This window comes from Pseudoclavibacter sp. VKM Ac-2888, assembly GCF_015351285.1.
Lineage (GTDB): Bacteria > Actinomycetota > Actinomycetes > Actinomycetales > Microbacteriaceae > Pseudoclavibacter.
Map to the genome: position 1 here is coordinate 1 of NZ_JADKSM010000005.1, position 54,933 is coordinate 54,933.

Consider the following 54,933-nt stretch of genomic DNA (forward strand, 5'->3'; position numbering starts at 1 on the left):
CGCCGATGGTACTGCAGGGGGGACCCTGTGGGAGAGTAGGTCACCGCCGGACTTCTTCATAAGCCGGGGTTGGTTGTCGAGTGAGCAGAGATGCTCCTCGATGACCGACCCCGGCTTTTTTGTTGCGCAAAATCGTCCAGACGCCTGGACGGGCGGGGCGCGCGCAGCGGTTGGTCAGCGCGCAGCCTGTTCATGGTGGGAGCCGCCGGCCTCGACGTCGGGCGCCTTCGTCGTGAGCTTCGCCGCGATGGTCTGCGCGTCTTCGCGAATCGCCGACATGATGGTCGCGCTCACGAACCCGACGATGAGCACGCCGGACACCATGAGCGAGACGGCCAGGGCGCGGCCGGCGAGCGTCACGGGCGTGAAGTCGCCGTAGCCGACCGTCGTGATCGTCGTGAACCCCCACCACAGCGCATCTCCCATGCTCACGATCGACGCCCCGGGCGTCTTGTGCTCGACGAGGTACACGCCGAGCGACGCGGTGTACACGTACAGGAGCGACGCGATCGACACCGCGAGGACATTGCGGGTTCGCTTCGCCCGAGGGCCACCGCGGCGAAAGAACGGCAGGCGCCAGAGGTACGTGACGATGAGGAACGGCCGCAACACGACGACGAACAGCGACAGCAGGTCGAACCAGCGCGAACGCACGAAGGTGAGCTTCACCGGGCTGATCACGAGGCGGATCAGGAACTCGACGATGAAGAGGGTCCAGCTGACCGAGACGACGCTCGTGAGCTGGCTCTGCGCGTCCGCGCTCAGCTGCACGTCGATGAGCAGGAGCGATGACGCCGCGAAGAACACGACCGCGACCACGAACATCGGCAGCGACGTGGAGTGCTCCCAACGTGCCAGCGCCCGCCAGCGGGCCTCGGCACGTGCCGAACCTCGCCGCTCAGCAGGCGCTTGATCGTCGTGACTCGGACGCTGGTCGTTGCTGCTGCTCGTGCTGGACGTCATACCTCGAGCGAACCACAGGAGGGTCCGCGCCGCGAGCAGGAAGCTCTGGCGGCGGGAAGCGGAAGCCCGGTCATTGCTTAGCGCTGCGGGTCCTGGTCCCGGTCATCGTTGTCTCCGAGGATCAGCACTGCTGCGAGTCGCACGAGCGTCGCCTCGTCCTGCGGGTGGGCGTCCGAGCCGGCGAGCAACGAATCGCAATACGCGGTGAGAAATGCGGCCGCCGAGTGCTGGAGTGGTGTCCTGCTGCCAGCTCGGGACGTCGACAGTCTGCCTGCGTCCGTGCTCGCGGGCATGAGCTGCTCACGGGGAATCGTGAAGCAGTGCAGGATCGAGTCGGCCTGCAGTCGGTGGGTGTGCGGTGCAGAGTTCAACACGAAGGTCGCATCGAGCGGGTCGAGGGTCGTCGAGCGCGTCCCCTGGCTGCTCGCGACGGAGCCCGTGCGTGAGATGAGCAGGACGACCTCATCCGTGAGCTCGCCCGCTGGGCCCTCGAGGCGCACCGCGTGAGCGCCGGGGTGGATCACGCGGACGCGAACACGTCCGGCTTGATGCGATCGTTGCGAACGATCGCCCGCGGGGTAGTTCACGGGCACCTCCTGAGCTCCCAGATGGTCACGGGGTCTTTGTCCGGATCCCCCCTCTGGCGCGGGGATGGGAGGGGTGTTGGCTCCTCGTACCGTCTCGGAGACGACAGCGGACCCCGGCAAAGATGCCGGGGCCCGAAGCCTTGGTCGTGCGAGCGCGTATTACGCCTTGTTCCTGCTGCTGCGGCTCGTGATGAATCCCCAGATGAGGAGAACGATGAGCGAGCCACCGATGGCCAGGAGCCAGCTGCTGAGCGAGAAGAACGCGTCAACGCCCTCACCGAAGAGCATGCCGCCGATCCAGCCGCCGAGCAGTGCGCCGACGACGCCGAGGATGAGGGTAGCGATCCAGCCGCCAGCCTGCTTGCCGGGCAGGATGAGCTTCGCGATGGCCCCGGCGATGAGTCCGAGAAGAAGGAATGCGAGGAATCCCATGAGAGCTCCAGAGTTCGATGTTGACTGTAGTCGCCGGTGTCGGACGATGGCTTCCCCTGTGGCGCTTGTGGCACTCAGTTGGCACTGCCGCGTCTTTAACCGGACAACCCATTGTGGCCCCCGGATATCCATATAACGAAATCCTGTGCGGGAATCCACGGAAATCCGTGCCCTCGCTGTGATATTCGCGCAACACTGAAAGTGCTGGGCCGAAAAGCAATCAGATAAAGGCCCCGGATGCAAGATCCGGGGCCATATCTGTTTGTCGTGCTAGATGCGTTTGTCTTACATCATCGACGGCGGCATGAGCACCGAGTCGATCAGGTAGACGGTTGCGTTGGCGGTCTGGACTCCACCGCAGATGACCTTGGCGTCGCCGACCATGAGGTTGTCGCCCTCACCGGTGACGGTGACGTTCTCGCCCTGGACGGTCTTGTGGTCGCCAGCGATCTCGTCAGGCAGGATCTGTCCCTCAACCACGTGGTAGGTGAGGATCCCCGAGAGGAGGTCGGCGTCGGTCTTGAGCGTGTCGATCGTTCCTGCATCGATCTTGCCGAAGGCCTCATCGACCGGTGCGAAGACCGTGAACTCTCCGCCGTTCAGCGTCGAGACGAGGTCAACATCGGGGTTGAGCTGGCCGGAGACAGCCGCCGTGAGCTGCGTGAGCAGCGGGTTGTTGGAAGCCGCAACTGCGACCGGGTCCTGGGACATGCCCTGGACAGAGCCTGCTCCGTCCGGAACCTGAGCTGCGTAGTCGGCGCAGCCGGATCCGACGAGGTTGGCTGCTGGGTCCATCGTCTCCATGGTGGTTTCCATAGGCGTCTCCATTGCAGTCTCCATGGGGGAGGCTTCCGTGGAGGCGTCGGTCTCAGCCATGGGGGCCGAGTTCGAGCAGGCTGCCAGGCCGAAGGTCGAGATGGCCGCCAGCGAGAGGAGGGCGAGTGAGCCCTTCCTGGTGATAGTGCGCATAACTTCACTCCTCATTTCTCGGCCGGGGGGCCGGAGCCGCATCCGTTGCGGTTCACAAAGGCATTCGGAGGCCCTCCTGAAGCGGATTGGAAAAGTTCGGAATAAAACTTCGGCGACCCCCACATGCCCGTCATTCCGGGGATCTCGGGCCCAAACGTGATGCGCGGTTTCAGCTGGCAGCGCTCATGGCGGCCGTGGAGCTGCCCGGCTGTGGGGCGTGCGGGGCGCAGAGTGCGGCACTGATCCGGAGAGCTGAGCGCGGCGTGGACACCTTATATAGGCGTGTGTCTCCCACTGCTCGCCGAACGTCTGGCCGGGAAGGAGCGTCAGCCGGTTGCTTCCTCGGACTGCTCTCGCGCCGTCGTCCGGTGGACAGCGCGGATCGAGCGCATCGAATACGCGGAAACGACAAACCGATAGGCACACGGCTCCGAATGCAGTGCACAGGCATGAACGTCCGCCTGACAACCATGCTTCAGGGAGCGCAACATGATCTCGCTAGGACTCATAGGCTTCCTCGGAGGCCTCATCACGGGAATCTCCCCGTGCATCCTTCCCGTGTTACCCGTCATCTTCTTCTCGGGCGGCGTGCAGGGTGCACGCAGCGACGAGGAGATGCAGGCCGAGGCTCAGGATCCCGGGGCCGAAGGGCCTGACGAGGGCGCGCTCAAGACGAGAGTCAAGAGCGAGCGCACGACGAAGCGGCGCGCATCCGCCCGGCCGTACCTCGTCATCCTGGGCCTCGTTACGAGCTTCAGCGTCTTCACGCTGCTCGGCTCGCTGCTCCTCAGCCTCCTCGGGCTCCCCCAGGACGTGCTGCGCTGGGCAGGCATCATCGTGCTTGTCCTCATCGGCGTCGGCCTCATCGTGCCGAAGTTCGAGCACCTCCTCGAGAAGCCGTTCTCCTGGATCCCGCAGAAGCAGGTCAACACCGACCGCGGCGGCTTCCTCCTCGGCATCGCGCTCGGCGCCGTCTACGTGCCGTGCGCCGGCCCAGTGCTCGCAGCCATCACGGTTGCCGGCTCGACCGGTCAGATCGGAATCGAGACCGTCATCCTCACGGTGACGTTCGGCATCGGCGCCGCGATCCCGCTCCTCATCTTCGCCCTCGCCGGACGTCGCGTCGGCGAGCGAGTCAAGTCGTTCCGCAAGCACCAGCGCGGCATCCGCATCACTGCAGGTGTCGTCATGATCGCCCTCGCGATCGGACTCGTCTTCAACCTCCCGCAGATCCTCCAGCGCCTCGTGCCGGACTACACGGCCGGCCTCCAGGAGCAGTTCAACTCCAACGAGCAGGTCGAGGAGGCGCTCGCCTTCGGTGGCCTGGTCAACGACCAGAACGAGCAGCTCACCAACTGCACGCCCGGCGACCCGGAGCTCGGCGACTGCGGTCCTGCCCCAGAGATCCTCGACATCCAGGAGTGGATGAACACCCCTGACGGCGAAGCGGTGCAGCTCGCTGCGGAGGCCTCTGAGGGCAAGGTCGTCCTCATCGACTTCTGGGCCTACTCCTGCATCAACTGCATCCGCTCCATCCCGCACGTCACCGCATGGGACCAGGCGTACAAGGACGCCGGCCTCCAGGTGATCGGCATCCACTCTCCTGAGTACGCCTTCGAGAAGGAAGCCTCGAACGTCGCCAACGCGATCGACGAGTTCGGCATCGAATACCCCGTCGCCCTCGACAACAACCTGGGCACCTGGACCAACTACCGCAACAGGTACTGGCCAGCCCACTACCTGATCGACGCAACGGGAACCGTCCGTGCCATCCACTTCGGTGAAGGCGGATACGCCGAGACCGAGGCCCAGATCCGCGACCTCCTCAAGGAAGCGAACCCGGACGTGCAGCTCCCCGGCGAGACCGACACCTCGGACACCACGCCGGAACTCGGAAGCACGACACCAGAGACCTACCTGATGCCGACGAAGGTCGTCAACTACGCAGGTGAAGGCGAGTACGGCCAGGGCGACCGCAGCTTCACGTTCCCCGCGCAGCAGCAGCAGGACACCTTCTCGCTCGACGGTGACTTCAACCTCGACTCGCAGGGCATCCGAAGCGACGACGGAGGAAAGATCAAGCTCTCCTACACCGCCTCGACCATCCGCATGGTGCTCGGCGGCTCCGGAACAGTGACCGTCGACGACGGCACCGGCCCCCGAGAGATCCAAGTCGAAGGCAACCCGGGCTCCTACCTCCTCTTCGAAGGGGACCAGAGCAAGCAGGGAGAACTGACCGTGACGCTGGGGGGTGGCGTGGATGCTTACTCATTCACCTTCGGTTGAGACCAGGCCGAACGTCCCAGCAACGCACTTCCCAGGAACCCAACACGAAGTCAACGAACTTCGCGAAACGTTCGCGAGATGGCAAGCTGAACTTGTGAGCGAAGCCATCGGAGAGATAGAGGACCTTCTCGTGCGCACCGCTACAGGAAGCAAGGAAGCCTTCTCGACCCTCTACGACCTCATGGCACCACGTGTCCTCGGACTCATCAGGCGAGTGCTTGTCGACCAGGCGCAGTCCGAAGAGGTCGCCCAAGAGGTGCTGCTCGAGATCTGGCAGACCGCCGCATCGTATTCGCCGAGCAAGGGCAAGGCGACCACATGGATGCTGACTGTCGCGCACCGCAGAGCCATCGACCGGGTGCGTGCATCCCAGGCATCGAAGGACCGTGACCTGAAGATCGGGGCACGGGACTTCGAAGGGGAACGCGACGACGTCGCCGAGTCCGCTGAGATCAGCATCGAGCACAAGAGGGCCCAGAAGGCACTCAGCGCGCTCAGCGATCAGCAGCGGGAGGCGGTCACCCTGGCCTACTACGGGGGTCTCACCCAGAGTGAGATCGCGGAACGGCTCGGGGTGCCTCTCGGCACGGTGAAGACAAGGATCAGAGACGGAATGAATCGGTTGCGTCGCGAGTTGGGGGTGGTGTCATGAGTTACGAACAGGAACGTGAGGAGCTCGAGCAGCTGCTTGCTGCAGAGGCGCTCTCCGCCAACGACTTCGACGATGCCGCAGACCGCGCACTGTTGAGCAAGCTGCTGGAAGACGGCGAGCTCTCGGAGGAGTTCGAGAGCTACCAGGAGGCCGCAGTGCAGCTCGCGCTCGCAGTCTCCCCGGTGCGTCCTCCTGCATCCATGAAGGGGTCGCTGTTCGCGAAGCTCGACAGCTTCCCGCAGCAGAACCCGGTCGGCGGAGAGAAGGAGTCCGCGGCCCCCGCGGGAGCCTCCGACGCCGGCACGCCGTCGGCACCTGCCGACGCTGCTCCGCGGGACGCCGAAGGGGAGGGACGGCCCAGGCTGTCTCTCGCGCCGGAGCCCAAGAACGACGCCGACGAGCGCGACGCTGACGACGAACGACGTACTGTCGCCGTCGGCGGTGGAGCCTCGAGCACCTCGACCGGAGACGACGACTTCGGGCCCGTGGAGACACGAGCCCGCGGCCGCTGGTTCCGCAGCAGCGCCCAAGCCATGTTCGCCGCGACTGCCGCGGTTGTCCTCGCCGTCGGCCTGTTCCTCGGCGGAGGCCTCGCCTTCGGCGGGTTCGGGCAGGACTCGCAGGAGCCGTCCGTTGCCGACGGCGACGTGGCGCTCATCCTCGCCGCCCCCGACGTCGACAGTGCTCGCACCGAGGCGGCCGGCGGCGGAACCGTCACGGTCTACTGGTCGCAGGAGCTCGGCAAGTCCGCGGTCGTCGCGGACGGCATGGCCCAGTTGCCCGAAGAGAACGACTACGAGCTCTGGTACATCGACGGGGAAGGTCCCGCACCCGCCGGGGTCCTGACCATGGCCGACGGCGCACCCGCAGTGAAGGTGCTCGACGGAACATTCACGCCAGGCATGGCCGTCGGCCTCACGGTCGAGTCGAAGGGCGGATCCGCGACGGGCCTGCCGACGACCGACCCGGTCGCGGTCGTGCAGAGCTAGAGCGCACCGCCGAGAAGAACGACGAAGATCGACCTCAGAGCCCCCGAGCGGCATGTCCCTCGGGGGCTCTGTCGTGCCGCTTTGTCAACCCATCATCTTGCGATCAGACAGGGGCAATAGCCTCGCGAGCATGGCATCACCAGGCACGCCCCCAAACGCCCAAGCCAGCGAGTCCGCGAAGCACAGCACGACGTCTTCGTCCGGCAGCGACTTCACCACCGGACACGCTCCGGCCAACAGCAGCACGCCCGCTACGCCAGCCCCGACGGGCAACGAGCCGGCGCTCAAGGCCGTTCCTCGAGCGGACGGCTCGGCGCCGAGAGTGCTCGTCTTCGGATCGACCGGCTACCTGGGAGGCCGCCTCGTGCCGAGGCTCGTCACCGCCGGCTACCGGGTGCGGGTGCTGGCCCGCAACGCCGGCCGCGTCGCCGCGTACGACTGGGGAGACCACGTCGACGTGGTCGTGGGCGACGCGGACGACCCGAAGGCCGTCGGCGAGGCCATGCAGGACATCGACGTCGTCTACTACCTCGTCCACGCCATGGGGTCCGGGTCCGACTTCGAACGCACCGACCTGCAGCTCGCCGAGAACGTGGCGGAGCAAGCCGCGAAGGCCGGCGTCTCCCGCATCGTCTATCTGGGAGGCCTGCACCCTGACGACGCGAAGCTCTCGAAGCACCTCCGCTCCCGCAAGGAGGTCGGCGAGGTCTTCCTGAAGTCGCCCGTCCCGACCATCGTCCTGCAGGCCGGCATCGTCATCGGCTCCGGCTCCGCGTCCTTCGAGATGGTTCGGCACCTCACCGAGGTGCTGCCCTACATGCCTGCCCCGCAGTGGGTGCGCAACCACATCCAGCCCATCGCCGTCCGCGATGTCCTCCACTACCTGCTTGGTGCCGCCCGCATCGAAGGAGACGAGAACCGGCCGCTCGACATCGGAGGCCCCGACGTGCTCAGGTACGGGCAGATGATGAACGGGTACGCCGTGAAGGCCGGCCTGCGTCAACGGGCCATCGCTTCGCTGCCCGTCTTCACGCCAGGCCTCGCGTCTCGCTGGGTGAACCTCGTGACCCCGATTCCGAAGTCCATCGCCCGGCCCCTCGTCGAGTCGCTGCAGAACGAGTGCGTCGTCAAGAACCGCGACGTGGATGCGCTCATCCCGCCGCCCGAGGGCGGCCTCACGACCTACCTGCGGGCCGTCGAGCTGGCCCTCGGCCGGGAGAAGCAGCGAGCCACGGAGACGAGCTGGCGGGACGCGAACGTCCACAGCGCGCCAAGCGACCCGCTGCCCGCCGACCCGGACTGGGCGGGGCAGACGGTCTTCACCGATGAGCAGTCGAAGGAGAGCACGGTCTCACCCGAGGAGCTGTTCCGCGTCATCGAGGGCATCGGCGGTGACAACGGCTGGTACTCGTCGAAGCTGCTCTGGGGGGCTCGCGGCGTCATGGACAAGCTCGTCGGCGGGGTCGGGCTGCGTCGTGGTCGCACCAACCCGGACCGTCTCGCAGTCGGTGACGCACTCGACTTCTGGCGCGTCGAGACCATCGAACGCGGCGGCGAGCACGGCTCGCTCCTGAGGCTTCGGGCCGAGATGCGCGTCCCCGGGCTCGCGTGGCTCGAGATGCGGGCCATGCCGGTCGGCGACGGAGACAGCGAGTCGGATGCGCGCGGCGACGAGCTGAAGGACGGGGAGCGCATCCGCTCCCGCTACGAGCAGCGCGCCGTCTACTTCCCGCAGGGTCTCCTCGGCCGCCTGTACTGGGCAGCCGTGTTCCCCTTCCACGGGTTCATCTTCGCGACCATGGCGTCCCGCATCGTGGCGACGGCAAGCGCGAACGCGAACGCGGAGGACTGAGCAAGCCCGCCCGCTCTCAGTCTCCCTACCCGCCCAGCCCTCCTGCGCCGTCCCCGCGCGCAGACCTGGGGGTTGTGCATCCGCCGAGCGCGTCAGGATGCGTTAGCCCCGGGTCTGTGACTGGCGCGCGCAGACCTGTGGGTTGTGCATCCGCCGAGCGCGTTGCGGATGCGTTAGCCCCAGGTTTGCCGCTGGCGCGGGTGCAGACGTGGGGAGGAGGCACCTCCGTTGGGCTGGGCGCGTGCGTCAGCCCCGGGTCTGTGACTGGCGCGCGCAGACCTGGGGGTTCTGCATCCGCCGCGCGCGTCACGGATGCGTCAGCCCCAGGTTTGCCGCTGGCGCGGGTGCAGACGTGGGGAGGAGGCACCTCCGTTGGGCTGGGCGCGTGCGTCAGCCCCGGGTCTGTGACTGGCGCGCGCAGACCTGGGGAGGAGACACCTCCGCGGGGCTGGGAGCGTGCGCGAGCCCCAGGTCTGTGCCGCGGCCCTCGGCTTTCGGCCCTCGAGTCAGCAGGGGCTGCTCGGCGTCACAGCTTGCCGAGCATGCGCAGCCGGCGCTCTCGCAGGGCGTGCGCGTGCGCAAGGAATGCACTGGGGTCCGGCCAGAGGTCTGAGATGGTGAGCCGCTCGGAATGCCAGCCCAGATTGGTGACCTGGCGAACGCGCTGGATGTCGCGTCTCCACTGCGTCGGACTCACCAGATGACCGAGCCCCTCGAAGTCGTAGGCGATCTTCGCCTCGAGATCAGCGCAATCAGGGCGCGCGACTTGCTTCCCTCGGACACGCAGAGAGTGCTGAACGGTGAGTTCCGGATATCCGGAGTCGTGGAGCACGAAGCGCAGGAGACTCTCGTACGGCGACTCGACTTTCTCGCGAATCTGCGGCGTCATCTCGCGGAGCAGGGCAGCGCCGAACCCGGGCGACCACTCGGCCACGAAGCGTTGCAGGACATCGGGCGTCTCGAGGGTTCCGTGCCAGCGGCGGTTCGGGTAGTTCTCGGCCCCGCTGACAAGCGCGTCCCCGAAGCCGAGGAGGTCCGGCCGCGCTGAGGCGGCGTTCGAGCGCAGGAGGTCGCGACTCATCAGGCCGTAGAGGAGCGCGGGATGGGGCAGCGCGACGCCAGCGAACGTGAACGTGCGCCAGAGCCGTGCTGGGACGATTCTGGTGGTGACTCCTGGGCGCCGCGGCACGTTCGTGCCGTCAGGGACGACGAGATGGACGCGCGGATCCCGGAGGAGCTGCAGCGGCAGCGGCAGGCCAAGGATCCGCGCTGCGGAGACTGCGCCGTAGGCGTGCGCTTCCTTGAGGAGCGGCGCGTACTGCAGATCACGGGCTCGGAGCTGCCGGCGAATCGCTGCCGAGGTCGACTCTTGTTCGTCAGCCGGATCTGTTGCGCCACTATCGCCGCGAACGCCACGAAAGGGTCTCGCCAGCCCCGGGTTCCTCAGCCGGCCCCTGCCCACACCCAGGTCTTGCGCATCCGCCACCGTGAAGCTCTTGCCCCGGAGTTCGGGTGGAAGCTGGTCGCGAAAACGCGGAAGTCTGTCTGGAGGAGCCACACGGCGACGCTACGTGCGCGGTGTCGCCCGCGCGCGACCCCGCGAACAGGCTGTGGAGAACTCCAGGATCGGCGCACCTGTGACAACACAGTGGAGCTCGGCCCCTGGGCGCGGACAGACCCGGGGGTTGCGCATCCGTTTGGCCCGTGCGCGGTGCGCTAGTCCCAGGTCTGCGAGCGGGAGCGCGGTGCGTTAGCCCCGGGCCTGCGGGCGGGGGCACGAGCGTGGGCGCGACGGGCACGCGACCGGGGTGCGGAGGAGGAGAGCGGGGCAGCGGCGAGGGCGCGCCACCTCGGGCGGTGCGGGCGGCGTGGGCGGCGCGGGCACCTCGGGCGGTGCAGGCCGTAAGGGGCGTTCAGCCGGCGGTGGAACCCAGGAACTCGACCTCGGTGCTCCCCGTCAGCGGCTCCGAGGTAACTCCGGTGACAGTCACGGTCACCGTGTAGGTGCCGGGCGTCCCGAGTTCGAACGAGATATCACCGCACACCGTGTCGTAGTTGCTGCTGAGCGCCTTCGCCGTGCGAGTGATGGTGTCGACGCCCTCGGCGCTCGCGGTGTACTCGCACGTGCCCGTCCGGGTCACGCCGGTCACGCGGGCCTCAGCGGTGATCCACGAATGGCGGTCGTCCGCCGTGGCGGCGAAGACGAGCTCCCCGCCGTCCTCTGCCGTTGAGGCCTCCGAGGCTTCCGGGCTTTCCGTAGCCTGTGGCGCTGCGACCGGCGAGAACGTTCCAGTGCTGGATTCTGAGCTCGGCGCACTGCCGGTCGGCGAGCATCCGCTCACCACGACCAAGACAGCGACGGCGCACGCGACTCCGAGGCCCGCTGCCTTCCAACGAAACCTTGAGCCGCGCTGCTGGGATTCCAAGGATCAGGCTCGGTCTTGGAGCTCCTTGACGGCGCGCGCGAAGTCACGGGTCTGCAGCACTTCGAAGGCTGCACCGGGGTCGGACCCCGCCGAGACCACGCAGAGCTCGTCGATCTTGTTGATGAAGCCGAGGACACGTCCGTCTTTGACGACCCGGTACGAGTTCTCGGAGAGGCGGTCGACGCGGCCCTCGGCGGGCGTCGTCGCGGTGAGAGGTGGAACGGGGAATGGCATGAGGCTCCTGCCGTCGTTGGCGACCGTCTCAGACGGATAGTCGCATCTTCGCGCACTGACATGTGCGCTGAGGGATGTTCCCTGAGTTCTGTGGAGAGTTCTCACGACATCTCAGGGAAGCTGATACCTCCTAGAAATACGCCAATCTGATCCTCAGCGTTGAAGCCTTGCCACAACGGGGTGGTGGGTGTTACCCAAGGGGCATGGTTCGACTGCGAAGGTGGACTCCCTCGGGAGGGGCGTGGACCCGGCACACGGCCGGGAATGGCTTCAGCTACCGCGACGAGCGTGGCGAGCGCATCGTCGACGCGCGAGTCCGAGAGCGCCTCGCGTCGCTCGCGATCCCACCGGCCTGGAGGGACGTGCGCATCGCGCCACACGAGAACGCGCATGTCCTCGCCCTCGGCGTGGATGCGCTCGGCCGAACCCAGTACATCTACCATCCCGACTGGACGGCGAAGCGGCAGATCGTGACCTTCGACCGGGCGCTCGAGCTGTCCCGGGTGCTCCCCTCGGCGCGGCGCTCCGCGACGAGGGCCCTTCGTACAGCGAGCTCCGGCAGGGATGCCTCGCTCGCCGCGAGCTTCAAGCTCCTCGACACGGCGTTCCTGCGGGTCGGCAGCGAGAGATCGGCGAAGCAGTTCGGGCACCGGGGGCTCACGACCTTGCTGAACAGGCACATCCTGCTGCAGGACGAGCAGGTGCTGCTTGAGTTCAAAGGCAAGAGCGGGGTGCCGTGGAGTGCCCTCATCGAGGATGTCGAGCTCGTGTCGTTCCTGGGGGAGCGCAAGGGCGCCGGCTCTCCTGGGCGCCGCATCCTGGCGTGGAAGGACGGGCGGGCTTGGCGGCGACTCGCGGCCAGAGAGGTGAACGACGACATCAGGTTGCGCACGAAGGGCGAGTTCACGGCGAAGGACTTCCGCACGCTCCACGGCACGGTCTTCGCTGCGGGTCGGCTCGCCGAGCTGGGGGTCGGGGGCACCGTCCGGGAGCGGAAATCGCTGGTGGCGCAGGCCGTGCGGGACACCGCCGAGCTGCTCGGGAACACGCCGGCGGTCGCGAGGTCGAGCTACATCGATCCGCGCGTCATCGAGGCCTACGACGAGGGGCGGGTCGTCGCGGTGGGCAGGGGCTCAGGCGAGGCCGCGCTGCGGGAGCTGCTGCTGGGCTCGTCCAGCTGACGGCCAGGGCGCGCACACGAGACGTCCAAGGTTCGGGGAGGTCGGTGCGAGAGCGTGGACGCCTGCTCGGTTGCGAGCCGGGACCCTGGTCCGGATCGAGCTGCACACTTCTCCCGACGAAAGGACACTCAGCAATGACGACTCTCGACACCAAGCGCGTGGCCTTCCTCCTCACGAACGACTTCGAGGACAGCGAGCTGACCAGCCCATGGGGCGCCGTGACCGAGGCGGGCGCAGACGCGTCCCTCGTCGCGCCCGAGTCCGGCACCGTGACAGGCAAGAACGGGCACGAGCAGTCCGTCGACCTTTCCTCGGCCGACGCGAAGGCAGCGGACTTCGACGCACTCGTGCTCCCGGGAGGGGTCGGCAATGCCGACCTCCTGCGTCTCGACGAGGCGTCCGTCTCGTTTGCCCGCGACTTCTTCGAGGCGCACAAGCCGGTTGCGGTGATCTGCCACGGCGCGTGGATCCTAACCGACGCGAAGGTGCTCGACGGGCGCACGCTCACGAGCTTCCCGAGCCTCAAGACCGACCTCGCCAATGCCGGGGCGACGTGGGTCGACGAGGAGGTCCACGTCGACCAGGGGCTCGTCTCGAGCCGGACTCCAGACGACCTGCCCGCGTTCAACGCGAAGCTCGTCGAGGAGATCGCCGAGGGCAAGCACCGCGGGCAGACGGCATGACCCACTGAGGGCTTCGGTGTGAGGGGTGGGCGGATGCAGGCGCATCCGCCCACCCCTCACCCGTGCTCGTGCCACTCGGCCCGTTTGGGCAGCAGGGCCGCGTCGGAGTCCGGGGCCAGAGTCTCCGATGATGAGGGCGCTCTCATCTCCTGAGCACTGTGCGTCTCATGAACGCTCACGAAGCTTGGGTCTACCGAGGCGAACTCGCGGCTCGGCAGTCAGCAGGAGGCAGCATCATGAAGAAGAACACCTGGATCATCGTCGGCTCGGCAAGCGCACTCGGGCTCGGCATCCTCGCGGTCGGCGGCGCGGGTGTCGCCAACGCCCTCGAGCTGCGCGACGTGCCGGGCGAGCAGCTCGCCCTCTCGACGCCGTCAACGCCCCCGACCGCTTCGGCCTCGCCGACGACGGACAGCAGTGCGTCGCCCACCGCGACACCGGTCTTCAGCTCCCCGAGCCCTGTCTCGGCCCAGACTCCGCTCAGCGCGCCGACCGTGCAGAGCCCAGTGAGCGCGCAGAGCCCGGTGTCGGCGCAGACGCCGCCCTCGGTGCCAAGCGCCTAACGGGTCACCTTGTCCACAAGCTGATCGGTTCCCGGGCTGCGGAGGCCTGGCCCCGGTAGGTTCAGCGGTAGGACCGACGACAGGGCCCGCAAGGGGGAGCGCATGTTCGCAGCAGCCAGGCAGGTGATCGAGGCCGTGGCCACAGGCACCGGCCGCGAGGTGGCGTCGGTGACGCTCGCCTGCGCTGAGCCGAGCGGCGACGGCGTGCTCGCCGGTTACGACGTGGAACTCGCCTCGCAGCAGGGCCCAGACGAGCGCATCCGTCTCTTCATCGACACGGCCACCAACCCGGCGGCTGCGTCGACGGTGGGCGAAGCGCAGAACTGGACCACGGTGCAGAACCCCGTGACTCGCGAGCAGGTGAGGGTGTGGCGATACCCGCACGACCCGGCCCTGCCTGCCCTTCCCGCGACGGCGTTCCCCGACTCCGCGCGCGAGACCGCGGCCCGCTTCGGGGCCGTCGGGGAAGGCCAGCTCGAGATGCTCGCCTACCGGCCAGGGCGCCGAGCAGTGCTGCGTCTTGCCGGCCCGGACGGCACGCTGTTCTTCAAGGTGGTCCGGCCGGGGCACGCAGAGCCGCTGCACCGCATCCACGAGGAGCTCGGGGGTGGCGGGGTCGCCGTTCCACGCAGCCGCGGATGGAGCGAGGCGGGTCTCGTCGCACTGGAGCGAATGCCTGGGCTGCCTGCCGACGCACACGTGCCCCACACTCCTGAGGCTCGGCTCGAGTTCCTGGGGGAACTGCAGTCGCTGGTCGCGTCGATCGGGGCGGCGCCCGTCTCACGACGAGCCCGTGCGAGCCTCACGACGGGGCTCGACTGGTACCTGCTGCGGCTCCACGACCTGCTCCCCGCGCGACGGGCCGACATCGATGGGATCGCGGTGAACATCCGCCAAGCGCTCGCCGAAGCGCGGCCGGGGCCAGCGCGCACGGTGCACGGCGACCTGCACCTTGGGCAGATCTTCGTCGAGCCGAGTGCCCGCCCCGGGGGCGGCACTTCGATCACGGGGGTCGTCGACATCGACACGGCTGGCGTGGGCGACCTCGCCGACGACCTCGGCGGGCTCTACGCGCACGCCATCGTGACGGCCCTCACCCACGATCTCGGCGGGAGAGCGGAGCTGCGCACGGCCACGTTCGAGCTCGCGGAACTCGTCAGGTTCGCCTGGGGCGAGTTCGCCAGCACCTGGACCCAGCCGGGCGGATCCGGGCTCATCACGGACGACCCCGACCTGAGTATCCGATCCAGCGCGGTCGCCCTCACGCATCTGCTCTCGCACGCGTTCGGGGCTGCCGTGCGAGGAGGGACCGGGCTCGATGCGCTGCCTGATCGCATCCTCGATTTCGCGAGTGCCCTCTCGAAGGAACCGAGACGATGAGCGCCGAGAAGCCCCGACCTCGCTGGCTCGTCGTGGCCCTCGCCGGGGCCGGTGCGCTCGCCATCGTGCTCGCGGGGGTCGCCTTCGCGCAGGCTACGTCGTTGCGCTCCTCGCCGGGCGAGGTCGTCAACCTCGGACCGATCGTCGGCGAGCAGTCGCCGGCGACGACGATCAGCGTGACTCCATCGCCGGCCTCCTCCTCGGGGCCGACGCCGACCGGTTCGCCGACACCGAGCCCGTCGTCGGGCCCGCTCCAGCCGTCGCTGCCGACGGGTGGCATCCAGGCGCCGGTGCCCGTGGAACCGGTGGCCCCCTCCCAAGTCGACGACGATGATGACGACGACGACGGCGAGGATTGACGACGAGGCTGAGGGCTGACGACGACGCTGACGATTGACGGCGAGGTCGAGGACCGACGGCGGCAGGACCTTGCGCTTGGGCACGCCGCCGACGCGGAGATGTGACGGTCGCCGGGGCCCGCTTCAGCGCAGCCGGTATCCCATGCCCCGCACCGTCTCGATGCGCTCGGAGCCGATCTTGCCGCGCAGGTAGCGCACGTACACGTCGACGACGTTCGAGCCCGGGTCGAAGTCGAACCCCCAGACCCTGCTGAGCAGCTGCTCGCGGCTGAGGACCTGCCCGGGGTTGGCGAAGAACTGCTCGGCGAGCCCGAACTCGCGTGCCGACAGGTCGATGTCGGTGCCTGCGACCCGCACGCGGCGCGTGCGGAGGTCGAGCAGCAGGTCTTCGTGGGTGAGCTCCGTGCTGGCGGCCTGCCCCGAATCCCGGAGCCGAAGCCGGATGCGTGCGAGGAGCTCGTCGAACTTGAACGGCTTCGCGAGGTAGTCGTTGGCGCCCCCGTCGAGGCCCCGCACGGTGGACTCGACCGAGGTGCGGGCCGTGAGCATGATGACCGGGACCGTGTGCCCCTCGGCGCGCAGCCGGTCAAGGACCTCGAAGCCGTCCATTCCGGGGAGGCCGACATCGAGGAGCACGAGGTCGAAGTCGCCGCCGCGGGCAAGCTCGAACCCATCGGTGCCCGACGCTGCGACGGCCACCGCGTACCCGGCCGATTTCAGGCCCTTCTCGACGAACGAGGCGATACGCGCCTCGTCTTCGACGACCAGGATTCTGCTCATGCGGTGTCCTCTTCCTCGGGGTGATGGGGCCGTGCGTCGCCGCCTGACGCGGCGGAGCCGCTGGCCCCGGGGCTGTCGGGGCTGTCGTGGCCAGGTGAGCCGTCCGCAGGCACGACGATCGTGAAGGTCGACCCGAGACCCGGCTGGCTCGAGAGCTCGACTCTTCCACCGTGGCCGCGGGCGATCGACGCCACGATGGCGAGCCCGAGGCCTGAGCCGGTCTGGCTGCGGCCCGTCTCGGCCCGTCCGAAGCGATCGAAGATGCGCTCCTGCGCGGAGACGGGGATGCCGACCCCCTCGTCCCGTACCCAGAGTCGGAGCTCGCCGCGCGCATCCACGAGACTGCCGAGCTCGATCATGGAGCCCGGCGGCGAGTACTTGGCGGCGTTGTCGGCGAGCTGCAGCCAGGCCTGCGTCAGGCGGCGGGCGTCGACGTCGACGACCACCGGCGCCGTCTGACCGAGCACCCACTCGTGGCTCGAGAGGGCGCTCGCCTTCGCCTGGACCTGCTCCGTCAGCTCGAGCACGTCGCAGGGGGCGATGCTCAGGAGTCCCTGCTGCTCGCTGACGGCGAGCGCTTCGATGTCGTCGATGAGCTCGCTCATGCGGTCGAGCTCGTCGAGGGCCAGCGCCACCGTCGCCGTGGTGTCGGCAGGGTCGTTCGGGTCGAGGAGCTCGAAGTGCCCACGCACGATCGTGATGGGGGTCTTCAGCTCGTGACGGACGTCGTCGAGCAGCTGCCGCTGGGAGGTGAGCGAGCCGTCGAGGCGGTCGAGCATGCCGTTGATCGTCGCGGTCAGGGCTGAGACGTCGTCGTTGCCGACGACCGGGATGCGCGCAGACCTGTTGCTGCCCGTGATCGACGCCGCCGTCTCTCGCAGCTCCCTGAGTGGCCTGAGGAGGCGGCCGGCGACGGACCAGCCCACGAGACCGACGGCGGCGAGCGCGGCGACGGCGACCATCGCATACGTCTGGAAGGTGCTGTTGGTGTCGGCGAGCTCGGCCCGGAGGTCGTACGCCGCGAGGTACAGCGCGTCGCTCGAGCCGTCGCCGACCGTGAAGGGGACGGCGATGTAGCGGAGGGCGAGAGCGCCGTCGACGAAGGTGCCCATGCGCACCGAACCGTCGGCGGTCTCCGCCACGGCTCGTTCGACGAGGCCGGGCACCTCGGCGAGGGAGAACGGCGTCGGCGTCGCCGGGATGAACGTCGGCACGCCGTCGACCAGCCCGAGGGCGCCCTCGTTGCGTTCCGGGACGAAGCGCTGCATGACCAGCTCGAGGGCTTCGGTGCTGCTCGAGAAGGAACGGGCCGGATCGGGGGCAGGGGCGGCCAGGGCCGCCGGGTCCGACGTCGTGGGCGCGGCGGCGTCCGTGCCGCTCACGAGGCCGCTGACGTTCTCCGCGAGGGCGACGAGGCGTTCATCGACTCCGCTCAGGTCGCGTTCGCGGGCCGCGAAGTAGCTCGTCGCGCCGGCGACGATCATGCCGAGCATCGTGACGAGCAGGATCGACGCGAGGATGCGAACCCGCACTGAAGCACGGGGCCGCACCTCCCGCCGCCCCTCGCCCGCCGTGGTCACCTGCATCCACTGATTATCTGGGGCGCACGAGTCCAGAGCCTGGCAGGTGAGAAGACTCTCACGCAGCCGTGCCCCCGTGCGGCCCCCACTCGTCCGCCCGGTCCCGCTCCACAAGCCCCAGCGGGAAGGTGGCATGGCGCGTAGGCTCGTCGAGTGGAAACCGAGCGCTACGAACTGACCAGGCGAGCAAGCCTCGAGGTCCTGCGCGCCGAAGCGCAGGACGAGCGCGAGACCATGATCTACGCTCGCGCTCGCCGCGGCGAGGACCCGTGGCGCTTCATGCAGGAGCTGCCGACGGTCGACGAGCTCGTCGTGCTGCTCATGCGCGCCGAAGCCCTCGAGCGGGGCGGAGACGAAGCCCCCTCCAGCGGTGAGCATGACGCGCAGCTCATGCGTCGCATCGCGACCGAGTACCCGCCGCTCGGGCCCACCGTGTGGACCATGCTCGCCGGGAGGAGCCGATTCGGCGACCGCTGGAACGCCCGAACCGTCTGAGGCTGCTGGGCCTGGGCGCTGGGCCTGGGCGTCGTGCGCCGAGGCTCTGCCCGTTGCGGCAGGCTCGGTCGGCGGCTCCGGAGCTTCCCCTGCCCGTAGGCTTGTGGGCATGTCGGTGTCAGAACTCTCGGTGAGCGCGCAGAACTACCTCAAGGTGGTCTGGAGCCTCCAGGAGTGGTCGGATGCGCCCGTCACGGCGACGATCGTCGCCGAGCGCCTGCAGCTGCGGCTCTCGACGGTGTCGGAGGGCATCCGCAAGCTCGCCGATCAGGGGCTCCTCGAGCATGCCCGCTACGGCAGCATCTCCCTCACGACCGAGGGTCGCGCCCACGCGCTGACCATGATCCGCAGGCATCGGCTCCTCGAGACGTTCCTCGTGGAGGTGCTCCAGTACGGCTGGGATGAGGTGCACGACGAGGCGGAGAACCTCGAGCACTCCGTCTCCGACCTCATGGTCGAGCGCATCGACGCGATGCTCGGGCATCCCGAACGCGACCCGCACGGCGACCCGATCCCGTCCGCCGCTGGCGAGGTGAGCATCCCGCAGGCCGTTCTGCTCAGCAGCCTCGAGGCAGGGAAGCGGGTTGTCGTCGAGCGCATCTCGGACTCGGACGCCGAACTCCTCAAGTACTTCGCGGCGAAGGGCCTCACGGTCGGGGCGCGCCTCGAGATCGGCGAGAGCGACCCGTACTCCGAGTCGATGCTGCTCACGGTGGCGGGCGTGGACTCGGTCGCTGATCACGGCGAAGGCGACACCGCCGCAGGTGCTGCTGGCGCTGCCGATTCGGCGGGGCGCGTCGCGGCTCCGTTCGCCCTCGGGCCCGTCGCCGCTCGAGCCGTCTGGGTGACGGAAGCCTAGAGCTTCGGAGATCTAGAGCTTCGGAGATCTGGAACGTCGGGAAGCTAGAGCGTCGGGACGCCAGGCGGTCTTCGTCTCGGCAGCCGCCCCTTCGATATCCGTCCCTGTGGCACCCCTCGCCTCGGCGCTCTTGACCCTCGAGCGACGCCTCGCGAGGATCCGCGACGTGACGAGGCCCTGCGTGGGGGAGAGCAGGTAGGCGAGCAGGAAGGCGAGGCCCTGCGCGAGCACGATCATCCCGCCGGAGGCGGCGTCGAGGTAGTAGCTGGCGTAGAGGCCCGCCGCCGAGCAGACGACGGAGACGATGGGGGCGATGACGAGCATCCGCGCGAAGCTGCGCGTGAGCATCGTCGCGGTCGCCCCGGGGATGATGAGCATCGCCACGACGAGGATCACGCCGACCGTCTGCAGGGCGACAACGGCGGTGAGTGCGAGCAGCCCGAGGAGGGCGCCGCGGAGGACGCGCGGGTTTAGGCCGATCGCGTGGGCGTGGGTGGCGTCGAACGCGACGAGGGTGAAGTCTCGCCGCTTCACGAGGAGCACGACGGCGACGATCGCGGCGAGGATGCCGATCTGCACGAGGTCGGTGGGGCTGACGCCGAGGAGGTTGCCGAAGAGGATGTGGCTGAGGTCGGTCTGGCTCGGCGTCACCGAGATGAGTACGAGGCCGAACGCGAAGAGGGTAGTGAAGACGATGCCGATCGCCGCGTCCTCTTTCACCCTGCTGGTGTCGCGGATCACGCCGATGAGGCCGACGGCGAGCAGCCCGAAGGCGAGCGCCCCGAGCGCGAAGGGAGCCCCGACGATGTAGGCGAGCACCACCCCGGGAAGGACGGCGTGTGAGACGGCGTCTCCCATGAGCGACCACCCGATGAGCACGAGCCAGCAGCTGAGGAGGGCGCAGACGACGGCCGTGATGACGGTCGTGATGAGGGCCCGCACCATGAACTCGTAGCCGAGGGGTTCGAGGAGGAGCTCGACGAGGTTCATGCTGCCGCCCCCGTTCCGGTCTCGATGCCGAAGGCGAGGGCGAGGTTCTCGGGACGGATGATCTCCTCGGGGCTCGCGTGCAGCAGCACCCGCCGGTTGAAGAGCACAGCCTCGTCGGCCAGCTCTGGGAGGGAGCCCAGGTCGTGGGTGGCGATGAGGATGCACACCCCCTGCCCTGCCAGCTCCCGAAGGAGACTCGTCATGGTGGCCTGGGAGCGGGTGTCGACGCCCGCGAAGGGCTCGTCGAGGAGCAGCACCTCGGCCTCCTGGGCGATGCCGCGGGCCACGAAGGCGCGCTTGCGCTGACCGCCCGAGAGCTGGCCGATCTGCCGACCCGCCAGCTCGGAGAGCTCGACGCGCTCGAGGGCGGCATCGACAGCCGAATGGTCGCGCGCCCGCGGCCTCCGGGTGATGCCGAGGTGCCCGTAGCGCCCCGTCATCACGACATCGCGCACCGAGAGGGGGAAGTCCCAGTCGACCTGCTCGCTCTGGGGAACGTAGCTGACGCTGCCCCGCTTGCGCGCATCCGCCGAGGAGCCCCCGAGGATACGGACGGTGCCCGCATCGGGGCGCACGACACCCATGATCGACTTGAACAGCGTGGACTTGCCAGAGCCGTTCATGCCGATGAGCCCGCAGACCCTGCCTGGGGCGATGGAGAGGCTCGCCCGGTCGAGGGCGAGCACCTCCCCGTAGTGCACGGTGAGGGCATCGACCTCGATGGCGGGCGCGACCCCGCCCGCCGATGGTCCTGCATCGGCCCGAGGAGTGGATGCTGGGCTGGATGCTGCGCTCACGATTCGCTTCCCGTCTTGCCGGTCAGTCCGGCCACGATGGTGTCGACGTCGTGCCGGATGAGGTCGAGATAGCTCGGCACGGGGCCGTCTTCCTCGCTCAGCGAGTCGACGTAGAGGGTGCCGCCGAACTCCGCATCCGTGGCGTCGACGACCTGCCGCATCGGCGCATCCGACACGGTCGACTCGCAGAACACCGCTGGAACGTCGTTGTCGCGGACATGATCGATGACCCCGGCGATCTGCTGCGGGGTGGCCTGCTGCTCGGCGTTGACGGGCCAGATGTAGACCTCCTCGAGCCCGGCGTCTCTCGTGAGGTACGAGAAGGCCCCCTCGCAGGTGACGAGGGCCCGCTGCGATGCGGGGAGAGGGTCGATCGCCGCGACGAGCTCGTCGTGCACGGCCTGCAGCTCTGCCTTGTAGGCGGCGCCGTTCTCTTCGAAGACGCTCGCGCTCGCGGGGGCGAGGTCGGAGAAGGCGGTGACCATGTTGTCGACGTACAGCTGCACGTTGAGGGGCGACATCCACGCGTGGGGGTTGGGGAGGCCGGCGTAGGCGTCGCCCGCGATGGGCACTTCCTCGACACCCTCGCTGACCACGGCGTGGGGGACCTCCATGCCGGAGACGAACTGCTCGAACCATGCCTCGAGGTTCATGCCGTTGTCGAGGATCAGGTCGGCTTCCGACGCCTTCGCGATGTCGAGGGGGGTCGGCTCGTAGCCGTGGATCTCGGCACCGACCTTCGTGATCGACTCGACGCGGAGCTCGTCGCCGGCGACCTGCCTCGCGATGTCGGCGAGCACAGTGAAGGTCGTGAGGACGACGGGCCGGTTGTCCTTGCCCTCAGCGGAGGGGGCGCAGGCGGTGAGGGACGCGAGCGTGACGAGGGCGAGACCCGCCGCGACGATGCGGCTGGCCTTCCTTCGGGCTGCGCGCAGCGCGGGGGTCAGCATGACCAGAGCATAGCGCTACGGTGGCCAGAAGATCAATGTTCGGTGCGCCGAACATTTGGCTGCTGCTCGCGGACGATCCGCGGCTCGAACCAGCGACGCTCGGCGATCGGGGAGTCGTGACCCGGCCGTGCACAGCTGCACGCGTGCGCGGAAACGTAGGCTGACGCCACGATGTCTCCAGGTGAATTCAGCGAACCGCTGCGGCACCGGCCCACGGTGCCGATGCCCGGTGGAACGGCGCGCAGTGGACGCGGCGCGAGCGCCGACACCGCGCGATTCCGGAGCGACTGCGCCAACTGCGTCGCCCTCTGCTGCTCGGCGCTCGCCTTCTCGCGCGGTGACGACTTCGCGCACGAGAAGGCCGCCGGAAAGCCGTGCCGGAACCTCGACGAGAACCTCGGCTGCGGCATCCACTCGGCGCTCCTCGAGCGCGGATACCGCGGCTGCACCGTCTTCGAGTGCCACGGCGCCGGGCAACGGGTCACGCAGGAGACGTTCGGCGGCGGCGACTGGCGGGAGGGCGAGGGCCTGCGGGAAGCCATGTTCGCCGTGTTCCCCCTCGTGCGCCAGCTGCACGAAGTGCTGTGGCTGCTGGCCGAGGCGAGGCGTCGCACTGCCGATCGCGCGCTGCTTCGACGCATCGACACGCTCTTCGATCAGGTCGACGCGCAGGCCGCCTCGCCCGACCTGGCCTCGCTGCGCGCCGCCGTCGAGACGAGCCGGCCGGCCGCCGGCGAGCTGCTCGGCGCGGTGAGCCACGAGGTGCGACGGACGCACGTCCCGCGGCGCCGTGCATCCGGTGCTTGGTCACGGATCGAACCCCGCGGCGTGTACCTCGGCACGGACTTCTCTGGCAGCGACCTGCGGGCGGTCGAGCTGCGGGGTGCCCTGCTCATCGCCGCGAAGCTCCGCGGTGCCGACCTCCGCTGGGCTGACCTCCTCGGCGCCGACCTGAGGGACGCCGAGCTGCACGGGGCCGACCTGCGCCACGTGCTGCACCTGACGCAGCCGCAGCTCGCGGCCGCATTCGGCGACGACGCCACGCAGCTGCCCGAATCGCTCACGAGACCGCGCCACTGGGGGTAGAGGCTGGGACTGTCACTGGGGCAGCCGCTGGTCGGGAGCGTCGCGATCGGGCTGGCGGGGTCGGCGTGGCCTGTTTGACAAAGCCCTGGTTTCGTCGATCACGGCGTTCAGGACAGGGTCCGCTCGGTTGACCAGGGCGAGCCTGACGGAGCATGTAGCGAGTTCTCGCCAGGGCTTGAGGTGACAGAGGCGCCGCTCGATGACGTTGCGACCACGGAAGTCGTCCCGGTCATACCCGACCGGTCGACCGCCGCGAGATCCGCGTCGTTTCCGGTCCCATGCTGGCCGGCTGGTTCTGGGATCACTGAGCGGATGCATCGCTCGTGCAGGTGCGCGCGAATCGCCAGTCTGGCCGGGGTGACCTCGATCACCAACGGTAGCCCGCTCCCGTCTCCGAGCGTGTGGATCTTGGTCGAGAGGCCACCTCGGGAGCGGCCGATCCCAGGTGCCATCAGAGGCCATGCGGTGATGCCAGGTCCGTGCCGCCTGCCCACGGGCCGAACACCTCAGGAAGATCACGCCACGCGATGCCCATCCGATATTGCTAGGCGATCGCCTCGTCCGACGTCCGAGCGCCCGAGAACTTTCGAAACGGCGACGCTCGTTTGGTCCTAGGTCAAGTCACAGTCGACGATCAAATTCACCTCGTCGGGTACACCGTCGTCGGTCAACTACGCCGGCGATCTTCATCGAGTCCAGCCAGCGAGTTGCAGATGACGTGGCCCGCGGATTCAAGAACGTCACCGGCGACTTGACGGACCACGTGGAGCTGCACCGTGACTGCCACAGCCACGACCCTAAGCACTCTGTCCTTCGCGCAGTCAATGGGATTGAAGAATGAACTGCCCTCATCAACCGCACGCAGTGGGTCTAGGATTGGGGCGTCGATCCGGCTAACGAGGACTGGGCGTGCGCGATGAGGTTCGCAAGTTCGGGATACCTCCTCGAGGCTCAGAGATCCGAGACTCGTCGCCCCCAGCGCCTTCTTGCTTAGCGCATCCCCGCGCCCCCGGCGCTTGCCGACTTGGCGCGTTCCGCAGCAGATCGGCCTACGTCCGACGAGGGTGACAACTAGCACTGCAAGGACACAACTACTTATCGCTGCGACTCATAGTCGTGAGATACGTAGTTCCCATGTGCCCAAACCAACGTGATCGACGCAGAGACCTCAGCAAGAACTGGTGCCCCGAAGGAGAGCCCTTCTCGTCGGCTGCGGGACGCTTGAGCCAATCCCGTCGCGACGCGCTGCATGAGCCAATCCCGTCGCGACGCGCTGCATGAGCAATTTGTAGATGCGGGGCGAACCGAGTACCGCGCCTCGGTCCTCTTGCTCGTATTCACTGCCCTCGATCTAACTAACGCGGACCCCCAGGTAGCCGGATCGCCCAGCCGAAACGGAGCAGTCGACATTCTTATCACGTCACCGTCAGCCCCGCCGGAGAAACGGAAGGAAGACATTTTGAGACGTATCACCGGTGTTGGCGCTTCACTGATGATCCTGACCTCGCTCGCTGTCGCATCGCCACCAGCTGCCTCCGCAGCCGAAAGCGATCTAATTAAGCTAGAAGACACCAACATCGAGCTCCTGGAACAGCTTTCCCCTGAAGATCACTGCCTCTGGAACAAAACGGTCTACCCCGCTGGAGGCACAGGGTACGCAGACAACTCGCTTCCTTACGACGGCATGGACGCGACAAAGGCTGCCGTGCTCGTAGTTCGCGCTGAGGCACTTCGAGACAACATGGGCTCAGTAGTGGGCGTCGAGGCGATCGGTCAGGGCGAAGTTTCTTCGCTGCAGATTCTGGTTGATGAGGCAAGTGCAGACGCACGCACGTCAGCGGACTTGCTTTCAAAGAGCCCCTAAGGTGCCGAGGCTCTTCGTGTCCTCGAAGAAGCTGGCGTCGCAGTAGAAACCCGCCTCGGAAATTTCCCATCGATCAGTGAAATCTGCCAAGTGGAAGAGCGCCTTGACCAGCTGACGGCTGAGGACGGTTCAGCGATCTCCTGGTACTCCGAACCAAACACGGCTTCGGGCGAAATCGATGTTGTGGTGAACGCCCCTCTAGCCGAGTCAGGCACGCAAGCTAGAAGCAACCTCTTTGAGCACGTCAACCTCACCGTGGACCCCAACCTCGAATCCTCCGCGCGCCAACGACACCGCGCCGTTCAAGGCGGGCACCGACATCCGCTACACGGACCGAAGCGCAGGTGAAGGGATGCGCTGCTCGTCTGCGTTCCGCCTCAACGGAAACTCGATGCTCACTGCTGAGCACTGCAACGGCAACAGCTTCAAGACCGTCGTGGGCACAGACGTCGGTAGCCGCTACCTGCCACTCGACTCCATCAGCCTCGATGTGATGCTCATCGCGAACAAGACATACTCGAACCTCATGTACACCGGTGGCCAATACACGAACTCGACGATCTCCGCGACCGGAAACTATCCTTACTACACTCTGCCGTTTGGGGTGCAGATCCTATTGTCAGGTACCCGCAGCGGGCAAGTTTCGCTGGGATATACGGGAAACTGGACCCAGTTCGGCTACGCAGATGGGTGTCACAACCTCGGCGGCGAGGGAAAGCGTTGCCAAGTCTTCGGGGCCAACGCCGACCCGGATGAGTGCATTGGCAGTGACAGCGGAGGACCGCTGGCCGTCTACGACCCTGCGAACGGACGGGTTATTCCTGTTGGTATTCAGTCAGCCACAAATGGCGACCGAACCGACTACCATAAGTGCATTGCTACACGCACCATGGCAGTGACCTACGCCTACGGAGGAGCCACACTTGGATAACGGTCGGTGGAGGCTCACGGCAACGCTACTCACGCTCGCCCTGGGAACGTCAACAGTCCTGGCAGGGTGTTCCGCCACGCCCGCGAGTCCAACTGAGAGCATCGACTACCAACAGTCCGTAGCCGAAGCAGGAAGCGAATCCATCACAGCCGAAGTCTCTGTCGCAGCACTCGACGACGGCAAAGTTCTGCGAATTGAGCGATGGGAATCGCCAGAGTGCTGGACTGTTCCCGTGTCTGTCACCTGGGATACCGAGACAAGCGTTCGAGTCGGATTTGAAACCGAACCTACGGTCGAAGAGGGCTCCTGCCCCAACACAGCCGCTTGGGTACTCAGCGATATCACAATCGACCAGCAGATCCCGGCGAGCGTCGATGAGATCACAGTGAAGCTAGATGGGCTCGCGATCTCGCCAGAAAGTTCAGAAGTGACCGTTTCGGTCTAGCCCAAAGAGGCCAGTAAGGGCAGCACCCCCAAGTGGGCGTGCTGCCCTTGCGTCGATGACCTAAGCCTGGTCGATCCGCACGTGGACGATAGCCGCTCCGTATCCCTCGGCCTGGCCGTCGACGTGCGTCGCGGAGAACGCCTCGCGCGAGTTCTCGCGCGTGAGGAACTTGCCGTCCCTGACGATCTGAGCTGCGGCAGCCTCGGTGGTGCGGTGACAGAGGTCGATCGTCTCGGCCATGGGGTCAGCTCGCGCCCTTGTAAAAGCTGACCCTATCGGGGTACTTCTTGCCGAGCTGCATGGCAGCCTTGCCTCGCCCGGGCGTGCCGGTGCCCGGTTCAGCCAAAGCAGCGACCTCGACGGGTTGTGCTGCGGCCGCTGGCTGCGTTTCTGCTGGACCCGGCGGCGACGGGGTTCGCCCCACCCCGGTCAGGCTGGACACGCGGAGTTGTGGGCGGCTCAGGAGGGTTCTCCTCTGATGCCGGCGAGGTCGTTCGTCTCGTTCTGGTGCGCGCGAGCGATCGTCAAGTCAACCGAGACCGACCGGTCGACGAGCCTCGATGCGGCGCCGGCAATAGTCCGCTTGGTGAGTACGCGGTCCCAGGTGACGTCAGGGGCCATGCGGTGATGCCAGGTCCGTGCCGCCTGCCCACGGGCCGAACACCTCAGGAAGATCACGCCACGCGATGCCCGTCCGATATCGCTAGGCGATCGCCTCATCCGACGTCCGAGCGCCCGAGAACTCTCGCGTGAGACGCCCCGTCGGGGCGGTCAGCATGGCCTTGATCAACGACCACTGAACGTCCGAAAGCAACCGAAAACGAGATGTCTCACCAGCCTCCAGAACAAGACACGCAAGCTCTGTCAGACACGCCCTAGGCGAGTGCCGTGCCCGAGAAGAGCGTCGTCGTGGCGCCACCGACCCAGACGGCCCCGGAGTCGTCGACTGTCACGGTGATGTCACCGGCACGGCCGAGGCGCGTGCCCTGGGAGACTCGCCAGCTCGAACCCGGAGCGGTGCCTGTGCGGTGCATCCACTGGGCCGTCGACGCGTTCATGCTGCCGCAGACCGGATCCTCCTCCACGCCGATGGCGGGCGCGAAGCTGCGCAGCTCGAAGGCGTGCGGCGCCCCTGGAGGGTAGGCGCCGACGGCTCCGACCATGGCATCAGGCAGGAGGGAGAGGTCGGGGTCGAGGTCGAGCACCTCCTGCGCGGATGCGAGCTGCACGATGGCCCACCCCGGTCCGTTGTCGATCCACTGGTGGGCGGTGACCTGGTCTGCGCTGATGCCGTACGCCGTGACGATGCGAGCCAGGAGCTCGGGCTCCAACGGGCCGCTCCGCAGCGTGGGCGGAGCGGCGAACGCCAGGCGTCCCTCGTCGATGCGCACCTCGACGAGGCCGGCGCCGCACTCCTGGACCACACGCCCAGCGTTCTTCGGAGTGCCGCCCCGCTCGAGCCACGCGTGCGCCGAGCCGAGGGTCGGATGGCCGGCGAAGGGGAGCTCCCCGCCCGGGGTGAAGATGCGCAGTCGGTAGTCCGCTCCTGGGTTGGTCGTCGGCAGAACGAAAGTGGTCTCGGAGAGGTTCGTCCACCGTGCGACGTGCAGCATCTCGTCGTCGGTGAGACCTGCGCCATCGAGGATGACGGCGACCGGGTTGCCGAGGTACGGGGACTCCGAGAACACGTCGACTTGGGCGAAGGGGCGCGAGGTGGGCACGAGGTGGGCCTTTCGGAGGTGAGGTGGCACGGAAGAGGTGCCACGACGGGTGAGGGAGGGGCGAGGAGGGTGCGTGTGCCGCAACCGTACGACGGGTCCACTCGGAGCGCCCGTGCCAATCCGGCCCCGCTGGACTTGCGATCCACGAGCCACGAGGGAACCCACGTGCCGTTCAGGCGCGGTCGACAGAATCACGGCATGAGCGATGACCAGAGCGTTCCAGGAACCGATGATGACCCGAGGGAGCGTCGAGGTGCTGAGCACCTTCCGCCCGAGGGCGTCGATGAGGCGACGATCGCGGCCGTCGGGAAGCTCACCGAGGCCCTCGAGATGGTCGACCAGGCGCGTGGGCTTCTCTACGGGTTCCACAGGCTGACCGGCGCCGCCGACCTCGCCCTCGGTGAGGCGTCCGACGCGTTGCGCGACGCCGGACACGCGGAGGTCGCGGATCGCCTCGAAGCCGAGCTGGTGGGCCGGAATGTGATCGAGGGGCGATGGACGTTCCAGATCGTCGAGGATTACGACGACACCTACTGGGAGCCGTTCCGAGCAGCCGAGCGGGCCACCCGCGAGCAGCTCGTGGCTGGCAGGCGGCACCTGGCGGAAGCGGCGATGAAGGAGGACCGCCGGACGCACGGGGCGCGCCACCACGAGGCGAGGCCAAGCGGCGGAGCCTAGTGAAGGGGTTCGCAGAGGGTCCGCGACGGCCCCGGCCCCGGCTACGATGCTTGGCGTGGCAGCAGATGGAGCGCGGGGGCAGTACGCGAAGGGTGTCGAGCGGAAGCGCGAGATCCTGGCGCAGGCCTACGAGACCCTCCGCGTGACCGGAGCGAGCGGCGCTTCCCTGCGCGCGATCGGCGAGTCCATCGGCGTCTCTCACGGCATGCTGACCCACTACTTCGGTTCTCGTGAGGGGCTGCTGGTCGCGGTGATCCGTGAGCATGACCACGTCAACGAGGGGCGCATGCCCGCCTCGGTGTCGCTCGTGCAGCGGATGCGGCTCAGTGCCGAGTTCAACGTGCAGTTCCCCGGAATGGTCTCGCTCTTCACGGAGATGCTCGCCAAGTCGGTCGAACCGGGGGATGGGCCTGCGAAGGTCTTCTTCACGGAGCGGTTCGCGCGGGCGAGGACCCGCTTGGCGGGCGAGATCGACGGGCAGCTCGCTGCCCTTCCCGAGGGGCGCCGCGCCGAGGCGTCCATGCTCGTCGACCTGATCATGGCGGCCTCCGACGGGCTCCAGGTGCGGTGGCTCCTCGAGCCCGACGTCGACGTCGCGGCCACGCTCGGGCTGCTCGAGCGTCTCGGTCAGGACCGCTGAGACTGGCCAGGCAGACTCAAAGTTGCCAACTGGCAATTTTCTAGTAGCGTCTCCAGGAGAGCGAACCGCGACGGGGCGGACGCCCACCGACACAGGAGTCACCGTGCCCACCACTCGACCAGAAGCGTCCCCCACTCGAACGGGAGCGCAGCGGCCAGCGACCTCGCTGCAGCTGTACAGCGTCAACTCGCACCTCGAAGCCGACCTCGACGGCACGCTCGCGCGCCTCGGCGAGATCGGCCTGCGCAACGTCGAAGCCTTCGCCTTCGTCGACCGCGCCGACGAGCTCGCGGCGGCCTTCGCCAGGCACGGCATCGCGGCCCCGACGGGGCACGCGATGCTCGTCGCCAAGGAGGTCACTCGCGAGGGCGTGACGACGCCGGTGCCGAGCCACGCCGCCACCTTCGAGGCGGCGAAGAAGCTCGGCATCGAGCTCGTCATCGACCCTGCAGTCTTCGACTGGTCGACCCGCGAAGCCGTCGAGGCGACGGCGTCCGCCCTCAACGAGGCAGCCAGGTCAGCCGCCGAGCACGGCCTCCGCGTCGGGTACCACAATCACGCGTGGGAGCTCAGCACCCTCATCGAGGGCGTCCCCGCACTCGAGTACTTCGCGGGGCTCCTCGACGACGAGGTGGTGCTCGAGGTCGACGTGTACTGGGCGCACATCGGGGGAGTGGACGCGCCAGCCCTGCTCGAACGCCTCGGCGACCGCGTGAGGGCCCTCCACATCAAGGACGGCCCGCAGGTCGAGAACCCGTTCGTCGCGGATGCTCCCTTCGACCCGTCGGGGCTCGGCCAGGTCCCGGCCGGTCAAGGTGCCATCCCGCTCGAGGCTGCCCTCGCGGCCACCCCGTCGGCGGAGTTCGCCGTCATCGAGTTCGACCACTTCGACGGCGACATCTTCGCCGCGATCGCCGCCAGCTTCGACTACCTGGAGAACCGCGCATGAGCAGCGAGCAGCTCGGCAGCGAGCACGTGCGCCGCGAGTCGGTCAGGCGAGGCCCCGTCGGCGTCGGCATCATCGGCACCGGCATGATCAGCAACGCCTACCTCGACAACCTGACGCGCTTCCCCGACGTGCGAGTCGTGGCGCTTGGCGACCTCAACGAGGCCCTCGCAGCGGAGAAGGCCGCGAGCTACGGCGTGCCGTTCTCCGGCTCGCCCGCCTCGGTGCTGGCGAACGACGACGTCGAGATCGTCATCAACCTGACCATCCCGGCCGCCCACGTCCCGGTCGCGCTCGACGCCATCGCGGCGGGCAAGCACGTGTGGATTGAGAAGCCCATCGGCATCGACCGCCAGGAGGCCAAGGCCCTGCTCGAGGCGGCCGACGCGGCCGGCCTGCGCGTGGGAGTCGCACCCGACACGGTGCTGAACCCGGGCATCCAGACCGCCCTCCGACACCTCGCGAGCGGCATCATCGGCACCCCGCTCACGGCCCGCACCATGATGCGCTACTCGGGGCCCGACCTGTTCCACCCCAACCCGGCGTTCCTGTTCGCCCGCGGCGGCGGCCCACTGCTCGACATGGGGCCGTACTACGTGACGACGCTCGTGAGCGCGTTCGGCCCCGTCAGGAAGGTGTACGCGACGGGCTCGACGGCCAAGGAGGCCCGCACCGTGAAGCTCGGCCCGAACGCGGGCCAGTCGTTCCCCGTCGAGGTGCTCACGCACGTGGATGCGCTCGTCACCTTCGAGAGCGGCGCCAGCGCGCAGCTCACCTTCAGCAACGACTCCCCGCTCGCCGAGATGGGCACCGTCGAGATCATCGGCCCGGGCGGCATGCTCATCACCCCCGACCCGAACCACGCCGACGGGGGCACGCGAGTGGCGCGCCATCCGCAGGAGTACTCGGAGACGCTCGAGCCGAGCTGGGAGGAGTACCCGGATGAGGGCACGGTCACTGGGCGCGGGTACGGCACGCTCGACATGGCCCGCGGCATCCGCGAGGGGCTTCCGCACGTCGCGACCGGCGAGCTCGCCCTGCACGTGCTCGACACCATGCTCGCCATCGAGGAGTCGGCGGCGGCCGGCGAGGTCGTCGTCATCGAGAGCACGCTCGAGCGGGTTCCGCTCGTCGATCACCAGCGAGACCCGTTCGCGGCGACGCTCAGCAGCTAGCGAGCGCCTGACGCTGTCGCGGCGCTCGCGGGTCTCACGGGGCGAGCGGGTGCGCGAGCACCCGCTCGAGTGCCGCGGCCGAGCCCGTGAGCCGGGCGTCCACCGTCGTGAGCTCGCGTCGCTTCCAGAGGAGCAGCAGCGCGTCCTCCGCGGTGAGCTCGAGCGTCGCATCTGCTGGGGTGGTGGTCTCGGTGGGCCGGGACTCACCGGCCACCACCTCGCCGATCGGGCCGAGCCGGACCCGCAAAGGTGCGCTCGCGCCGAGGCCCCGCAGCACGAGCTCGACGCGCTCGTCGAGCGACGGCATCCGCCCGAGCGACACCTGCCTCGGGTACATGTCGTGCGCGACCTCGGCGACGCCGGCCGCCGCGATCGTGGCCGGAATGGGTGCCGCGATGTCGAGGCTGTCGGTCGCGTCCCAGAGGTGCAGGGTCGTCTCGAGGGCCTGCCGCCTCGCCCAGGTGGATGCGCGGGCCGGCGGGTAGAGGGCCCAGCAGGGCGCGTCCTCCGGCAGCTCGCGCAGCGTTGCCACGAGCTCCGCGGCGCCCTCGCGGAACCAGGCGACCAGCGCGCCCCGGTCATCCATTGGCGCCTTTGGGGTCAGCCGTTCGACCTGCTGGCCACCGCCGAGCAGCTGCGCGCGCGCCCACCGGTGCACGCCACCGAGGTGCTCGGTCAGCTCGGCGAGCGACCAGCCAGGGCAGGAGGGGACGGGGGTCGCGAGGTCTGCCGAGGCGAGGAGCGCCGCGAACGCGCTTGCCGCATCCGCGGTCACGTCGATGAACTGTGCGTGGCGCATGCTCAGATCCTAGAGAGTCGACCTCCCGCGCCGGTGGCTCGACCGGTCACCGGCGGCGGATGCGCCCGTAGAGCTTCACGAAGGACGGCACGACGAGGTACACCGCCAGCGGGACGACGACGAGCGTCACGACGCAGGCCCGGGCGATGGGGTGCCAGGACCCGACGAGGGGCTCCGCGAGCATCGACGTGATGGCGACGAGCGGGAAGATCGCCAGCCACGTGAGCACGGCGCGCACGTGGATGGAGGGCGGCGGCGAGGCGGGCGACCCGTTCGGCCCCTGCCCGTCGGGGTCGCCGACGCCTGGGGCAGGTGCGGTCGGCCCCGTCATGCTGCTCTTTCGCGACTCATGGAAGCCGATGGTAGTTGCCTACGCCGGCGCGTTCCGCCCCAGATGGGCACGTGCCCGTTAGGAGCTGGCTCACGTCCGTTAGGCAGGACCCCGTCGCGCAAGGCGCCAGGACTTGCGAGGGTTGACGACGAGGGCCGACCGGCCCGCAACAAGGAGGTTGCCGATGTCAGGATTCGCCCCGATCGAGAGCCAGCTCCCCGCGGCTCCGCTGCCGTATCTGATGGACGCCGCCGAAGGCGACAAGCTCGTGCTCTTCGACCAGCTCTTCACGCTGCTCACGACCTCGCCGCAGACCACGGGCCAGTTCGACGCGTTCGTCACGGAGGGGCGCCCAGGCAGGCCCGTCCCGCCGCACTTCCACGCTGAGACGCACGAGACGTTCTTCGTGCTCGAGGGGGCCATCCGGCTGTGGATCGACGACCGGCAGGGCAACCGCGAGACGCGCGTCCTCGAGGCCGGGGGCTTCGGATTCGTGCCGAAGGACACCATCCACTCGTACCGCATCGAGCGGACGGGGAAGATCTTCGGCGTCACGAGCGCGGGATTCACGGACTTCTTCCGGGCTGTGGCGCGGCCCACGTCGAAGCCCGGCATTCCGGAGGAAGCGGAATTCCACATCCCGGAGCCCGCTGTGTTCGGCACGCAGGGTGCGAAGCACGACGTGCACTTCGTGCAGGGATACGAGCTGTTCGATTGATCACGGCGGCAGAGTCCGGCGAGCAGCGGACACCGGCGCACGCTCGCGTCGTGCGCGACATCATCTTCTCCGAGCCTCCCGGATTCCGGCCGCTCACCCTCGACCTGCACCTGCCGGAGGCGGAACGCCCACCCGTCATCGTGTTCGTGCATGGCGGCGGGTGGTTCCGGGGGAGTCGCCGCGTGTTCTGCCCGGGGCGCGCCGAGGCGGAGACGTTCGGGCGTCTGACCCGTGCGGGGTGGGCCGTCGCGTCGGTCGACTACCGGCTGAGCGGCGAGGCGAGGTTCCCGGCGCAGCTCGCCGATGTCGAAGCAGCGATCGGCTGGGTGCTCGACGAGGGCGCCGCGACGTTCGGCCTGGATGCCACGCGCGTCGCGCTCTGGGGCGAATCCGCTGGCGGGCACCTCGCAGCGCTCGCGGCCGCTGTGCCCGGCACGCCCGTGCGGGCGGTTGTCGACTGGTACGGACCGAGCGAGCTCGCGGCGATCCCGAAGCCCATCGGTGCGCCCGGTGCGCCAGTCCAGCCGAGCCGCGAGGAGCTGCTCATCGGCGGACCCCTCGCGGAGCACGGCGAGCTCACTGAAGCGGCGAGCCCGGTGCGCGCCGTGCACGCCGGGGTGCCGCCCTTCCTCCTGGCGCACGGAACCGACGACAGCATGGTGCCGAGCGAGCAGAGCCAGCTGCTGCGGGATGCACTCCACTCGGTGGGCGCGCACGTCGAACTGCAGCTCGTGGCAGGGGCCGACCACATGTGGCGTGGACTCGACGACCTCGAGACCGTCGTGGCTCCGGCCTTGCGGTTCCTTGCACTGCACGCGGGGCCGCCGGAGAGCGCGGGCTGACAGGGCCTCCCAGGGGGCCCGCCGCCGCCGCCGTATCCGGCGACGCGCGCCCGTCTAGTCTCTGAACATGGACATCCCGATCCACGCCGTGCAGTACTTCTGCGTGCTCGCCGAGGAGCTGCATTTCGGTCGAGCCGCCGAGCGGATCCGCATCGCCACCCCCTCCCTGAGCCAGCAGATCGGCCGCCTCGAGCGGCAGCTGGGGGTCAAGCTGTTCGACCGCGAATCGCGCCCGCTGACGCTCACCTCCTTCGGCGTCGAGTTTCTGCCGCTCGCGAGGCGGCTCCGCGACGACCACCGGGAGATCCTCGAGTGGGCCCAGCGCCTCGCGAGCGAGCAGGCGGTGCCGCAGCTTCGGCTTGGCGTCGTGGCCTCCGCCACGGGCTCCCTCGCGGCGTCGGCGATCGCCTCGATGCTGCAGCGGGTTCCGGATGCGCGGCTCGAGATGCGCCGCACCGGCTTCTTCGAGGTCGTCGACGACCTCGTCAGCGACCGGGTCGACGTCGTGCTGGCACCGTCGCCCGTCAGTGCGTCCGACGAGGTCACCTGTGAGCCCCTCTGGTCGGAGGGGCGCATGCTCGTGGTTCCGGCGGGGCACCGTCTGGCGGCCCGCTCGTCGGTCTCGATCCTGGAGACGAACGACGAGGTGTTCGTCGCGGCCTCCGCCGGACCGCAGGAGATCCTCGACTGGTGGGTGGTGACCCCGCGGGCCGACGGGACGAGGATCGTGCCGGGCGCATCCGCCGACAGCATGGAGGGCCTGCTCGAGCTCGTCGCCGCGGGGGCTGGCGTGAATATCGCCGGGAGCTCCGCCGCCCACCACTACCAGCGCGACGACGTCGTGTTCGTGCCGATCGACGACATCGAGCCCGTCACCGTGATGATGTGCACGCTGCGCTCGAGCGACAACCCGCTCGTGCCCGTGTTTCGCGAGCTCATGCGAGGCCAGCTCTCGAACTGACCCGGCCCGGGCAAGCCGCGCGACGCCGACCCTACTCGTCGGCCGTCTCCTGCTTGCCGCGCATCACGAGCAGCGGGTCCGGCTTCGTGACCACGTCGTGGTCCTTGCCCTCGTAGTCGAACTGGCCGAGCCAGAATCGCATCGCGTTCAGGCGCGCCCGCTTCTTGTCGTTGGAGCGGATGATCGTCCACGGCGCGTGCTTCTTGTCGGTGAGGCGGAACGTCTCCTCCTTCGCCGCCGTGTAGTCCTCCCAGCGGTCGAGCGAGGCGAGGTCCATGGGGGAGAGCTTCCACCGCCGCACGGGGTCGAGCTGGCGGATGGCGAAGCGCGTGCGCTGCTCGGTGCGCGACACCGAGAACCAGAACTTCGTCACGTGGATGCCGGAGTCGACGAGCATCTTCTCGAACGCCGGCGCCTGCTGCATGAACTGCGTGTGCTCGTCATCGCTGCAGAACCCCATGACCCGTTCCACACCGGAGCGGTTGTACCAGGAGCGGTCGAACATCACGAGCTCGCCGTCGGTGGGGAGGTGCTGGATGTAGCGCTGGAAGAACCACTGCCCGCGCTCGCGGTCGCTGGGCTTCGCAAGGGCGACGACGCGCGCCTTGCGCGGGTTGAGGTGCTCCGTGAAGCGCTTGATGGTGCCGCCCTTGCCGGCCGCGTCGCGCCCCTCGAAGAGGATCACGGCGCGCTTGTCGTTGTCCTCCATCCAGTACTGGCACTTCAGCAGCTCCACCTGGAGGCGGTACTTCTCGCTCTCGTACTCGTCGCGGCTGAGGCGCTCCTCGTAGGGGTACCCCTCCTGCCACGTGTAGACGGGGTTGCCCTGCGGGTCGATCAGGTCGGGGTCGTTGGTGTGGCCGTCGCGCACCGAGTAGCCGAGCGAGCGCAGGTGCTCGATGTACTCGCGCAGGTCCTGGGGTTGGTCGATAGCCATGCGTTCCTCCGGGGTCAGGTGCGGCGCGTCCGCCGGCGTGCAGGGGAGCGGATGCGGCGCCATGATGCGCCGCCAATGCGAACGGCATGTGTACGGGCCTGCTGGCGGGAGTCCGCGGTCGACCTCCGGGCGCTGGCCGCTTGAGAATTCCCCGGGTGATCCATTTCGAGAACCGGGGAATCGTGGTTCTGAATATCGGATCGGCGGCTTCGGAGACATTTCCGTCGACGGCCGGAATCAAACTGGTCCAACGCGGATGCGAGCAAGCTCAATCAGATGAAAATGCCCGATCAAGTCGTTCTTTGACGCGTGGCTCGCGTCGCGGCGGGGGTGCCTTGTTCAGTTGCGCGCCCAGCGGGGCTTCCTATGATCCTGCTCGCGTCGACCGCTTCACTTCCTGCCGAGACGAGTTCAAACAATTTCGTGACGAATCACGGACCTGATGCGTCATACCCATACAGCCAGGCCGATGCACCAGCACCGGCCAGAGAAAACAAGGAGAACCCCATGTCGAACACCACCCCCGCCACCGGAACCCCGGCCACCAGCCGCAAGGACCTCCAGTCCGCACAGGTCGACGGACACGGCAAGACCACGATCGATGACGGCGTCGTCGCGAAGGTCGCCGGCATCGCCGCCCGTGAAGCACACGGCGTCTACGACCTCGGCGGTGGCGCGGCCCGCGCACTCGGCGCCATCCGCAACGCCCTGAACGCCACCGACCAGGGCCAGGGCATCAGCGTCGAGGTCGGCGAGAAGCAGGTCGCCGTCGACGTGACCATCGTCGCCGAGTACCCCGTCGCGCTGCAGGACGTCGCCGACGGTGTGCGCGCCGACGTGATCCGCGCCGTCGAGACGATTGTCGGCCTCGAGGTCACCGAGGTCAACGTGACCGTCAACGACGTCCACCTCCCCTCCGACGACAAGAACGAGGAGAAGGATGAGAAGGAAGAGGCGCGAGTCCAGTGAGCACCGCATCCCTCACCCGAACCGGTATCCTCATCGGCGCAGTCCTCGCGCTCACCTGGATCATCCTCGGCTTCTGGGCGTTCTTCTTCGTCGTCATCGCGATGCTGATCGGCGGACTGATCGGTCGGATCCTCGACGGCAAGCTCAACGCCAGTGCACTTGTCGACGTCCTTCGCGGACGGAACACGTCCTCATGAGCATCGCCGCGACGGCTCCGGGCGGCGCGGCGCAGCGAGGCACGACACGGCTCACCGCGAAGGCGCTGAACAGGCTCGTGTCAGCTGTCGCCGGTGACGCGCTCGGGGTCGACGCTGGCAGCGTCAGCGTCGACCTCGACGACCACAACGGCAAGCTCGCACTGCGACTCAGCACCCCCATCCGCGTGCCCTCGCTGGGTCGCATCCGCGAACAGCCGTGCTCCATCTCCCGCAGCGGCGGCCCGCTCCTCGAGCGAGTCGAGACGGCGAAGACCACCATCCGTGACCGCGTGCAGAGCCTCAGCGGTTCGAGCATCAGCGCGGTCACCATCCGCCTGACCGGACTCGAGATCAAACCAGAGGAGCGAGTCAGATGAGCAGCCACACGTCGCTCTACTCCCGCGTCACTCGACGCGAGACGCATTCGCCTCGGTCGGCGCTCGCGATCGTCCTGGCCGTGCTGCTGATCATCGTGGCGGCCTGGGTCGGCACGGAGATCGTCCTGGCGCTCCTGGCGCTCCCCGCGCTGCTCGTCGCGCCGGTCGACATGTTCACGTCGACCCTCAGCGTCCTCGAGCAGCCCGCCCAGTACGTCGGCCCCGCCGGCGTCGTCGTGGCCATCATCGGGCTGATCCTGCTCATCGCAGGCCTCGCCCCCGGTCGCCGTTCCCGCCACGTCCTGCGCTCGTCGCGGACCGCGACCGTCGCGGACAACGCGGTGATCGCCTCGGCGCTCGCCCGGCACGCGGCCCTCGCCGGCAGCGTCAGCCCGGACAACGTCACCGTCTCGGTCTCGCACCGTCGCGCCGACGTCCACCTCGTGCCCGCCTCCGGGGTGCCGGTCGACGCCGCCTCCATCGAAGCGGCCGTCACCCGGCAGCTCGAGCAGTACGAGCTCACCCCACGCGTCACCGCCAAGGTCCGCGTCGCAGAGAACGGGAAGGTCGGCGCATGAACAGCACGAACCGAGGCCTGAACCGCCTCCTCATCGTCGCCACAGGTCTGCTCCTGCTCACCGTCGGAGCAGCTGCGGCACTCGGCGCCTGGCTGCCCGGGGCGAAGGACACCTGGACCCCCATCTCCGAGACCGTGAACACGCAGGTCGGGAGCTGGCTCCAGCAGACGCCCTTCCCCGGCACGGACTTCAGCTGGCTGATGATCGCCGTCGTCGCCGTCCTCGTGGTGGGCATCATCCTGCTCCTCGCCTTCGCCCTCCGACAGGGGCAGGGTCGGACAGGAACCCTCATCCACGACCGCAGCTCCGACACGGGACGCACCATCGTCGACGTGTCCGTCGCACGCGACGCCCTCGCTGACGCACTCGGCGAACGTGACGAGTTCCTCTCGACCAGCGTCTCCGCGTACGACGTGAAACGCACCCCAACACTCAAGGTCTCGGCGACCTGCCGACGTGGTGTCTCGCCCAGGGACGCGACGGCGATCGTCGAGCAGAACCTCGAGGCGCTCGACGCGCTCCTCGGCCAGAAGGTGCCGGTCCTGCTGCAGCTCAGCGGCGGATTCCGCGCCAAGGTGCAGCAGTCGACGCGCCTCCAGTAGACGCCGCGGCCCGCACGGCACGGCCCGAAGCCCCCACACCCGCCCAAGGAACAGAACCGCGGCTCCCCCAGAGCCGCACAACGAGAAAGGAACTGCCATGAGCGCAGGAGACAAGATCAAGAACGCAGCAGAAGAGTTCGGCGGCAAGGCCAAGGAAGCCCTCGGCAAGGCCACCGATAACGACAAGCTCGTCGCAGAGGGCCAGGCCGACCAGGCCAAGGCCAACGTGAAGCAGGCGGGCGAAGACGTCAAGGACGCCTTCAAGAAGTAGAGCTCACCAGCGCGAGAAGCGGCAGCCGTCCCTTCGGGGCGGCTGCCGCTTCTCGCTTCCGCGGCTGCAGACGACGGTCACGGGCTCGGGAGTGGAGCCGCAGGCGAGTCCCCAGGGCGGTGGAAGTTCATGGCTCGCCGTCGTCATGCCCCGGCGTCTCGGGTCGATCGGTAAAGTCGCGTCTTCGACGTTGGTTCCGCGACAGGAGAAGCGTGCCCAAACTCATCGGCTACGCCCGAGTCTCGACCCGACAACAGGGCGCCGACCGGCAGGAGGCGGACCTTCGAGCTGCCGGCGTCCGAACGGACGACCTCTACGTCGACCGTGCAGAGGCCACCGCTCGCGACACCTCCTCGGCCCTCGACGCCGCCCTGCGCGCGCTGAGCGGCGGAGACACCTTGGTCGTGCCGACGCTCGACCGGCTCGGGCGGTCCACCGGTGACCTGCTGCGGCTGGCTGCCGAGCTGCGCGCGGAGGGCGTCTCGCTGCGGGTGCTCGACCTCGACGGGGCAGAGGTGGACACGTCGACGCCCACGGGGTCGATGATGTTCACGGTCATGGCGGGGCTCGAGCGGATGGAGTCGGAGCTCACGCGTGAGCGAGTCCTGGACTCGGTCAGCCGGCGACGAGCGTCCCGAGTCGACGACGGCGGCAGCTCCCGGAAGCGCACCGACGGCCCCGCCCAGGCAGGCGGACAAGAACTGCCGGAGGTCGCGGGCGGAACGCACCCGCCTGCCCTGCACGGCCTCACCGTCCCGATCAAGCGACTCTGACCCAACGTCGCCGTGCCATCGAGCAGGGCGACGTCGCAGCGATGGGGCTGGGACCGCGGTCGCGATGCCGATGAGCGACCACCGCGTCGCGTCGACAGGGTGGGTAGTCTGCGTGGATGATCGGCTTCATCGTCGCCTTCGCCTGACGGTCCTGCGACCCGCCCCTCGCAGTTCCCAGCACCGACCCGGGTGGGTTTCAGCGCGCCTTCTTCCGCGTGCTTCCCTGACGCAGGCCGCTTCGCTCATCTCTGGGGATGAGTGCTGAGCGAGATCTCATCGGAGTCTCCGTTGTCCCCTGAACGACCCTCATACGCTTCCGTGCTGCGAACGCCGCACCTCACACGCTCCTTCCTCGCCAGCATCATCGGCCGCCTCTCGCTGGCAACCTCCGGGCTCGCGCTGATCCTCCTCCTGGAACAGTCGACGGGCTCGTTCGCGGTGGCCGGCATCGCAACCGCGACGCTCGGCGTCGCCAACGTCGTCGCGACACCATGGCGCGCGCGACTCATCGATCGACACGGACAGCGTCTCGTGGTGACGTCCCTCGGGCTCGTCCACGCCGCGTCCCTGCTCGCCGTCGGGCTGTCGTCGAGCGCAGGCCTGCCGACACTCCTGCTCCTCAGCGCGCTCGCCGGGGTGAGCGCCCCGCCATTCGGCGCGGTCATGCGCGTGCTCTGGGCCGCAGCGCTCCCGGCTGGCCCCCAGCGCACTCGCGGATTCAGTCTCGACGCCGTCGCAGAGGAGGCGACGTTCGCCGTCGGCCCCTTGGCGGCTGCCGTCCTCGCCGTCGTCGCAGATCCGCTCTCGTCGCTGGTCGTCTCGGCAGGCTGCGTCGCCCTCGGGACGGCACTCTTAGTGACGAGCCCACGGTCACGAGCGCAGCGCGGATCACGTCAGGTGGAGGTCCCCGGCGCCCGGCCGGCGCTGCGTCCGATGCGCTCCAAGGGCTTCCTGCCCATCGTGCTGGCGATGACGGCCCCGGGAGTGATGCTCGGCTGCGTCGAAGTCGCAGCCCCCGCAGTGGCCGCCGCCGCATCCAGCACGGTACTGGCAGGTGCGCTGCTCGCGGTGTTCGCGGGCACCAGCGCGATCGGCGGCTTGCTCTACGGCCGATGGGACCTCCGCGCGAAGCCGGAGCGTCAGCTGCTCGCGCTCACCCTGGCCCTTCTTGCGATCATCACTGCGACCGGGCTCCTCGGGGGCGTCGGCGTCGCGATCGTCGGCTTCGCCCTCAGCGGCCTCTTCCTGGCGCCGACCCTCATCGTCGGCTACCTCGCCGCGGACGCTCGCACCGACCCGCGAGCGCGAACCGAGGCGAGCAGCTGGATCAACACCGCCGTCAACCTCGGCGCAGCGCTCGGCGCAGCAGCATTCGGGGCGCTCACCGACCGCGTCGGCCCGGGCCCCGCCCTCGCGATCTCCGCAATCTGCACGCTCATCCTCATCTGCGCACCGCTGGCCCTGCACGACCGCAGATCTCGGCGACGGGCTGACGGATGACGGCGGCCCCATCGGAACGGCCGGACGCCACCCCGGTGCGTAACCGAGGGCATCCCGAATGGAAAAGTGGGGCCGCGGGGCCTACGGTCGGAGGCATGCCTGACGTCCTCTCCGATGAGCGCCCACTCCGTATCGCGTTTGTCGTGCTCCACACCTCCCCGCTCGACGAGCCGGGCACCAAGGATGCAGGTGGCATGAACGTCGTCGTGCTCGCCCAGGCCGAGGCGCTCGCCGCCCGCGGCCACCAGGTCGAGCTCATCACGCGACGCAGCGACCCAGACTCCGCACCCACCGTGCAGCTCGGCGAGAACCTGCGCCTCCACAACCTCGACGCCGGGCCGGCCCGCCTCATCGCGAAGGGGGAGCACGAGCACGTCATCCGCGAATTCCAGGATGCGCTCGCCACGCTCCTCGGAGAACTGCCCGTCGATGTGCTGCACGCCCAGCACTGGTTCTCGGGCGTCGCCGCCCTGCCCGTCGCCCGCGAGCTCGGGATCCCGATCGCGCAGAGCTTCCACTCCATCGCCGCGGACAGCTCCACGCCGCTCGCCGACGGGGAACGCGCCGAATCGCCTGGACGGCTCGCCGGCGAGGCGATGCTCGCGAAGTCCGTCGACGCGATCGTCGTCGTCAGCAGGGCCGAACGCGACACCGTCCTCTCGAGGCTCGGCGGCGACCCCGCGATCACGCACATCGTGCCGCCTGGCGTCGACGCCGACCTCTTCTTCCCCGCCTGGGATGCGCGGGCCGAGCTGGCTGCGCACGAGCAGCGACCCAGGCGTGCCCTGTCTGCCGGGCGCCTGCATCCGCTCAAGGGCTTCGACCTGGCCCTCGACGCGATCGCCGAGGTCGACGCCGACGTCCGCCCCGACTACGTGCTCGTGGGCGCCGCACCGCCGGATGCCGACGGCCGCGAATACGAGGCTCGCCTGCACGACACCGTCGAGCAGCACGGGCTCGCCGACCATGTGCAGTACATCGGCTCGCTCAGCCGGCACGCGCTCGCAGCCCAGCTGCGCCTCGTGGACCTCGTGCTGATCCCCTCCCACTCCGAGACGTACGGTCTCGTCGCGCTCGAGGCCGCGGCATCCGGCGTGCCCGTCGTCGCCTCCGCAGCCGGCGGACTCCGCGAGGCTGTCGTCGACGGCGTCACCGGCATCCTGCTCGAGACGCGCGACCCCGCCGACTGGGCGGCCGCCATCGCGGGCATCCTCCGACAGTCCGAGGTCGCCGAGCGCATGAGCCGCGCCGCACGCGAGCACGCGCTCACCCACTCGTGGGACCTCAGCGCGGAAGGCCTCTTCTCGGTGTTCCGCGACCTCGTCGCACAGGCCCGGCCGGGTTCCGCGCGTGCCTGAGGCCGGCCACAGCCTGCTCGACTCTGTGCGCCACGCGCTGGTCGTGCACGCGCATCCCGACGACGAGGTGCTTGCCGGCGGCGCCCTGCTCCGCGAGCTCCACGAACGCGGCGCACGAGTCACGCTCGTGACGTGCACGCGCGGCGAGCTCGGCGAGATCGTCGACGGCGCGCTGCCAGATGCCACCTCCGTCGGGGAGCTCGCGGCCGTGCGGGAGCGGGAGCTGCGCGGCTCGCTCGACGCCCTCGGCATCGACGAGCACCGCTGGCTCGGCACCGCCCCCGCACGCGCCGAGGGCCTCGCACCCCGCGACTACCGTGATTCGGGGATGCGCTGGCTGCGGCCGGGCCTCGCGGGCCCCGCCGACGAGACTGACCTGCGGTCGCTGAGCGTCGCCCCGCTCGAGGAGGTCACCGCTGATCTCGCCGCCGCGATCGCCCATGACGGGCCGGACCTCGTCATCAGCTACGACGCGACCGGCGGGTACGGGCACCCCGACCATGTTCGGGCGCGGGAAGCGAGCCTCGCCGCATCGCGGGCAGCCGGTGTGCGATTCGCGGAGCTCGTCGAGCAGAGCGAGCGTGCCCTCGCGGCCGAGATCGGCGACCTCGAGTGGTTCGACCTCGAGCAGCACCGGGCCGCGGTCCTCGCCGCCCTCCGCAGCCACCGCACCCAGCTCACGGTCGACGACGAGGGCGCGTCGCTCGTGCACTCGGGCGGGCAGCGGCAGGACGTGCACCTCGCGATCGGTCTGCGCGAAGTGGTGGCGTAGCGAGGCCGTCCGCGCGGGCACCCACCCGGGCATGAGCTGTCCCACGACGTCACACACCAAGCTTGCGGGCTTATGCTCGCCGTGCAACATGCTCCGGGGTCGGTGAAAGTCCGAACCGGCGGTGAGAGTCCGCGACCCGCTCGTCCGCGAGCGGTTGACCTGGTGGAATTCCGGGACCGACGGTTAAAGTCCGGATGGTAGGTGCATGGGAGGCGCTCGTTTCGGCGAGGGCCTCCGAGGCGTCGGCTGCCGGACTCTCCGGCTGCGCCGGCACCGGGACATGGCCCCGTGGTACGCGAAACGCGGAGGTCCGGCCATGCCGATCCAAGAACCCACACGCGTCGACACTGTCGACGCCGCCATGCAATTGGCGCTCTCCCTGGCGGCCCGAGGGCCAGCCCGAGATCCGAACCCACAGGTCGGGTGCGTCTTGCTCGCGCCGCCCTCCGGCGCGGGCGGCCCGCGCCGCATCCTGGGAAGCGGCCACCACCGCGGAGCGGGCACGCCGCACGCGGAGGCCGCCGCGCTCGACGCCGCGCGCGCAGCCGGGGCGGATGTGCGGGGTGCGACCGCCGTCGTGACCCTCGAGCCCTGCGCCCACAGCGGCAGGACGCCGTCGTGCGCCGACGCCCTCCTGCACGCAGATGTCGCGGAGGTCGTCTACGCGGTCGCGGACCCGAACCCGATCGCATCCGGGGGAGCGGCGCGCCTTCGCGCGCACGGGGTGAGCGTGTCGATGGGCACCCGGCAGGTCGAGGCCGAGTCGCTCCTGCGGGTCTGGCTCGTCAATGTCACCGAGCGGCGGCCGTTCGTGACGCTCAAGCTCGCATCCACGCTCGACGGGAGGGTCGCCGCCGCCGACGGGTCGAGCCAGTGGATCACCTCCGAGGCCGCCAGGGCGCACGCGCACGGTCGGCGGGCCGAGGCCTGCGCGATCCTCGTCGGCACCGGAACGCAGCGCGCCGACGACCCATCGCTGTCGGTGCGGGGAATCGCCGCGACTGACGCGTCTCAGCCCCTGCGCGTCGTGATGGGGCTGCGCGAGGTCGAGGAGGGCGCCGCCGTGCGCGCGGAGCCGGAGCTGTTCGTGCACCTCCGCACGCACGACCCGGTCGACGCCCTCGAGGCCCTGCACGCGAGGGGCGTCCGCCACGTCATCGTCGAAGGCGGCCCGACCATCGCGGCGGCCTTCCTGCGCGCCGGACTCGTCGACGAGATCGACGCCTACGTCGCGCCCATCCTGCTGGGCGACGGGGCGAGCTCCGTCGCGTCGCTCGACATCGGGAGCCTCCGGGACGCGAACAGGTGGACCACCGACTCCGTGCATCCGCTGGGCGTCGACACGCTCATCCGGCTCGTCCGGGGCCCCGAATCACCCGCCGTTCACGTCCCCGGCGCTGCACCCGTGGGAGTCGCAGCATGAACGCTGAACTGCTCCGGGCACTCGAGGCGCTGCGGGCGGGACGCCCCGTGCTCGTCGCCGACGCCTCCTCACGCGAGAACGAGGTCGACGCGATCCTCGCGGCGAACACCGCCACCCCCGAGTGGATGGGCTGGATCATCCGCCATTCCTCCGGGCTCCTCTGCGCGCCCCTCCCGGCGGCGCTCGCCGACCGGCTCAGCCTGCCCATCATGGTGGAGCGCAGCGAGGACGCGCGCGGCACCGCCTACACGGTCACGGTCGACGCGGCCGAGGGGGTGACGACGGGCATCTCGGCAACCGACCGGGCAACGACCGTCCGCGCCCTCGCCGCAGCGGATGCGCGCGCGAGCGATCTCATCCGGCCGGGCCACGTGCTGCCCCTGCGCGCCGTGGATGGCGGCGTGCTCGAGCGCCCGGGGCACACCGAGGCGGCCGTCGACCTGGTGCGCCTCGCTGGCACCGGCGAGGTGGGCGTCATCGCCGAGCTCGTGCGGGACGACGGCGAGATGCTGTCGTTCGGCGAGGCGCTCGAGCTCGCGGCAGCCACCGACCTGGTGCTGCTGCACGTCGATGACCTCGTGCGCCACCGCAGGGAGCATCCGGGCTTCCCCGCAATGCCCACGCAGGAAGAACCTCAGGACCACAGCCAGCAGCGCGCCGCCCAGGCGCACGGAAGAGGAGAACGACGATGAGCGGACACGGAGCACCGACAGTGCAGGCAGACGGGCGCGGCATGCGAGTCGTCGTCGTCGCGGCCGAGTGGCACGAGACGGCGATGGACGCGCTGCTCGACGGCGCCCAGCGCGCACTCGCCGATGCCGGCGTCACCGACATCCAGGTCGTGCGGGTTCCCGGCTCGTTCGAGCTGCCCGTCGCGGCGAGCCGCATCGCCATGAGCAGGCCGGACGCGATCGTCGCGCTCGGCGTGGTCATCCGTGGCGGCACCCCGCACTTCGACTACGTGTGCACGGCCGCGACCAACGGCCTCACCGACGTGGCCGTGCGCACGGGCATCCCGGTCGGCTTCGGGGTGCTCACGTGCGACGACGAAGCCCAGGTGCAGGCCCGCATCGGCCTGCCGGGGAGCTTCGAGGACAAGGGGGCGGATGCGGCACTCGCCGCCATCGCCACCGCGAGCGCGCTCCGGGAATGGCCCGCGAGCCAGCCGGCAGGCCTGCCCACGAGCGGACGGGGCTGATCGTGTTCACGGGCATCATCGAAGAGCTCGGTCGGATCTCGAGCATCGAACGGCATGACACGGACGCGCGCCTCACGCTGCGCGCCCCTCTCAGCGTCAGCGACGCGAGGATCGGCGACTCCATCTCGGTCGACGGCGTCTGCCTCACCGTCGCCGAGCTGCTCCACGACGGCTTCACCGCGGACGTCATGGGGGAGACGCTGCGCGCCTCCGCGCTCGGCGACCGGGCCGAGGGCGATCCGGTGAACCTCGAACGCGCCATGCGCCTCGGGGATCGCCTCGGTGGCCACATCGTGCAGGGGCACATCGACACGACCAGCGAGGTGCTGGAGGTGGAGCGCTTCGACGCGTGGCGGCGCATCCGCTTCGCCATCGACCCAGCGCACGCGAGGCTGCTCGTCGACAAGGGATCGGTCGCCGTGTCGGGTGTCTCGCTGACGGTCAGCGCGGTCAGCGCGGTCAGTGCCGTCAACGGCGTCGGGCGAGCCGGCGCAGATGGCTCGCCCTGGTTCGAGGTGTCGCTCATCCCCGAGACGCTCGCCGCGACGACCCTCGGCGACCTTGGCGTCGGGGACCGGGTGAACGTCGAGACCGACATTCTCGCGCGCCACGTGGCGCGGCTCGCGAGTCACCAGGCGTGAGCGAGGGGCAGGCGGGGCGAGCTCTTCGCTCCGTCTGCCCGGCGGGAAACCGGCACCATGCAGCTCAGCGAATCTCAGCGGACCACCTCGATCTTGATTAACCGCTTGATCAAGGCCGCGACGTGTGGTTATAGTCTGCGTAACCGATTAACCACGAACAATGAGGTGACATGGACCAACGAGGGTTCTACAAGCCAGACGGAGCTTGGGTAGGCGACGTGATCCCGTGGCAGGAAGGTGGACGCTTCCACCTCTTCTACCTCCACGAGACCCGTGAAGCCCCGAAGGCTGGCATGCCCTGGCACCGCATCGAGTCGGACAACGTCGTCGACTTCTCCGAGACCGGGGTCGCGCTCGCATCGGGTGGTCCAGAGGCCGCCGACTTCAACGTCTACACGGGCAGCGTCGTGCTCGACCAGAACGGCCACCACCACCTGTTCTACACGGGGCAGAACCCAGCCATCACCGGCCAGGATGGTCGGGCGCTTCAGGTGGTCATGCACGCAACAAGCTCGGACGGTATGCGCACCTGGGAGCGTCACCCCGCACACACATTCGGCGCTACACCCGGCTACGAAACCGGTGACTGGCGCGATCCGTTCGTGTTGTGGGATGCCGATCAGCAGCTCTGGCGGATGCTCATCACTGCTCGCCACGAGCACGGTCCCGATCGACGCCGCGGTGTCATCGCGCAGTGCACCTCGAAGGACCTCACGACTTGGCATGCTGCTGCGCCGTTCTGGGACCCGCGGCAGTACGTCGCGCACGAGTGCCCAGAGGTGTTTCAGTGGGGCGACTGGTGGTACCTCGTGTACTCGGAGTTCAGCGATGCTTTCGCCACCCGCTACCGGATGTCGCGCAGCCTCGAAGGTCCCTGGCAGGTCCCGGAACATGACACCCTTGACGGGCGGGCCTACTACGCGGCGAAATCTGCAGAACGAGAAGGCCGACGCTTCTTCTTCGGTTGGATCGCAACGCGGGAGGGGTCACGCGACGACGGCCCCTGGCAGTGGGCGGGCACCCTGTCCGTGCTCGAAGCGGAACAAGCGTCCGATGGGACACTCGCGTTCCATCCGGCGGCCGAGCTCCGAGAGACGTTCGACACGCTTGCCGGTTCAGGCGGCATCACACCAGGGACGGTGCTTGCCGCGTCGGACGGCTACGCCGAGGTGCTGACCGACCGAGACGCGCCGAGCTCTGCCCGCGTGCGCGCGCGATTCGACATCACGCAGGACACCACTGAATGCGGCGTCCTGCTGCGGGCAAGCGCAGACGGCGACACGGGATACCGACTGCGCCTCGAACCGAAGAGGAATCGCCTCGTCTTCGATCGCTGGCCGCGGGCATCGACCGGCACCGAGCAGTGGCACATCTCCGGGGATGTTCCCCACATCGTGGAACTCGAACGACCCTGCTCCCTCGACGCGGGCGTGCACGAGATCGAGGTCATCCTCGACGGTGAACTCTGCGTCGCGACCGTCGACAATGCCGTGGTCCTGAGCACTCGGCTCTACGACCTGCCCGCCGGCCGTCTGGGCGTCTTCGTCGCTGAGGGCACCGTCACCGTCGACAGCTTCATCATCCAGAGCCGCGACTCAGCGCCCCATTCGCCTTCCCCGCGCCATCAGCACCTCGTCACTACGGCGAGCTGACCTTCATCCACTGTCCCGATCAATCAACGGAGATCTCGATCATGTTCAGAACATCCAGGAAGACCGCCATCGTCGCGACCGTCGCGGCCGCGGCGCTTGCACTCACGGCCTGCGCCGGTGGCGCTCAGAGCGTCGACCCGAGCAACGTAAATCCGGAGGGTGAGATCGTCCCCAGGGAGATCTCGTGGCTCCTGTCCAGGCCGGCTGACGGGGGTGTAATCACGGCAATGCAGCAGATCGCCGAAGAGTACGCCGCTGAACATCCCGGCTTTGCGCTCAACCTCATCACGACCCCCGATCGTCCTTCCTACATTCAAAAGTACGAGACGCTGGCCGCGGCCAACCAGCTTCCTGAGCTCTTCGACACGGACGCGACTCCGTTCGCCCAGAAGCTCGCCGGTCAGGGGCGGATGCTCGATATCGATGCGCTCCTGGAAGATCTCGGGCTTGCCGACGACTACCGCGAGACGGCGCTCAACTACCAACGGTTCGATGACGGGACGCTCCGCATGGTGCCGTTCGAGTTCCAGCTCGAGTTCTTCTGGTACAACCAGGCTCTTCTCGACCAAGCAGGTGTGCAGCTGCCCGCGACGCTCGATGACTTCCCAAAGGTGTGCGAGGGTCTGCGGGCGGCAGGGATCACCCCGATCGCCCTCAACGGACAGGACCAATGGCCGCTTGAACGCTACATGGCCTACTACCCGTTCCGCATGGTTGGTCCCGAATACATCCAGGACCTGAAGAACGGAGACGCGAATTTCTCTGACCCGGCGGGACGCGCAGCTGCAGAATGGCTCTCCTCGCTTGGGCAGGCCGGCTGCTTCCAGGAAGGCTTCTCGTCCACGGGGTACGCGGATGCGCAAGCATTGTTCACCTCGGGTAAAGCGGCCATCTACAACACCGGCACCTGGGAGCTCGGCAACCTGGCCACCGAATCGCTGGATTCCGGCGTGCGGGACGACGTCGACTACTTCACTCTCCCCACCATCGACGGAGCCGTCACCGCCGACAACGAGTACGTCACGCCATCGGGAATCGGGATGGCCGTGAACACCAAGACCTATGACCCACTGGTTCGCGACTTCCTCGCGTTCGCACTCGAGCGATACCCGACGCTCTACGCCGCGACAGGTGCGATCTCCCCGACGGTCTCCGCAGAGACGGTTATCCCGGGAGGCGCCACCCCGCTCTATGAGCAGGCAGTCTCCCAGGCCGACGACACCGGAGGCGCGATCGCCATGCCGTGGGACACCCAGCTCGACCCAGCCACCAACACGCGGCTTCAGCAGGAGTTGACCTTGCTGGTGCAGGGGGACATCACTCCGGACCAGTTCGTGGAGACCATGGACGCCGCGATCTCGGAGAACCGCGTTGAGTAACGCAGCCCCCGCAGAGAATCACGGTCCTCGCCCGCGTCGTCAGAAGAAGCCGTTCGCCTCGATGCTCCCACTCCGATCTCGTCTCTCGGTGCTGGTCTTCCTCCTCCCGCCGCTGCTCCTCTACAGTGCTGCGGTCCTGCTGCCGATCGTGCAGTCACTGATCCTGAGCTTCTACCGCTGGGACGGCATCACGAACATGGTCTTCGTGGGTCTCGACAACTACGTGAAGATGTTCACGCGCGATGATGTCTTCTGGACGTCGTTCGTGAACGCCCTCGGGTATCTGGTCATCTGTCTTGTGCTGCAGCTCGGCGGCGCACTCGCGGTCGCGGGGCTTCTCACTGCGATGCCGAGAGCACGGGAGCTCGTGAAGACGCTCTACCTCCTGCCTGCCGTCATCTCAACGGTGGCGATCGCGTTCCTCTTCCAGCGCATCTACTCGCTGGAGCCAATCGGTCTGATCAACCAGCTCCTCGAATGGTTTGGTCTCGGGGCATGGCAGACTGCCTGGCTTTCCAACGTGCAGACAGTGCTTCTTGCGGTCTCGATTCCAGAGGGGTGGAGGTTCACGGGCCTGTACATGCTCATCATCTATGCAGCGCTCATCGCGGTTCCGAAAGAGCTCGAAGAGGCTGCTCGTCTCGATGGAGCGTCCTGGTGGCAGGTCTTCTGGCGAATCCGATTCCCCTACATTCGGCCCGTCTGGATCACAACCACGATCATGGCGACCACCTTCGCGCTGCGTGGTTTCGATATCCCGTACCTCCTGACCAACGGTGGGCCAGGACAGTCGTCGGAGCTCCTGACCACCTACATGTACAAGACAGCTTTCGTGCACACCGACTACGGCTACGCCAGTGCGATCTCCGTGTTCATCGTTGTCGAGTGCCTCGTCGCTGTTGGTCTCATCTTCCTGCTTCTCCGTAGAAGGGACGCCTCATGACCGCGACACGTGTTCTCACCCCCGCCACGTCGCCAGTGGAACCCCAGCCAGCGCCAATACCAGGGCCGCGTCGCTCGCGTTCACCCCGACCGCCGCGAGTGCGGGTCCAGCGAACGCTCCTCACCGTGACCGTCGTGCTTATCGTGCTGGCGCAGGTGTATCCCCTGGCGTGGCTCTTCGTCACGAGCTTCCGCACGGCTGCGGATTTCGCCGGCGGAAATCCCTTCGCGCTTCCGGCGGAGTTCACGCTCGAGAACTACTCGCGAGCGTTCGCCACCGGCAACCTCTGGCTCAACATCGCGAATAGCTTCATCGTCACGCTCGGTTCGAGTGCGCTCATCGTGATCGCGGGAATGATGGCTGCGTTCGCTCTCCAGGTGCTCGGGTTCCGACTCAGCGGACTTGTTCGAGGGCTCTTCCTGCTGGGCATCATCGTGCCCGTGCAGATTGCGCTTGTGCCGCTGTTCATCGACTACTCGCAGATCGGGCTGCTCGACACGCACCTGTCGATGATCATCCCTCTCGCCGCATTCGCGATGCCGATGGCGGTCTACCTGTTCTCCTCGTTCTACGAGTACATTCCGCGCGAGATGTACGAGGCCGCATCCCTCGACGGGGCGGGACCGTACCGTATCTTCACCCAGATCACGTTCCCGCTTTCCGTGAACACGATCATCACGGTTGTCCTCGTCAACAGCATCTTCATCTGGAACGACTTCATCTTCGCGAACACCTTCGTGCTGTCGGATGGGCTCAAGACGATCCCACTCGGACTGCAGAACTATATTGGCGCGATGGGCAACACCGACTGGACGGCAACGTTCGCTGCCGTCTGCGTCACCGTGACGCCGCTGCTTCTCGTCTTCCTTGTGCTGAACAAGGCCATGATCAGCGGCCTTGAGAGTGGAGCGACCAAGGGATGAACTTGTCCGAGCACCCTAAGAACGGGCCCCCCGTGACCATGCGCGAGGTTGCCAAGGCGGCGGGAGTGTCCGTCGCCACGGTCTCCCATGTCGTCAACAACAAGAAGGGCGCGCGCATCGGCGAGGATGCGCGCCGCCGAGTGCAGCACGTTGTCGCTGAACTCGGATACCGTCCGAATGCGCTGGCCAAAACCCTCTCACGGGGGACGTCTCGCTTCATCGGGCTGGTCGCCGATGCCATCGCGACGACCCCGTTCGCCGGCCAGATCATCCACGGAGCCCAGGACGAAGCATGGAAACACGGCTACATCCTGCTCGTCGCCAACACGGAGAGCAACGCGGCGGCGGAGAGTGAGGCGATCGCCATGATGCTGGAGCATCAGGTGCACGGCATCCTCTACTCCACCTGGTATCACCGAGGAATCACGCCCCCGGAGGGCCTCGAGAAGACCGAGACCGTGCTGGTGAACTGCTACGACCTCGATGGCGGCTACCCCGCGGTCGTTCCCGACGAGTACCAGGGCGGACGAGCCGCAACTGCAGCGCTGCTGGCAGCAGGGCATCAACGCATCGCGTTCATCAACACGACGACCGAATCGCCCGCCCAGTCCGGTCGCCTCGCGGGGTACCGGGCAGCGCTCGAGGCTTCCGGGGTCCCATTCGACGACTCGCTGGTCTTTCCCGCGTCACCGCAGCAGGAAGGTGGTTATGCGAGTACCGATGGCGTGCTGAGAACCGGTGCCACCGGAGTGTTCTGCCACAACGACCGCGTCGCGATGGGCCTCTACGACGGACTCCGCGAACGTGGCCTGCGCATCCCCGAGGACATCGCCGTCATGGGCTTCGACAATCAGGACGTGATCGCTGCCCACCTCAGGCCGCCCCTCTCGACGGTTGCGCTCCCGCACTACGAGCTTGGAGCGCAAGGCGTTCGGCTGCTGCTCGGACTCGAGAGCTCCACTCCGGATTCTCCGCAGCTCATCGACTGCCCACCGATCGCGCGGAGCTCCGTCTGATGGCTGGCAGCTCTCGCCGTGCAGCAGACCCCACCGTGCCGCGCCCGATCGTCCACTTCGCCCCTGAGCGTCACTGGATGAACGACCCGAATGGGCTCATCCACCACGGTGGCCTCTGGCACGTGTACTTCCAGTGCAACCCGGAAGGCAACGACTGGGGAAACATGAGCTGGGGCCACGCCAGCAGCAGCGATCTGCTCTCCTGGACCGAGCATCCTCTTGCCCTTCGTCACAGCCCAACCGAGCAGATCTACTCAGGGTCGATCGTGCGCGACCCCAGCAGCGATGACAACCGACTGCGAGCGATCTACACGAGCGCCTACTCCAACGGCAAGCAAGCCCAGTCCGAGGCCACGAGCACAGACGGAGGGTTGACGTGGACGCAGAATCCGCAGAACCCGATTCTCGATCGAGGCACATCGAACTTTCGTGATCCGAAGGTCATCAGGTACGCCGATGCCGAAGGTCGAGAACGATGGGTGCTCCTCGCCGTCGAAGCAGAGGACCGGCAAGTGCTGTTCTACCGCTCCGACGACCTGGAGACCTGGGACTACCTGAGTTCGTTCGGGCCTATCGGGCCGACCGGCGTGGTGTGGGAGTGTCCGGATCTTGTTCAGCTTCCGCTCGACGGCGACCCGGAACGTGCTCGCTGGGTACTGACTCTGAGCACCAATCCCGTCGGTGACCAGCCCGACAGGACTGGGTCGTCGATGAGCTACGTCGTCGGTGACTTCGACGGGCACACGTTCACGGCGGAGGCCCCAGGGCTCCGCCGCCTCGACCACGGGCGCGATTTCTATGCCGGCGTCACCTTCGCCGATGCGCCGAGCGACGGGCCGATCATGCTCGGTTGGATGAGCAACTGGCGATACGCCGATCAGTTCCCGTCAGCGCCTTGGCGAGGAGCCATGTCGTTGCCTCGAGAGCTTTCGCTTCGCGAACTGCGCGGACATGCGCAGCTGGTCCAGCGCCCGCTGGGGCTTGATGAGGCGCTGTTGCGGTCGGACCAGGTCAGTGGGCTTGCCCCCGCTAAGAGCACTTCGTGGACTATGGGCGCCCACTCAGTGATCGACCTCGCTTGGGAACCGTGTCGTACCGGCAACGCGAAGCTTGTGCTGCACGGCGAGGATGACTTCGTCGAGATGGCGCACGATGTCGACTCGGGTGAGCTCATCATCGCTCGAGGTGGGCGATCGTCAGAGGCTGTGCATCCGGACTTCCCGTCCTCGATCTGCATGCCCCTTGATGCCTCGGCGCCTCTGCGCCTCCTCATCTGTCTCGACGGGCCGCTTCTCGAGGTGTTCGCGAACGATGGGCAGCACGTGGCATCGCACCTCGTTCTCCTCGGAGGGGGTCCGGTGAGCGCCTCGCTCACGACAGGGCAAGCTGCGCTTGTCACCGTGGCCGTTGGCGAGCTCGAGGGTGCGGGCCAGGGCTGAGGAACCCGGAATCCCGATGTTGGGCGGCGTAGTCCCGTCTCCGGGCCGGGATGGTGCGCCCCCTCAGGCGTCGCGGAGCCGCTCGTGCAGCTCCGCGACGCGGGCGCGGATGTCGTCTCGCACGAGGCGCATCCGCTCCATGCCGACGATGCCGCGCGTGGAGGGTTCGTCGGTGATCCACCGCTCGACCGGCACGCTCGTGTCCTCGGGCAGCTGCGCCTCATCGCCGAGGATCACGACGAGGTCGGCGCCGGCCAGCATCGCCGGCGTGAGCGGCTTCGGATGCTCGTCGCCAACGTCGATCCCGAGCTCGGCAAGCGACTCGACCGACTCGGCGTTGAGCGCCCCGCCTGGGGAGGTGCCGGCCGAGGAGACCTCGATCGTCTCGTCGGCGATCGCCCGCAGGAGGGCGGCCGCGAGCTGCGACTTGCCGCCGTTCTTCTTGCAGACGAAGACGACGCTCGTGGGGGTGGGGCTCATGCTGATCCGTTCGTCGAGGGTGGCCATGCAGCTCATCGTCGACGATACGGATGAACGCCGTCCGAGGCCACGGGCGCCCCGCTCGCCCCGCTCGTCCCTTGAGGCAGAATGGGGCGATGCAGGATCACGGTGCAGCGGCACGCGACGCAGGCGCCGCGAGCGACACGAGCGCGGCGGTGCGCGTCGTCGAGTCGTGGCGGGTCGAGTCGGGGCGCGTCATCGCCGCCGCCGCGCACCGGCAGCGCTTCGAGCGCTCCGTCGCCGAACTCTTCGGGGAGGCGGCAGCAGAGCGTCCCCCGCTCTGGGCCGGCAGCCCCGCTGGACTCATCCCGGTCGAGGCTGACTGGCCTCGAATCTGGGC

At 68.3% G+C, this 54,933-nt stretch carries 61 protein-coding genes, 1 pseudogene and 1 riboswitch (1 of these 63 only partly in view); of the genes and pseudogenes, 43 read left to right on the top strand and 19 right to left on the bottom strand.

What is annotated here, in order from left to right:
* Positions 1–174 precede the first annotated feature (174 nt).
* The 4 genes from ITJ61_RS19110 to ITJ61_RS19125 all read right to left on the bottom strand — a co-directional run bounded on the left by ITJ61_RS19110 (position 175) and on the right by ITJ61_RS19125 (position 2,951).
* Positions 175–963, bottom strand: a complete 789-nt coding sequence (locus ITJ61_RS19110) for a potassium channel family protein (RefSeq protein WP_194687148.1) — start codon at positions 961–963, stop codon at positions 175–177.
* Positions 964–1,040: 77 nt separating this feature from the next.
* Positions 1,041–1,550 carry a hypothetical protein gene (locus ITJ61_RS19115; protein WP_194687149.1) on the bottom strand — a complete coding sequence of 170 codons (510 nt, stop codon included), beginning with the start codon at positions 1,548–1,550 and terminating at the stop codon, positions 1,041–1,043.
* A 159-nt stretch (positions 1,551–1,709) separates the two neighbouring features.
* Entirely contained in the window at positions 1,710–1,982 is a 273-nt protein-coding gene (locus tag ITJ61_RS19120) for a GlsB/YeaQ/YmgE family stress response membrane protein (RefSeq protein WP_104244975.1), read from the bottom strand.
* Positions 1,983–2,267: 285 nt separating this feature from the next.
* Positions 2,268–2,951, bottom strand: a complete 684-nt coding sequence (locus ITJ61_RS19125) for a fasciclin domain-containing protein (protein WP_104244973.1) — start codon at positions 2,949–2,951, stop codon at positions 2,268–2,270.
* 489 nt (positions 2,952–3,440) lie between these two features.
* Here ITJ61_RS19125 and ITJ61_RS19130 point away from each other — a divergent pair, with 489 nt between their 5' ends.
* From ITJ61_RS19130 to ITJ61_RS19145, 4 genes are all read left to right on the top strand, one after another.
* Complete coding sequence (locus ITJ61_RS19130) at positions 3,441–5,237, top strand: cytochrome c biogenesis protein DipZ (protein WP_104244971.1); 1,797 nt, start codon at positions 3,441–3,443, stop codon at positions 5,235–5,237.
* A 94-nt stretch (positions 5,238–5,331) separates the two neighbouring features.
* Positions 5,332–5,889, top strand: coding sequence for an ECF RNA polymerase sigma factor SigK (gene sigK, locus ITJ61_RS19135; RefSeq protein WP_323744412.1), 558 nt, complete (start codon positions 5,332–5,334; stop codon positions 5,887–5,889).
* Positions 5,886–6,878 (top strand): anti-sigma factor, encoded by a 993-nt coding sequence (locus ITJ61_RS19140; RefSeq protein WP_194687150.1) that lies wholly within the window; start codon positions 5,886–5,888, stop codon positions 6,876–6,878. Before sigK ends, ITJ61_RS19140 begins: the two co-directional genes overlap by 4 nt.
* 130 nt (positions 6,879–7,008) lie before the next feature.
* The gene (locus tag ITJ61_RS19145; RefSeq protein WP_194687151.1) at positions 7,009–8,730 is read left to right on the top strand and encodes an SDR family oxidoreductase; all 1,722 of its coding nucleotides are present in this window, start codon (positions 7,009–7,011) and stop codon (positions 8,728–8,730) included.
* A 526-nt stretch (positions 8,731–9,256) separates the two neighbouring features.
* Here ITJ61_RS19145 and ITJ61_RS19150 read toward each other — a convergent pair.
* The 3 genes from ITJ61_RS19150 to ITJ61_RS19160 all read right to left on the bottom strand — a co-directional run bounded on the left by ITJ61_RS19150 (position 9,257) and on the right by ITJ61_RS19160 (position 11,390).
* Positions 9,257–9,811: a hypothetical protein gene (locus tag ITJ61_RS19150; protein ID WP_228497237.1), complete on the bottom strand. Its 555-nt coding sequence runs from the start codon at positions 9,809–9,811 to the stop codon at positions 9,257–9,259.
* 832 nt (positions 9,812–10,643) lie between these two features.
* On the bottom strand, positions 10,644–10,880 hold the full coding sequence (locus ITJ61_RS19155) for a hypothetical protein (protein WP_146082017.1): 237 nt from the start codon (positions 10,878–10,880) through the stop codon (positions 10,644–10,646).
* 279 nt (positions 10,881–11,159) lie between these two features.
* Entirely contained in the window at positions 11,160–11,390 is a 231-nt protein-coding gene (locus ITJ61_RS19160) for a hypothetical protein (protein ID WP_104243362.1), read from the bottom strand.
* Positions 11,391–11,593: 203 nt separating this feature from the next.
* Between ITJ61_RS19160 and ITJ61_RS19165 the strand changes: the two genes are divergently transcribed.
* From ITJ61_RS19165 to ITJ61_RS19185, 5 genes are all read left to right on the top strand, one after another.
* A complete protein-coding gene (locus ITJ61_RS19165) occupies positions 11,594–12,571 on the top strand; it encodes a DNA topoisomerase IB (protein ID WP_104341921.1) in 978 nt (325 codons plus the stop codon).
* Positions 12,572–12,705: 134 nt separating this feature from the next.
* Positions 12,706–13,254 (top strand): type 1 glutamine amidotransferase domain-containing protein, encoded by a 549-nt coding sequence (locus tag ITJ61_RS19170; protein WP_194687153.1) that lies wholly within the window; start codon positions 12,706–12,708, stop codon positions 13,252–13,254.
* Positions 13,255–13,490: 236 nt separating this feature from the next.
* Positions 13,491–13,817, top strand: coding sequence for a hypothetical protein (locus ITJ61_RS19175; protein ID WP_146080598.1), 327 nt, complete (start codon positions 13,491–13,493; stop codon positions 13,815–13,817).
* 102 nt (positions 13,818–13,919) lie between these two features.
* Entirely contained in the window at positions 13,920–15,197 is a 1,278-nt protein-coding gene (locus ITJ61_RS19180) for an aminoglycoside phosphotransferase family protein (protein ID WP_194687154.1), read from the top strand.
* Positions 15,194–15,556: a hypothetical protein gene (locus tag ITJ61_RS19185; RefSeq protein ID WP_194687155.1), complete on the top strand. Its 363-nt coding sequence runs from the start codon at positions 15,194–15,196 to the stop codon at positions 15,554–15,556. The genes ITJ61_RS19180 and ITJ61_RS19185 overlap by 4 nt, the downstream gene beginning before the upstream one ends.
* A 123-nt stretch (positions 15,557–15,679) precedes the next feature.
* On the opposite strand, the gene ITJ61_RS19190 is transcribed toward ITJ61_RS19185, so the two are convergent.
* Both ITJ61_RS19190 and ITJ61_RS19195 read right to left on the bottom strand, forming a co-directional pair.
* Entirely contained in the window at positions 15,680–16,336 is a 657-nt protein-coding gene (locus tag ITJ61_RS19190; protein ID WP_104243351.1) for a response regulator transcription factor, read from the bottom strand.
* A complete protein-coding gene (locus ITJ61_RS19195) occupies positions 16,333–17,922 on the bottom strand; it encodes a sensor histidine kinase (RefSeq protein WP_194687156.1) in 1,590 nt (529 codons plus the stop codon). The genes ITJ61_RS19190 and ITJ61_RS19195 overlap by 4 nt, the downstream gene beginning before the upstream one ends.
* Before the next feature lie 147 nt (positions 17,923–18,069).
* Between ITJ61_RS19195 and ITJ61_RS19200 the strand changes: the two genes are divergently transcribed.
* Both ITJ61_RS19200 and ITJ61_RS19205 read left to right on the top strand, forming a co-directional pair.
* Complete coding sequence (locus tag ITJ61_RS19200; RefSeq protein ID WP_181058043.1) at positions 18,070–18,411, top strand: tryptophan synthase subunit alpha; 342 nt, start codon at positions 18,070–18,072, stop codon at positions 18,409–18,411.
* A 109-nt stretch (positions 18,412–18,520) separates the two neighbouring features.
* On the top strand, positions 18,521–19,270 hold the full coding sequence (locus tag ITJ61_RS19205) for a metal-dependent transcriptional regulator (protein WP_194687157.1): 750 nt from the start codon (positions 18,521–18,523) through the stop codon (positions 19,268–19,270).
* Between the two features lie 12 nt (positions 19,271–19,282).
* Here ITJ61_RS19205 and ITJ61_RS19210 read toward each other — a convergent pair whose 3' ends face one another.
* From ITJ61_RS19210 to ITJ61_RS19220, 3 genes are all read right to left on the bottom strand, one after another.
* A complete protein-coding gene (locus ITJ61_RS19210) occupies positions 19,283–20,260 on the bottom strand; it encodes a metal ABC transporter permease (RefSeq protein WP_104243345.1) in 978 nt (325 codons plus the stop codon).
* The gene (locus ITJ61_RS19215; RefSeq protein ID WP_323744415.1) at positions 20,257–20,982 is read right to left on the bottom strand and encodes a metal ABC transporter ATP-binding protein; all 726 of its coding nucleotides are present in this window, start codon (positions 20,980–20,982) and stop codon (positions 20,257–20,259) included. The genes ITJ61_RS19210 and ITJ61_RS19215 overlap by 4 nt, the downstream gene beginning before the upstream one ends.
* A 71-nt stretch (positions 20,983–21,053) precedes the next feature.
* Positions 21,054–22,007, bottom strand: a complete 954-nt coding sequence (locus ITJ61_RS19220; protein ID WP_194687159.1) for a metal ABC transporter substrate-binding protein — start codon at positions 22,005–22,007, stop codon at positions 21,054–21,056.
* 171 nt (positions 22,008–22,178) lie between these two features.
* On the opposite strand from ITJ61_RS19220, the gene ITJ61_RS19225 reads away from it, so the two are divergent.
* Positions 22,179–23,093, top strand: a complete 915-nt coding sequence (locus tag ITJ61_RS19225; RefSeq protein WP_228497238.1) for a pentapeptide repeat-containing protein — start codon at positions 22,179–22,181, stop codon at positions 23,091–23,093.
* 341 nt (positions 23,094–23,434) lie between these two features.
* Here the strand turns inward: ITJ61_RS19225 and ITJ61_RS20025 are convergent.
* Positions 23,435–23,536 (bottom strand): annotated as a pseudogene (locus ITJ61_RS20025) (IS5/IS1182 family transposase); the annotation flags it as partial.
* A gap of 1,016 nt (positions 23,537–24,552) precedes the next feature.
* Between ITJ61_RS20025 and ITJ61_RS19235 the strand changes: the two are divergent.
* The 3 genes from ITJ61_RS19235 to ITJ61_RS19245 all read left to right on the top strand — a co-directional run bounded on the left by ITJ61_RS19235 (position 24,553) and on the right by ITJ61_RS19245 (position 26,333).
* Positions 24,553–24,957, top strand: a complete 405-nt coding sequence (locus ITJ61_RS19235) for a hypothetical protein (protein ID WP_194687161.1) — start codon at positions 24,553–24,555, stop codon at positions 24,955–24,957.
* Between the two features lie 235 nt (positions 24,958–25,192).
* A complete protein-coding gene (locus ITJ61_RS19240) occupies positions 25,193–25,888 on the top strand; it encodes a hypothetical protein (RefSeq protein ID WP_194687162.1) in 696 nt (231 codons plus the stop codon).
* Positions 25,881–26,333 (top strand): hypothetical protein, encoded by a 453-nt coding sequence (locus tag ITJ61_RS19245; RefSeq protein ID WP_194687163.1) that lies wholly within the window; start codon positions 25,881–25,883, stop codon positions 26,331–26,333. Before ITJ61_RS19240 ends, ITJ61_RS19245 begins: the two co-directional genes overlap by 8 nt.
* A 60-nt stretch (positions 26,334–26,393) precedes the next feature.
* Here the strand turns inward: ITJ61_RS19245 and ITJ61_RS19250 are convergent, their stop codons facing one another.
* Entirely contained in the window at positions 26,394–26,573 is a 180-nt protein-coding gene (locus ITJ61_RS19250; RefSeq protein ID WP_194687164.1) for a hypothetical protein, read from the bottom strand.
* Positions 26,574–27,208: 635 nt separating this feature from the next.
* Positions 27,209–28,054, bottom strand: coding sequence for a PhzF family phenazine biosynthesis protein (locus tag ITJ61_RS19255; protein ID WP_104307843.1), 846 nt, complete (start codon positions 28,052–28,054; stop codon positions 27,209–27,211).
* Between the two features lie 198 nt (positions 28,055–28,252).
* Here ITJ61_RS19255 and ITJ61_RS19260 point away from each other — a divergent pair, with 198 nt between their 5' ends.
* From ITJ61_RS19260 to ITJ61_RS19275, 4 genes are all read left to right on the top strand, one after another.
* Complete coding sequence (locus ITJ61_RS19260; protein ID WP_194687165.1) at positions 28,253–28,732, top strand: hypothetical protein; 480 nt, start codon at positions 28,253–28,255, stop codon at positions 28,730–28,732.
* Between the two features lie 55 nt (positions 28,733–28,787).
* Positions 28,788–29,372, top strand: a complete 585-nt coding sequence (locus ITJ61_RS19265; protein WP_181058041.1) for a TetR/AcrR family transcriptional regulator — start codon at positions 28,788–28,790, stop codon at positions 29,370–29,372.
* A 103-nt stretch (positions 29,373–29,475) separates the two neighbouring features.
* Positions 29,476–30,321 (top strand): sugar phosphate isomerase/epimerase family protein, encoded by an 846-nt coding sequence (locus ITJ61_RS19270; RefSeq protein WP_194687166.1) that lies wholly within the window; start codon positions 29,476–29,478, stop codon positions 30,319–30,321.
* Positions 30,318–31,493, top strand: coding sequence for a Gfo/Idh/MocA family protein (locus tag ITJ61_RS19275; protein ID WP_194687167.1), 1,176 nt, complete (start codon positions 30,318–30,320; stop codon positions 31,491–31,493). The genes ITJ61_RS19270 and ITJ61_RS19275 overlap by 4 nt, the downstream gene beginning before the upstream one ends.
* A 34-nt stretch (positions 31,494–31,527) precedes the next feature.
* Here the strand turns inward: ITJ61_RS19275 and ITJ61_RS19280 are convergent, their stop codons facing one another.
* Positions 31,528–32,292, bottom strand: coding sequence for a maleylpyruvate isomerase family mycothiol-dependent enzyme (locus tag ITJ61_RS19280; protein ID WP_104243327.1), 765 nt, complete (start codon positions 32,290–32,292; stop codon positions 31,528–31,530).
* Between the two features lie 46 nt (positions 32,293–32,338).
* A complete protein-coding gene (locus ITJ61_RS19285) occupies positions 32,339–32,623 on the bottom strand; it encodes a hypothetical protein (protein ID WP_219819656.1) in 285 nt (94 codons plus the stop codon).
* A 184-nt stretch (positions 32,624–32,807) separates the two neighbouring features.
* On the opposite strand from ITJ61_RS19285, the gene ITJ61_RS19290 reads away from it, so the two are divergent.
* The 3 genes from ITJ61_RS19290 to ITJ61_RS19300 all read left to right on the top strand — a co-directional run bounded on the left by ITJ61_RS19290 (position 32,808) and on the right by ITJ61_RS19300 (position 35,144).
* The gene (locus ITJ61_RS19290) at positions 32,808–33,341 is read left to right on the top strand and encodes a quercetin 2,3-dioxygenase (protein WP_104243325.1); all 534 of its coding nucleotides are present in this window, start codon (positions 32,808–32,810) and stop codon (positions 33,339–33,341) included.
* Between the two features lie 50 nt (positions 33,342–33,391).
* Complete coding sequence (locus ITJ61_RS19295; protein WP_323744413.1) at positions 33,392–34,183, top strand: alpha/beta hydrolase; 792 nt, start codon at positions 33,392–33,394, stop codon at positions 34,181–34,183.
* A gap of 67 nt (positions 34,184–34,250) precedes the next feature.
* On the top strand, positions 34,251–35,144 hold the full coding sequence (locus tag ITJ61_RS19300) for a LysR family transcriptional regulator (protein ID WP_194687168.1): 894 nt from the start codon (positions 34,251–34,253) through the stop codon (positions 35,142–35,144).
* Between the two features lie 31 nt (positions 35,145–35,175).
* Here the strand turns inward: ITJ61_RS19300 and ppk2 are convergent, their stop codons facing one another.
* Positions 35,176–36,081, bottom strand: a complete 906-nt coding sequence (ppk2, locus tag ITJ61_RS19305) for a polyphosphate kinase 2 (RefSeq protein ID WP_104243321.1) — start codon at positions 36,079–36,081, stop codon at positions 35,176–35,178.
* 507 nt (positions 36,082–36,588) lie between these two features.
* On the opposite strand from ppk2, the gene ITJ61_RS19310 reads away from it, so the two are divergent.
* From ITJ61_RS19310 to ITJ61_RS19405, 20 genes are all read left to right on the top strand, one after another.
* Entirely contained in the window at positions 36,589–37,050 is a 462-nt protein-coding gene (locus ITJ61_RS19310; protein WP_104243319.1) for an Asp23/Gls24 family envelope stress response protein, read from the top strand.
* A complete protein-coding gene (locus ITJ61_RS19315) occupies positions 37,047–37,247 on the top strand; it encodes a DUF2273 domain-containing protein (protein ID WP_181058039.1) in 201 nt (66 codons plus the stop codon). The genes ITJ61_RS19310 and ITJ61_RS19315 overlap by 4 nt, the downstream gene beginning before the upstream one ends.
* Complete coding sequence (locus ITJ61_RS19320) at positions 37,244–37,624, top strand: hypothetical protein (protein WP_194687169.1); 381 nt, start codon at positions 37,244–37,246, stop codon at positions 37,622–37,624. Before ITJ61_RS19315 ends, ITJ61_RS19320 begins: the two co-directional genes overlap by 4 nt.
* Positions 37,621–38,202, top strand: coding sequence for a DUF6286 domain-containing protein (locus ITJ61_RS19325; RefSeq protein ID WP_194687170.1), 582 nt, complete (start codon positions 37,621–37,623; stop codon positions 38,200–38,202). Before ITJ61_RS19320 ends, ITJ61_RS19325 begins: the two co-directional genes overlap by 4 nt.
* Positions 38,199–38,804, top strand: coding sequence for a hypothetical protein (locus tag ITJ61_RS19330; RefSeq protein WP_194687171.1), 606 nt, complete (start codon positions 38,199–38,201; stop codon positions 38,802–38,804). The genes ITJ61_RS19325 and ITJ61_RS19330 overlap by 4 nt, the downstream gene beginning before the upstream one ends.
* A 97-nt stretch (positions 38,805–38,901) precedes the next feature.
* Positions 38,902–39,075, top strand: a complete 174-nt coding sequence (locus ITJ61_RS19335) for a CsbD family protein (protein WP_104243312.1) — start codon at positions 38,902–38,904, stop codon at positions 39,073–39,075.
* Between the two features lie 212 nt (positions 39,076–39,287).
* Positions 39,288–39,848 carry a recombinase family protein gene (locus tag ITJ61_RS19340; RefSeq protein ID WP_104305941.1) on the top strand — a complete coding sequence of 187 codons (561 nt, stop codon included), beginning with the start codon at positions 39,288–39,290 and terminating at the stop codon, positions 39,846–39,848.
* A gap of 318 nt (positions 39,849–40,166) precedes the next feature.
* Entirely contained in the window at positions 40,167–41,348 is a 1,182-nt protein-coding gene (locus ITJ61_RS19345) for an MFS transporter (RefSeq protein WP_323744414.1), read from the top strand.
* Between the two features lie 95 nt (positions 41,349–41,443).
* Positions 41,444–42,706 carry a glycosyltransferase gene (locus tag ITJ61_RS19350; RefSeq protein ID WP_194687173.1) on the top strand — a complete coding sequence of 421 codons (1,263 nt, stop codon included), beginning with the start codon at positions 41,444–41,446 and terminating at the stop codon, positions 42,704–42,706.
* Positions 42,699–43,478 (top strand): PIG-L deacetylase family protein, encoded by a 780-nt coding sequence (locus ITJ61_RS19355; RefSeq protein WP_104243303.1) that lies wholly within the window; start codon positions 42,699–42,701, stop codon positions 43,476–43,478. The genes ITJ61_RS19350 and ITJ61_RS19355 overlap by 8 nt, the downstream gene beginning before the upstream one ends.
* Before the next feature lie 85 nt (positions 43,479–43,563).
* Positions 43,564–43,688: riboswitch (FMN riboswitch) on the top strand.
* Between the two features lie 106 nt (positions 43,689–43,794).
* On the top strand, positions 43,795–44,901 hold the full coding sequence (gene ribD / locus ITJ61_RS19360) for a bifunctional diaminohydroxyphosphoribosylaminopyrimidine deaminase/5-amino-6-(5-phosphoribosylamino)uracil reductase RibD (protein WP_194687174.1): 1,107 nt from the start codon (positions 43,795–43,797) through the stop codon (positions 44,899–44,901).
* Positions 44,898–45,593: a 3,4-dihydroxy-2-butanone-4-phosphate synthase gene (ribB, locus tag ITJ61_RS19365; protein ID WP_194687175.1), complete on the top strand. Its 696-nt coding sequence runs from the start codon at positions 44,898–44,900 to the stop codon at positions 45,591–45,593. Before ribD ends, ribB begins: the two co-directional genes overlap by 4 nt.
* Positions 45,590–46,099: a 6,7-dimethyl-8-ribityllumazine synthase gene (gene ribH, locus ITJ61_RS19370; protein ID WP_194687176.1), complete on the top strand. Its 510-nt coding sequence runs from the start codon at positions 45,590–45,592 to the stop codon at positions 46,097–46,099. The genes ribB and ribH overlap by 4 nt, the downstream gene beginning before the upstream one ends.
* Before the next feature lie 2 nt (positions 46,100–46,101).
* Positions 46,102–46,740 (top strand): riboflavin synthase, encoded by a 639-nt coding sequence (locus ITJ61_RS19375; RefSeq protein WP_104243402.1) that lies wholly within the window; start codon positions 46,102–46,104, stop codon positions 46,738–46,740.
* A 170-nt stretch (positions 46,741–46,910) separates the two neighbouring features.
* Entirely contained in the window at positions 46,911–48,392 is a 1,482-nt protein-coding gene (locus tag ITJ61_RS19380) for a family 43 glycosylhydrolase (protein WP_104243295.1), read from the top strand.
* Between the two features lie 41 nt (positions 48,393–48,433).
* Positions 48,434–49,771 (top strand): ABC transporter substrate-binding protein, encoded by a 1,338-nt coding sequence (locus ITJ61_RS19385; RefSeq protein ID WP_194687177.1) that lies wholly within the window; start codon positions 48,434–48,436, stop codon positions 49,769–49,771.
* Between the two features lie 61 nt (positions 49,772–49,832).
* Complete coding sequence (locus ITJ61_RS19390; protein ID WP_104243292.1) at positions 49,833–50,714, top strand: carbohydrate ABC transporter permease; 882 nt, start codon at positions 49,833–49,835, stop codon at positions 50,712–50,714.
* Positions 50,711–51,637 (top strand): carbohydrate ABC transporter permease, encoded by a 927-nt coding sequence (locus ITJ61_RS19395; RefSeq protein ID WP_104299792.1) that lies wholly within the window; start codon positions 50,711–50,713, stop codon positions 51,635–51,637. Before ITJ61_RS19390 ends, ITJ61_RS19395 begins: the two co-directional genes overlap by 4 nt.
* Before the next feature lie 38 nt (positions 51,638–51,675).
* Entirely contained in the window at positions 51,676–52,653 is a 978-nt protein-coding gene (locus ITJ61_RS19400) for a LacI family DNA-binding transcriptional regulator (RefSeq protein ID WP_323744416.1), read from the top strand.
* Positions 52,653–54,092, top strand: a complete 1,440-nt coding sequence (locus ITJ61_RS19405; RefSeq protein ID WP_228497241.1) for a glycoside hydrolase family 32 protein — start codon at positions 52,653–52,655, stop codon at positions 54,090–54,092. The genes ITJ61_RS19400 and ITJ61_RS19405 overlap by 1 nt, the downstream gene beginning before the upstream one ends.
* A 63-nt stretch (positions 54,093–54,155) precedes the next feature.
* Here ITJ61_RS19405 and ITJ61_RS19410 read toward each other — a convergent pair whose 3' ends face one another.
* A complete protein-coding gene (locus ITJ61_RS19410; RefSeq protein ID WP_228497242.1) occupies positions 54,156–54,599 on the bottom strand; it encodes a low molecular weight phosphatase family protein in 444 nt (147 codons plus the stop codon).
* Positions 54,600–54,688: 89 nt separating this feature from the next.
* On the opposite strand from ITJ61_RS19410, the gene ITJ61_RS19415 reads away from it, so the two are divergent.
* Positions 54,689–54,933: the start of an aminotransferase class IV gene (locus ITJ61_RS19415; RefSeq protein WP_194687180.1), read on the top strand. It continues 604 nt past the right edge of the window; only the first 245 of its 849 coding nucleotides appear in the window; it begins with the start codon at positions 54,689–54,691; the stop codon falls past the right edge of the window.

Bases quoted from the DNA above. Each gene is read 5' to 3' on its own strand.
- ITJ61_RS19390 (WP_104243292.1), top strand. From the start codon at position 49,833: ATGCTCCCACTCCGATCTCGTCTCTCGGTGCTGGTCTTCCTCCTCCCG.
- ITJ61_RS19150 (WP_228497237.1), bottom strand. From the start codon at position 9,811: ATGAGTCGCGACCTCCTGCGCTCGAACGCCGCCTCAGCGCGGCCGGAC.
- ITJ61_RS19120 (WP_104244975.1), bottom strand. From the start codon at position 1,982: ATGGGATTCCTCGCATTCCTTCTTCTCGGACTCATCGCCGGGGCCATC.
- ITJ61_RS19210 (WP_104243345.1), bottom strand. From the start codon at position 20,260: ATGAACCTCGTCGAGCTCCTCCTCGAACCCCTCGGCTACGAGTTCATG.
- ITJ61_RS19280 (WP_104243327.1), bottom strand. From the start codon at position 32,292: ATGCGCCACGCACAGTTCATCGACGTGACCGCGGATGCGGCAAGCGCG.
- ITJ61_RS19290 (WP_104243325.1), top strand. From the start codon at position 32,808: ATGTCAGGATTCGCCCCGATCGAGAGCCAGCTCCCCGCGGCTCCGCTG.
- ITJ61_RS19140 (WP_194687150.1), top strand. From the start codon at position 5,886: ATGAGTTACGAACAGGAACGTGAGGAGCTCGAGCAGCTGCTTGCTGCA.
- ITJ61_RS19300 (WP_194687168.1), top strand. From the start codon at position 34,251: ATGGACATCCCGATCCACGCCGTGCAGTACTTCTGCGTGCTCGCCGAG.
- ITJ61_RS19205 (WP_194687157.1), top strand. From the start codon at position 18,521: ATGTCGGTGTCAGAACTCTCGGTGAGCGCGCAGAACTACCTCAAGGTG.
- ITJ61_RS19380 (WP_104243295.1), top strand. From the start codon at position 46,911: ATGGACCAACGAGGGTTCTACAAGCCAGACGGAGCTTGGGTAGGCGAC.
- ITJ61_RS19275 (WP_194687167.1), top strand. From the start codon at position 30,318: ATGAGCAGCGAGCAGCTCGGCAGCGAGCACGTGCGCCGCGAGTCGGTC.
- ITJ61_RS19160 (WP_104243362.1), bottom strand. From the start codon at position 11,390: ATGCCATTCCCCGTTCCACCTCTCACCGCGACGACGCCCGCCGAGGGC.
- ITJ61_RS19400 (WP_323744416.1), top strand. From the start codon at position 51,676: ATGCGCGAGGTTGCCAAGGCGGCGGGAGTGTCCGTCGCCACGGTCTCC.
- ppk2 (WP_104243321.1), bottom strand. From the start codon at position 36,081: ATGGCTATCGACCAACCCCAGGACCTGCGCGAGTACATCGAGCACCTG.
- ribH (WP_194687176.1), top strand. From the start codon at position 45,590: ATGAGCGGACACGGAGCACCGACAGTGCAGGCAGACGGGCGCGGCATG.
- ITJ61_RS19310 (WP_104243319.1), top strand. From the start codon at position 36,589: ATGTCGAACACCACCCCCGCCACCGGAACCCCGGCCACCAGCCGCAAG.
- ITJ61_RS19125 (WP_104244973.1), bottom strand. From the start codon at position 2,951: ATGCGCACTATCACCAGGAAGGGCTCACTCGCCCTCCTCTCGCTGGCG.
- ITJ61_RS19335 (WP_104243312.1), top strand. From the start codon at position 38,902: ATGAGCGCAGGAGACAAGATCAAGAACGCAGCAGAAGAGTTCGGCGGC.
- ITJ61_RS19110 (WP_194687148.1), bottom strand. From the start codon at position 963: ATGACGTCCAGCACGAGCAGCAGCAACGACCAGCGTCCGAGTCACGAC.
- ITJ61_RS19330 (WP_194687171.1), top strand. From the start codon at position 38,199: ATGAACAGCACGAACCGAGGCCTGAACCGCCTCCTCATCGTCGCCACA.
- ITJ61_RS19130 (WP_104244971.1), top strand. From the start codon at position 3,441: ATGATCTCGCTAGGACTCATAGGCTTCCTCGGAGGCCTCATCACGGGA.
- ITJ61_RS19350 (WP_194687173.1), top strand. From the start codon at position 41,444: ATGCCTGACGTCCTCTCCGATGAGCGCCCACTCCGTATCGCGTTTGTC.
- ITJ61_RS19405 (WP_228497241.1), top strand. From the start codon at position 52,653: ATGGCTGGCAGCTCTCGCCGTGCAGCAGACCCCACCGTGCCGCGCCCG.
- ribD (WP_194687174.1), top strand. From the start codon at position 43,795: ATGCCGATCCAAGAACCCACACGCGTCGACACTGTCGACGCCGCCATG.
- ITJ61_RS19185 (WP_194687155.1), top strand. From the start codon at position 15,194: ATGAGCGCCGAGAAGCCCCGACCTCGCTGGCTCGTCGTGGCCCTCGCC.
- ITJ61_RS19320 (WP_194687169.1), top strand. From the start codon at position 37,244: ATGAGCATCGCCGCGACGGCTCCGGGCGGCGCGGCGCAGCGAGGCACG.
- ITJ61_RS19195 (WP_194687156.1), bottom strand. From the start codon at position 17,922: ATGCAGGTGACCACGGCGGGCGAGGGGCGGCGGGAGGTGCGGCCCCGT.
- ITJ61_RS19385 (WP_194687177.1), top strand. From the start codon at position 48,434: ATGTTCAGAACATCCAGGAAGACCGCCATCGTCGCGACCGTCGCGGCC.
- ITJ61_RS19220 (WP_194687159.1), bottom strand. From the start codon at position 22,007: ATGCTGACCCCCGCGCTGCGCGCAGCCCGAAGGAAGGCCAGCCGCATC.
- ITJ61_RS19175 (WP_146080598.1), top strand. From the start codon at position 13,491: ATGAAGAAGAACACCTGGATCATCGTCGGCTCGGCAAGCGCACTCGGG.
- ITJ61_RS19410 (WP_228497242.1), bottom strand. From the start codon at position 54,599: ATGGCCACCCTCGACGAACGGATCAGCATGAGCCCCACCCCCACGAGC.
- ITJ61_RS19170 (WP_194687153.1), top strand. From the start codon at position 12,706: ATGACGACTCTCGACACCAAGCGCGTGGCCTTCCTCCTCACGAACGAC.
- ITJ61_RS19250 (WP_194687164.1), bottom strand. From the start codon at position 26,573: ATGGCCGAGACGATCGACCTCTGTCACCGCACCACCGAGGCTGCCGCA.
- ITJ61_RS19285 (WP_219819656.1), bottom strand. From the start codon at position 32,623: ATGACGGGGCCGACCGCACCTGCCCCAGGCGTCGGCGACCCCGACGGG.
- ITJ61_RS19190 (WP_104243351.1), bottom strand. From the start codon at position 16,336: ATGAGCAGAATCCTGGTCGTCGAAGACGAGGCGCGTATCGCCTCGTTC.
- ITJ61_RS19325 (WP_194687170.1), top strand. From the start codon at position 37,621: ATGAGCAGCCACACGTCGCTCTACTCCCGCGTCACTCGACGCGAGACG.
- ITJ61_RS19225 (WP_228497238.1), top strand. From the start codon at position 22,179: ATGTCTCCAGGTGAATTCAGCGAACCGCTGCGGCACCGGCCCACGGTG.
- ITJ61_RS19180 (WP_194687154.1), top strand. From the start codon at position 13,920: ATGTTCGCAGCAGCCAGGCAGGTGATCGAGGCCGTGGCCACAGGCACC.
- ITJ61_RS19260 (WP_194687165.1), top strand. From the start codon at position 28,253: ATGAGCGATGACCAGAGCGTTCCAGGAACCGATGATGACCCGAGGGAG.
- ribB (WP_194687175.1), top strand. From the start codon at position 44,898: ATGAACGCTGAACTGCTCCGGGCACTCGAGGCGCTGCGGGCGGGACGC.
- ITJ61_RS19395 (WP_104299792.1), top strand. From the start codon at position 50,711: ATGACCGCGACACGTGTTCTCACCCCCGCCACGTCGCCAGTGGAACCC.
- ITJ61_RS19165 (WP_104341921.1), top strand. From the start codon at position 11,594: ATGGTTCGACTGCGAAGGTGGACTCCCTCGGGAGGGGCGTGGACCCGG.
- ITJ61_RS19145 (WP_194687151.1), top strand. From the start codon at position 7,009: ATGGCATCACCAGGCACGCCCCCAAACGCCCAAGCCAGCGAGTCCGCG.